General features: G+C 57.8%; 38 protein-coding genes, 1 tRNA gene and 1 pseudogene. 32 read left to right on the top strand and 8 right to left on the bottom strand.

Annotation, left to right across the window (positions count from 1 at the left end; all coding sequences use genetic code 11):
* Positions 1-497: 497 nt before the first annotated feature.
* Positions 498-582: transfer RNA gene (locus V0R60_RS26185), tRNA-Leu, on the bottom strand.
* Positions 583-690: 108 nt separating this feature from the next.
* Here V0R60_RS26185 and queA point away from each other — a divergent pair.
* The 6 genes from queA (at position 691) to V0R60_RS26155 (ending at position 6,771) form a co-directional block, all read left to right on the top strand.
* Positions 691-1,740 carry a tRNA preQ1(34) S-adenosylmethionine ribosyltransferase-isomerase QueA gene (gene queA, locus V0R60_RS26180; protein WP_330080927.1) on the top strand — a complete coding sequence of 350 codons (1,050 nt, stop codon included), beginning with the start codon at positions 691-693 and terminating at the stop codon, positions 1,738-1,740.
* Positions 1,741-1,754: 14 nt separating this feature from the next.
* Complete coding sequence (tgt, locus tag V0R60_RS26175) at positions 1,755-2,870, top strand: tRNA guanosine(34) transglycosylase Tgt (protein ID WP_168198526.1); 1,116 nt, start codon at positions 1,755-1,757, stop codon at positions 2,868-2,870.
* A 46-nt stretch (positions 2,871-2,916) separates the two neighbouring features.
* Positions 2,917-3,252 carry a preprotein translocase subunit YajC gene (yajC, locus tag V0R60_RS26170; RefSeq protein WP_010223473.1) on the top strand — a complete coding sequence of 112 codons (336 nt, stop codon included), beginning with the start codon at positions 2,917-2,919 and terminating at the stop codon, positions 3,250-3,252.
* Between the two features lie 63 nt (positions 3,253-3,315).
* Positions 3,316-5,181, top strand: a complete 1,866-nt coding sequence (gene secD, locus V0R60_RS26165) for a protein translocase subunit SecD (protein WP_330080928.1) — start codon at positions 3,316-3,318, stop codon at positions 5,179-5,181.
* Positions 5,182-5,190: 9 nt separating this feature from the next.
* A complete protein-coding gene (secF, locus tag V0R60_RS26160) occupies positions 5,191-6,102 on the top strand; it encodes a protein translocase subunit SecF (protein ID WP_330080929.1) in 912 nt (303 codons plus the stop codon).
* Positions 6,103-6,222: 120 nt separating this feature from the next.
* The gene (locus V0R60_RS26155) at positions 6,223-6,771 is read left to right on the top strand and encodes a glycine zipper 2TM domain-containing protein (protein ID WP_136478044.1); all 549 of its coding nucleotides are present in this window, start codon (positions 6,223-6,225) and stop codon (positions 6,769-6,771) included.
* Positions 6,772-6,856: 85 nt separating this feature from the next.
* Here V0R60_RS26155 and suhB read toward each other — a convergent pair whose 3' ends face one another.
* Positions 6,857-7,675: a type III secretion system regulator SuhB gene (suhB, locus tag V0R60_RS26150; RefSeq protein WP_136478043.1), complete on the bottom strand. Its 819-nt coding sequence runs from the start codon at positions 7,673-7,675 to the stop codon at positions 6,857-6,859.
* A 145-nt stretch (positions 7,676-7,820) separates the two neighbouring features.
* Here suhB and trmJ point away from each other — a divergent pair, with 145 nt between their 5' ends.
* The 21 genes from trmJ (at position 7,821) to V0R60_RS26045 (ending at position 26,494) form a co-directional block, all read left to right on the top strand.
* A complete protein-coding gene (gene trmJ, locus V0R60_RS26145; RefSeq protein WP_136478042.1) occupies positions 7,821-8,594 on the top strand; it encodes a tRNA (cytosine(32)/uridine(32)-2'-O)-methyltransferase TrmJ in 774 nt (257 codons plus the stop codon).
* Positions 8,595-9,377, top strand: coding sequence for a serine O-acetyltransferase (cysE, locus tag V0R60_RS26140; RefSeq protein WP_136478041.1), 783 nt, complete (start codon positions 8,595-8,597; stop codon positions 9,375-9,377). It begins immediately after the preceding gene.
* A gap of 153 nt (positions 9,378-9,530) precedes the next feature.
* Positions 9,531-10,022 carry a Fe-S cluster assembly transcriptional regulator IscR gene (gene iscR / locus V0R60_RS26135; RefSeq protein WP_136478040.1) on the top strand — a complete coding sequence of 164 codons (492 nt, stop codon included), beginning with the start codon at positions 9,531-9,533 and terminating at the stop codon, positions 10,020-10,022.
* Positions 10,023-10,064: 42 nt separating this feature from the next.
* The gene (locus V0R60_RS26130) at positions 10,065-11,279 is read left to right on the top strand and encodes an IscS subfamily cysteine desulfurase (RefSeq protein WP_136478039.1); all 1,215 of its coding nucleotides are present in this window, start codon (positions 10,065-10,067) and stop codon (positions 11,277-11,279) included.
* 46 nt (positions 11,280-11,325) lie between these two features.
* Positions 11,326-11,712, top strand: a complete 387-nt coding sequence (iscU, locus tag V0R60_RS26125) for a Fe-S cluster assembly scaffold IscU (protein ID WP_002552476.1) — start codon at positions 11,326-11,328, stop codon at positions 11,710-11,712.
* Positions 11,713-11,740: 28 nt separating this feature from the next.
* Positions 11,741-12,064 carry an iron-sulfur cluster assembly protein IscA gene (gene iscA / locus V0R60_RS26120; protein ID WP_136478038.1) on the top strand — a complete coding sequence of 108 codons (324 nt, stop codon included), beginning with the start codon at positions 11,741-11,743 and terminating at the stop codon, positions 12,062-12,064.
* An 8-nt stretch (positions 12,065-12,072) separates the two neighbouring features.
* A complete protein-coding gene (gene hscB, locus V0R60_RS26115; protein WP_136478037.1) occupies positions 12,073-12,594 on the top strand; it encodes a co-chaperone HscB in 522 nt (173 codons plus the stop codon).
* Between the two features lie 42 nt (positions 12,595-12,636).
* Entirely contained in the window at positions 12,637-14,499 is a 1,863-nt protein-coding gene (gene hscA / locus V0R60_RS26110) for a Fe-S protein assembly chaperone HscA (RefSeq protein WP_330080930.1), read from the top strand.
* 3 nt (positions 14,500-14,502) lie between these two features.
* Complete coding sequence (fdx, locus tag V0R60_RS26105; RefSeq protein WP_043864467.1) at positions 14,503-14,844, top strand: ISC system 2Fe-2S type ferredoxin; 342 nt, start codon at positions 14,503-14,505, stop codon at positions 14,842-14,844.
* A 12-nt stretch (positions 14,845-14,856) separates the two neighbouring features.
* The gene (gene iscX, locus V0R60_RS26100) at positions 14,857-15,057 is read left to right on the top strand and encodes a Fe-S cluster assembly protein IscX (RefSeq protein ID WP_136478035.1); all 201 of its coding nucleotides are present in this window, start codon (positions 14,857-14,859) and stop codon (positions 15,055-15,057) included.
* Positions 15,058-15,148: 91 nt separating this feature from the next.
* Positions 15,149-15,574 carry a nucleoside-diphosphate kinase gene (ndk, locus tag V0R60_RS26095; RefSeq protein WP_136478034.1) on the top strand — a complete coding sequence of 142 codons (426 nt, stop codon included), beginning with the start codon at positions 15,149-15,151 and terminating at the stop codon, positions 15,572-15,574.
* 28 nt (positions 15,575-15,602) lie between these two features.
* On the top strand, positions 15,603-16,748 hold the full coding sequence (rlmN, locus tag V0R60_RS26090) for a 23S rRNA (adenine(2503)-C(2))-methyltransferase RlmN (RefSeq protein WP_136478033.1): 1,146 nt from the start codon (positions 15,603-15,605) through the stop codon (positions 16,746-16,748).
* A gap of 13 nt (positions 16,749-16,761) precedes the next feature.
* Complete coding sequence (gene pilW, locus V0R60_RS26085; RefSeq protein ID WP_136478032.1) at positions 16,762-17,520, top strand: type IV pilus biogenesis/stability protein PilW; 759 nt, start codon at positions 16,762-16,764, stop codon at positions 17,518-17,520.
* Complete coding sequence (locus V0R60_RS26080; protein WP_330080931.1) at positions 17,520-18,557, top strand: RodZ family helix-turn-helix domain-containing protein; 1,038 nt, start codon at positions 17,520-17,522, stop codon at positions 18,555-18,557. The genes pilW and V0R60_RS26080 overlap by 1 nt, the downstream gene beginning before the upstream one ends.
* 3 nt (positions 18,558-18,560) lie before the next feature.
* On the top strand, positions 18,561-19,670 hold the full coding sequence (gene ispG, locus V0R60_RS26075) for a flavodoxin-dependent (E)-4-hydroxy-3-methylbut-2-enyl-diphosphate synthase (RefSeq protein WP_136478030.1): 1,110 nt from the start codon (positions 18,561-18,563) through the stop codon (positions 19,668-19,670).
* A gap of 24 nt (positions 19,671-19,694) precedes the next feature.
* The gene (gene hisS / locus V0R60_RS26070) at positions 19,695-20,984 is read left to right on the top strand and encodes a histidine--tRNA ligase (RefSeq protein ID WP_330080932.1); all 1,290 of its coding nucleotides are present in this window, start codon (positions 19,695-19,697) and stop codon (positions 20,982-20,984) included.
* Positions 20,985-21,023: 39 nt separating this feature from the next.
* Positions 21,024-21,665 carry a YfgM family protein gene (locus V0R60_RS26065; protein WP_136478028.1) on the top strand — a complete coding sequence of 214 codons (642 nt, stop codon included), beginning with the start codon at positions 21,024-21,026 and terminating at the stop codon, positions 21,663-21,665.
* A 1-nt stretch (position 21,666) separates the two neighbouring features.
* On the top strand, positions 21,667-22,809 hold the full coding sequence (gene bamB / locus V0R60_RS26060; protein ID WP_218571412.1) for an outer membrane protein assembly factor BamB: 1,143 nt from the start codon (positions 21,667-21,669) through the stop codon (positions 22,807-22,809).
* 116 nt (positions 22,810-22,925) lie between these two features.
* Entirely contained in the window at positions 22,926-24,389 is a 1,464-nt protein-coding gene (der, locus tag V0R60_RS26055) for a ribosome biogenesis GTPase Der (protein ID WP_136478026.1), read from the top strand.
* 177 nt (positions 24,390-24,566) lie between these two features.
* A complete protein-coding gene (locus V0R60_RS26050) occupies positions 24,567-25,715 on the top strand; it encodes a pyridoxal phosphate-dependent aminotransferase (RefSeq protein WP_330080933.1) in 1,149 nt (382 codons plus the stop codon).
* Positions 25,703-26,494: an amidohydrolase gene (locus tag V0R60_RS26045; RefSeq protein ID WP_136478024.1), complete on the top strand. Its 792-nt coding sequence runs from the start codon at positions 25,703-25,705 to the stop codon at positions 26,492-26,494. The genes V0R60_RS26050 and V0R60_RS26045 overlap by 13 nt, the downstream gene beginning before the upstream one ends.
* 67 nt (positions 26,495-26,561) lie before the next feature.
* On the opposite strand, the gene V0R60_RS26040 is transcribed toward V0R60_RS26045, so the two are convergent.
* Together V0R60_RS26040 and V0R60_RS26035 are read right to left on the bottom strand one after the other, a co-directional pair.
* Positions 26,562-29,111, bottom strand: coding sequence for a sulfite reductase flavoprotein subunit alpha (locus tag V0R60_RS26040; RefSeq protein ID WP_330080934.1), 2,550 nt, complete (start codon positions 29,109-29,111; stop codon positions 26,562-26,564).
* Between the two features lie 105 nt (positions 29,112-29,216).
* A complete protein-coding gene (locus V0R60_RS26035) occupies positions 29,217-31,496 on the bottom strand; it encodes a TonB-dependent receptor (RefSeq protein WP_330080935.1) in 2,280 nt (759 codons plus the stop codon).
* 218 nt (positions 31,497-31,714) lie between these two features.
* On the opposite strand from V0R60_RS26035, the gene V0R60_RS26030 reads away from it, so the two are divergent.
* On the top strand, positions 31,715-32,395 hold the full coding sequence (locus tag V0R60_RS26030) for a Fe2+-dependent dioxygenase (protein ID WP_330080936.1): 681 nt from the start codon (positions 31,715-31,717) through the stop codon (positions 32,393-32,395).
* 3 nt (positions 32,396-32,398) lie between these two features.
* The gene (locus tag V0R60_RS26025; protein ID WP_330080937.1) at positions 32,399-33,157 is read left to right on the top strand and encodes a tetratricopeptide repeat protein; all 759 of its coding nucleotides are present in this window, start codon (positions 32,399-32,401) and stop codon (positions 33,155-33,157) included.
* An 82-nt stretch (positions 33,158-33,239) separates the two neighbouring features.
* Here the strand turns inward: V0R60_RS26025 and V0R60_RS26020 are convergent, their stop codons facing one another.
* Complete coding sequence (locus V0R60_RS26020; RefSeq protein WP_136478019.1) at positions 33,240-34,403, bottom strand: type III PLP-dependent enzyme; 1,164 nt, start codon at positions 34,401-34,403, stop codon at positions 33,240-33,242.
* A gap of 657 nt (positions 34,404-35,060) precedes the next feature.
* On the opposite strand from V0R60_RS26020, the gene V0R60_RS26015 reads away from it, so the two are divergent.
* The 3 genes from V0R60_RS26015 to V0R60_RS26005 all read left to right on the top strand — a co-directional run bounded on the left by V0R60_RS26015 (position 35,061) and on the right by V0R60_RS26005 (position 39,098).
* Positions 35,061-35,549, top strand: a complete 489-nt coding sequence (locus tag V0R60_RS26015; RefSeq protein WP_136478018.1) for an RNA polymerase sigma factor — start codon at positions 35,061-35,063, stop codon at positions 35,547-35,549.
* Positions 35,550-35,566: 17 nt separating this feature from the next.
* Entirely contained in the window at positions 35,567-36,541 is a 975-nt protein-coding gene (locus V0R60_RS26010) for a FecR family protein (protein WP_330080938.1), read from the top strand.
* A gap of 109 nt (positions 36,542-36,650) precedes the next feature.
* Positions 36,651-39,098, top strand: coding sequence for a TonB-dependent siderophore receptor (locus V0R60_RS26005; RefSeq protein ID WP_375547303.1), 2,448 nt, complete (start codon positions 36,651-36,653; stop codon positions 39,096-39,098).
* Positions 39,099-39,193: 95 nt separating this feature from the next.
* Here V0R60_RS26005 and V0R60_RS26000 read toward each other — a convergent pair whose 3' ends face one another.
* The 3 genes and pseudogenes from V0R60_RS26000 to V0R60_RS25990 all read right to left on the bottom strand — a co-directional run.
* Complete coding sequence (locus tag V0R60_RS26000; protein WP_330080939.1) at positions 39,194-39,688, bottom strand: hypothetical protein; 495 nt, start codon at positions 39,686-39,688, stop codon at positions 39,194-39,196.
* A gap of 535 nt (positions 39,689-40,223) precedes the next feature.
* Positions 40,224-40,982, bottom strand: a complete 759-nt coding sequence (locus V0R60_RS25995) for a hypothetical protein (protein WP_330080940.1) — start codon at positions 40,980-40,982, stop codon at positions 40,224-40,226.
* Positions 40,983-40,998: 16 nt separating this feature from the next.
* A pseudogene (locus V0R60_RS25990) lies at positions 40,999-42,501 on the bottom strand (T6SS effector BTH_I2691 family protein); the annotation flags it as partial.

The following is a 42,501-nucleotide window of genomic DNA, read 5'->3' as shown; positions in this document are numbered from 1 at the left end:
AGGGGTTTTGTCTTTTCCGGCATCGCACACCTCGCCGCTGTGGTAGCGAGCGTGCCCGGCGATACCATCCCTTCCAGTAAATCGATGGCAAAAAAAACACCTCGTAGGGGCCCCGTAGGGTGGTCTTGGACATCTGTATGCTTGCGCAACAGCTTGTGGTGCTACGCCGCAAGACACCCCTCATGCGCCAGCCATAGCGCTGTAACGCTCCTGGAGCTTCTCCCGCGGGGTCTGGCTACCTTGCGTAGCTTTCTCTGACAGCGCTCTTCCAGCGTTCAGCTGGAGGGTTCTAGGCACTGCTTAAAATCGATTTCATCCATCGTGGCCCACGGCATTACGCCGGGTCGGCTTGTCACCATCTGCGATGGTTTGTTTACCACAAGGTTGGGGGTCATCGGCTTGCGAGGAGGGGGGCAAACCCCAGAGACTAAAAAGCCCGCAGTTAGCGGGCTTTAGAGATGTTACCTAGACGCTGGTAGTCGTCTATGTACTGCAGATGGTGCCCCGAGGGAGACTCGAACTCCCACTCCTTTCGAAAACGGATTTTGAATCCGCCGCGTCTACCAATTCCGCCATCAGGGCTTGTGGCGGCGAAGTATAGAGAGGTCATTACCGTTGGTCAATCAGCTTTCATGGTTAATTTTTGTCTTTTCGGCTAAACTTTGCGGCCCTGCCAAACCGAACACCATCATGCGCGTTGCTGATTTTTCTTTTGAGCTTCCTGATTCCCTGATTGCTCGCCATCCCTTGGCGCAGCGCCACAGTAGCCGACTGTTGACCCTGGATGGTCCGAGCGGGGCTCTGGCTCATCGCCAGTTCACCGATTTGCTCGAGCATCTGCGTCCGGGCGACCTGATGGTGTTCAACAATACCCGGGTAATTCCTGCGCGGCTATTTGGCCAGAAGGCCAGCGGCGGCAAGCTGGAGATTCTGATCGAGCGGGTGTTGGACAGTCATCGAGTGCTGGCCCACGTGCGTTCGAGCAAGTCGCCCAAGCCAGGCACACAGATTCTTGTCGATGGCGGTGGCGAGGCCGAGATGGTGGCTCGTCACGACACCTTGTTCGAGCTGCGATTTGCCGAAGAGGTGTTGCCGCTGCTCGATCGCGTCGGCCACATGCCGCTGCCTCCTTATATAGATCGTCCAGATGAGGGCGCTGACCGTGAGCGCTATCAGACGGTGTATGCCGAGCGCGCTGGTGCTGTTGCCGCGCCGACTGCAGGGCTGCACTTCGACGAAGAACTGATGGCCAAGATTGCTGCCAAGGGCGTGGAAACCGCCTTTGTCACTCTGCACGTCGGCGCGGGTACCTTCCAGCCTGTGCGTGTCGAGCGCATCGAAGACCACCACATGCATAAAGAGTGGCTGGAAGTGGGTCAGGACGTGGTCGACGCCGTGGCCGCTTGCCGTGCGCGTGGCGGTCGGGTAATTGCCGTGGGCACCACCAGCGTGCGTTCGCTGGAAAGTGCTGCCCGCGACGGCGTGCTCAAGCCGTTCAGTGGTGACACCGACATCTTCATTTTCCCAGGCCGCCCCTTTCACGTAGTCGACGCCCTGGTTACCAACTTTCATTTGCCTGAATCCACGCTGTTGATGCTGGTTTCGGCATTCGCCGGCTACCCCGAGACCATGGCTGCCTATGCCGCGGCGGTTGAACACGGGTACCGCTTCTTCAGTTACGGTGATGCCATGTTCATCACCCGCAATCCGGCGCCGCGCGGCCCCGAGGATCAAGCATGAGTCGCACCTGTCGTATGTCCTTCGAATTGCTGGCCACCGACGGCAAGGCCCGTCGTGGCCGCCTGACGTTCCCCCGTGGTGTGGTCGAAACCCCGGCGTTCATGCCGGTAGGCACCTACGGTACGGTCAAGGGCATGTTGCCGCGTGATATCGAGGCCATCGGTGCGCAGATGATCCTGGGTAATACCTTTCACCTGTGGCTGCGACCAGGCACCGAGGTAATCAAGGCGCACGGCGACCTGCACGACTTCATGAAGTGGCAAGGTCCGATTCTCACTGACTCCGGTGGCTTCCAGGTGTTCAGCCTGGGTGCGATGCGCAAGATCAAGGAGGAGGGCGTCACCTTCGCCTCGCCAGTCGACGGTTCCAAAGTGTTCATGGGGCCGGAAGAGTCGATGCAGGTTCAGCGTGACCTGGGCTCTGACGTGGTAATGATCTTCGACGAGTGCACCCCGTATCCGGCCGATGAAGATGTCGCGCGCATTTCCATGGAGTTGTCGCTGCGCTGGGCCCAGCGTTCGAAGAATGCGCATGGTGACAACACTGCAGCGCTATTCGGCATCGTCCAGGGTGGCATGCACCATGACCTGCGCATGCGCTCGCTCGAAGGCCTGGACAAGATCGGCTTCGATGGCCTTGCCATTGGCGGTCTGTCGGTAGGTGAGCCCAAGCACGAGATGATCAAGGTGCTGGATTACCTGCCAGGCCAGATGCCGGCTGACAAACCTCGTTACCTTATGGGGGTAGGCAAGCCGGAAGATCTCGTTGAGGGTGTGCGCCGCGGCGTCGACATGTTCGATTGCGTGATGCCTACGCGTAACGCGCGTAACGGTCATCTGTTTATCGATACCGGCGTACTAAAAATCCGTAACGCGTTCCATCGTCATGATGATTCGCCTCTGGATCCGACCTGTGACTGCTACACCTGCCAGAACTTCTCCCGTGCTTATCTGCATCACTTGGATAAGTGCGGCGAAATGTTGGGCAGCATGTTGAATACGATCCACAACTTGCGCCATTACCAGCGCTTGATGGCTGGTTTACGCGAGGCTATTCAACAAGGTACATTGGCCGCCTTTGTCGATGCCTTTTACGCTAAGCGCGGGCTTCCTGTGCCGCCCTTGGACTGATGTTTTGTCGATCCCTAACAAGTACTGATTGCAACTGGAGTGCTAAATGAGCTTTCTGATCCCCGCCGCTTACGCGGACGCCGCAGCCCCTGCCGCCGGTCCAGCCGGAACCGGTTTCGAGTGGATTTTCCTGGTCGGTTTCCTGGTTATCTTCTACCTGATGATCTGGCGCCCACAGGCCAAACGTGCCAAAGAGCAGAAAAACCTGCTGAGCAACCTGCAAAAAGGTGATGAGGTTGTCACCAACGGTGGTATCGCTGGCAAGATCGTCAAAGTTGCCGATGACTTCGTTGTACTGGAAGTTTCCGACAACGTTGAACTGAAGTTCCAGAAGGGCGCCGTTGCCGCGACCCTGCCAAAAGGTACGCTCAAAGCGATCTAAGTTTCAGTTTTTTTCCAATCGACGGGGCGCGCAAGGCGCCCCGCGTCTTGAACGGGCGGCGTGATGCTGAACAAATACCCTCTGTGGAAATACGTACTGATCCTGGTGGTACTGGCGATCGGTTTTATTTATTCCGCTCCCAACCTCTATCCTGATGATCCGGCCGTACAGGTCAGTGGTGCCAGCACGGCGTTGCAGGTCACTCAGGCGGATCTGGATCGCGCGAGCAAAGCGCTCGTCGATGCCGGTATCCAGGTCAAGGCCGCAAGCCTGGGCGAGAAAGGCAAGGGCGCACTGTTGCGTCTGACCAAGCAGGAAGATCAACTTCCAGCCAAGGATGTAGTGCGCAAGGCACTGGGCGACGACTATGTTGTAGCTCTGAACCTGGCTCCGACCACCCCGCAATGGCTGCGTAATCTGGGTGCGAGCCCGATGAAGCTGGGTCTGGACCTTTCTGGTGGTGTGCACTTCCTGCTTGAAGTGGACATGGACAAGGCCATGTCGGCCCGCCTGAAAGTCTACGAAGGTGAAGTCAAAAGTCTGCTGCGCAAAGAGCGCGTGCGCTATCGCAGCCTGCCGCAACTTGATGGCGGTATTCAGCTGGGCTTCTCCGATGATGCGTCCCGCGAGCAGGCCCGTAGCCTGATCCGCAAGAATTTCAATGATTTCGAGTTGACCACCACCGAGCGTAATGGCCTGTCGGTGCTGCGTCTGGCGATTACCCCGGCCAAGGTCGCGGAAATCCGTGAATACTCGATCAAGCAGAACTTGACCACGGTACGTAACCGCGTCAACGAGCTTGGCGTTGCCGAGCCGCTGGTGCAGCGCCAGGGTGCGAACCGCATCGTGGTTGAGCTGCCAGGCGTGCAGGATACTGCCGAAGCCAAGCGTATTCTGGGCAAGACCGCCAACCTCGAGTTCCGTCTGGGTGCCGAGCCAGGGGCTTCGAAAGCGACCACCGAAACCTTCGAGTTCCGTGAAGGTGGTCGTTCTGCAGCGGTCGAGCGTGGCCTGATCATCACGGGTGACCAGGTGACCGATGCTCAAGCCAGCTTCGATGAGCAGGGTCGTCCACAGGTGAACATCCGCCTGGATGGTCATGGTGGTGAGCTGATGAGCCGCGCAACCCGCAGCAACGTCGGTCGCAGCATGGCGGTGATCTTCATCGAGCAGCGTCCTACCACGCGCTACGTGAAGCAGATGGTTGATGGTGTTGAAAAAGACGTTCCTGTCCAGACCTTCACCGAAGAGAAGAAAATCATCAGCCTGGCAACCATTCAGTCGCCACTGGGTAGCCAATTCCGCATCACCGGCCTCAATGGCCAGGGTGAGTCGTCGGAACTGGCTTTGCTGCTGCGTGCGGGTGGCCTGGCTGCTCCGATGTACTTCGCTGAAGAGCGCACCATTGGCCCAAGCCTGGGTGCCGACAACATCACTAAAGGTATCGATGCATCCTTGTGGGGCATGTTGTTCGTGTCGCTGTTCATCATGGCTATCTACCGCTTCTTCGGTCTGATCGCCACCATCGCCCTGGCCGGTAACATGGTCATGCTGTTGGCACTGATGTCTCTGCTGGGCGCAACCCTGACCTTGCCAGGTATCGCCGGTATCGTTCTGACCATGGGTATGGCGGTCGACGCCAACGTACTGATCTTCTCGCGTATTCGAGAGGAACTTGCCAATGGCATGTCGGTGCAGCGCGCCATCCACGAAGGCTTCAACCGTGCCTATACAGCGATTGTCGACGCCAACCTGACCACTTTGCTGGTCGGCGGTATCCTCTTCGCCATGGGTACCGGTCCGGTCAAGGGCTTCGCGGTTACCATGTCCCTCGGGATTTTCACCTCGATGTTCACGGCCGTTATGGTTACCCGTGCAATGGTCAACCTGACCTGCGGTGGGCGTGATATCAAGAAGCTGTGGGTTTAAGGGGCTGCCATGTTACGTACCATTAACTTCATGGGTGTGCGCAACGTTGCGTTCGGCATCACCCTGCTTCTTACGGTTCTGGCGCTGTTCAGCTGGTTCTATAAAGGTCTCAACTTCGGTTTGGACTTCACCGGCGGTACGCTCATCGAGCTGACCTACGAGCGTCCAGCCAACCTCGGCGAGGTTCGCGAAGAACTCGGCAAGGTTGGCTTCCACGACGCTGTGGTGCAGAGCTTCGGTGCCACCACGGACCTGCTTGTGCGTATGCCAGGTGATGATCCGCTGTTGGGTAACCGTGTCGCCGAGGCACTGAAGAAGGTCAATACCGACAACCCCGCCGTGGTCAAGCGCGTCGAGTTCGTGGGCCCGCAAGTGGGTGAGGAGCTGCGCGACCAGGGTGGCCTGGGTATGCTTCTGGCCCTTGGTGGCATCATGATCTACCTGGCATTCCGCTTTCAGTGGAAATTTGCCTTGGGCGCGATTCTGTCGCTGATCCACGACGTGGTGGTGACGATGGGGATTCTGTCGTTCTTCCAGATCACCTTTGACCTGACAGTGTTGGCAGCGGTACTGGCGATCATCGGTTACTCGCTCAACGACACCATCGTTGTATTCGACCGGGTGCGCGAGAACTTCCGTGTACTGCGCAAGACTTCGCTGATCGACAACATCAACATTTCGACCACTCAGACCCTGTTGCGTACGGTCGCAACGTCGATCTCGACCTTGTTGGCTATCGCCGCGCTGCTGTTCTTCGGCGGCGACAATCTGTGGGGTTTCTCGCTGGCACTGTTCATTGGTGTAATGGCGGGTACCTACTCGTCGATCTATATCGCCAACGTCGTGCTGATCTGGCTGAACCTGAGCAGTGAAGACCTGATTCCTGCCGTCAAGGCTGAGGGTGTAGACGACCGTCCATAACGACGTCTCCTACACTGTTCGTCTTAGAAGAAGGCGCGAGTATTGAACTCGCGCCTTTTTTTATGCTCCAAGGCAAGGAGAAAGCGGGCAATGTCCCGTAGGTACGATCAGGAGGTTCACGTGAACAAGTCAATGTTGGTGGGTGCGGTTCTGGGTGCGGTCGGTGTGACTGCCGGAGGTGCTGTAGCCACCTACAGCCTGGTCAAGGGTGGGCCGGAATATGCCGAGGTGTTGGCAGTGCAGCCGGTCAAGCAGACCGTCAAGACTCCGCGAGAGGTGTGCAAGGACGTCACCGTTACACGTCAGGCGCCGGTGAAGGATCAGCATCAGATTGCTGGCACCGTGCTGGGTGCTGTAGCGGGTGGTCTGCTGGGTAACCAGGTTGGCGGTGGTACCGGTAAGAAGATTGCGACGGTAGCAGGTGCTGTTGGTGGCGGTTATGCCGGTAACAAGGTGCAGGAAGGTATGCAGGAGCGTGATACCTACACCACTACGCAAACTCGCTGCAATACGGTCAATGACTTGAGCGAGAAAGTGGTTGGTTATGACGTGAAGTATTCGATTGGAGACAAGGTTGGCAAGGTGCGTATGGACCGTGACCCTGGCTCGCAAATCCCGTTGGATAAAGAAGGCAAGCTGATGTTGAGTGAAGCCCAGCCGGGTCAATAATCACTCGCTGCCAAGGTAAGGGGTGTGGATAAGTCCTCGCCCAAAAAAAAGCCCCGAATAACGGGGCTTTTTTTTGGAGCTTGTCTTAGCGCTTGATCGAGGCCGGCAGATGCGGCTGGATAGCGGTCAGAACTGCCTTGAAGCACTTGATGTTGCCAGCAACGATGTGGCCTTTCTCGAGGAAGTCGTGACCACCGGTGAAGTCGCTCACCAGGCCGCCAGCTTCCTGGATCAGCAGCGCGCCTGCAGCCATGTCGTATTCCGACAGGCCCGACTCCCAGAAGGCATCGAAGCGACCTGCGGCCACGTAGGCGAGGTCGAGGCTTGCGGCGCCAGCGCGGCGGATGCCGGCGGTCTGGCCGACCAGGGCGCGGAACATGCCCAGGTAGTTATCCAGGTCAGCCATTTGGTTGTCGCGGAACGGGAAGCCGGTACCCAGCAGGGCGCCTTCCAGGCTGGTGCGAGAGCTTACACGCAGGCGACGGCCGTTGAGTTGCGCGCCGCGGCCACGGCTGGCGGTGAACTCTTCCTGGCGGACAGGATCCAGTACAACGGCGTGCTCGAGGCGGCCGCGGTATTTGCAGGCGATGCTGACAGCAAAGTGCGGAACGCCACGCAGGAAGTTGGTAGTACCGTCCAGTGGGTCGATGATCCACAGGTAGTCCTTGCCTTCTTCGCCGCTACCAGCGTGCAGGCCGGTTTCTTCACCGTAGATGGAGTGGTTCGGGTATGCCTTGCGCAGGGCATTGATGATGCTCTGCTCAGCCGCGCGATCGACTTCCGAGACGTAATCCTTGGCGTCTTTTTCATCAACCTTGATGGTATCCAGGCGCTCGATGGAGCGGAAAATCAATTCACTGGCGCTGCGGGCGGCGCGCAGCGCGATATTCAGCATGGGCTGCATGGACGTTTCACCTGGGTCGTTAAAGAAAGCCGAACATTCTAACAGAAAACTCTGCGCACAGAAGAGCGACATTTGCTTTCGTAGCGTAAAGTCGGTGCGTTCTGTAAGATTTGCTCCTTCTTTTCCGTGTCTGTGAGCGCTCGCCTTGCTGCAAAATATTCGTGTTGTTCTGGTCAATACCAGCCACCCCGGCAATATCGGCGGCGCTGCGCGTGCCATGAAAAACATGGGCTTGTCGCGTCTGGTGCTGGTCGATCCACAGGATTTCCCTTCCCATGAGGCCGATGCCCGTGCGTCGGGTGCCGATGATGTACTCGGCGGTGCCCAAGTGGTTGCCACCCTTGAGCAAGCGTTGGTCGGTTGCAACCTGGTGTTTGGCACCAGTGCGCGAGAGCGACGCATTCCCTGGCCGTTGGTCGATCCGCGCGAATGCGGGGCCAAGGTCATCGAACATGCTGGCGAGGGTGAGGAGATCGCCCTGGTGTTTGGTCGTGAATATGCCGGTCTGACCAATGAAGAGCTGCAGCGCTGCCATTTCCATGTGCACATTCCCTCCAATCCCGACTTCAGTTCGCTGAATCTGGCGGCGGCAGTGCAAGTGCTGGCCTATGAGGTGCGCATGGCCTGGCTCGCCGCTGAAGGCCAGCCATCGAAAGTCGAAAAATTCGAAGTGACTTCGGTGCGCAGCAGTGAATTGGCGACCATGGATGAAATGGAGCTGTTCTACGAGCACCTGGAAAAGACCCTGGTCGATATCGGTTTCCTGGATCCAGAGAAGCCCAAGCACCTGATGCCGCGGTTGCGTCGGCTGTATGGGCGTAGCTCAGTCAATCGTTCAGAAATGAGTATTTTGCGCGGCATTCTTACGGAGACCCAGAAAGTGGCCCGTGGCGAGCCGCATAAGCGCAAGGATCAGTAAATGTTCGAGCGTCTGCGTGAGGATATCCAGAGCGTCTTCCACCGCGATCCGGCGGCGCGCAATGCCTTTGAAGTGCTGACCTGCTACCCGGGTATGCATGCGATCTGGCTGCATCGGGCGGCGCATGCGCTATGGAAGCGTGACTGGAAGTGGCTGGCACGGCTGGTGTCGAATTTCGGCCGCTGGATGACCGGTATCGAGATTCACCCGGGTGCCAAAGTCGGTCGGCGCTTCTTCATAGATCACGGTATGGGCATCGTGATCGGTGAAACGGCCGAGATCGGTGACGACGTCACTCTGTACCAGGGCGTGACCCTTGGCGGCACCAGTTGGAACAAAGGTAAGCGCCACCCGACGTTGGAAGATGGTGTTGTAGTGGGGGCAGGCGCCAAGGTGCTGGGTCCGTTTACCGTGGGCGCTGGGGCCAAGATCGGTTCCAACGCCGTGGTTACCAAGGCGGTACCGGCAGGTGCTACAGCCGTCGGTATTCCGGGACGAATCATCGTCAAGACCGACGCTGAGGTCGAAGCCAAGCGCAAGGCAATGGCCGAAAAGATCGGTTTCGATGCCTACGGCGTCAGCGAAGACATGCCCGACCCGGTCGCGCGCGCCATTGGTCAGCTTCTCGATCATCTGCAGGCAGTGGACGGCAAGCTGGAAGACATGTGCGGCGCGTTGAAAAATCTTGGCAGTGACTACTGCGCCAAGGACTTGCCGGTATTGCGCGAAGAAGATTTTGCCCAGATCAAGGACGAAGCCCGCAGCGACGCGTCGGCTCATTGATAGAAGGGGCGTGCGCACGCGCCCCTTAGTTTGCTATCATTCGGCCGCCCTCTTGCGGCAAACCCGACTAAAGCACTAGGTCTTATAGTTGACTTAAATGCTCGGGAATTGCATACTCGCTCCCATCCCGTAACCCCGTGGTACCTACTAGCCATGCGACTGACTACAAAAGGCCGATACGCCGTGACCGCCATGCTCGACCTGGCGTTGCACGCGCAGCATGGGCCGGTGTCTCTGGCCGACATTTCCGAGCGCCAAGGCATCTCCTTATCTTATCTGGAGCAGCTGTTTGCAAAGCTGCGCCGCAGCAGTCTGGTTTCCAGTGTGCGCGGCCCTGGCGGCGGCTACCAACTGTCGCGAAGCATGGAGAGCATTCAGGTTGTCCAGGTCATCGACGCGGTCAATGAATCGGTCGATGCAACACGCTGTCAAGGCCTGGGCGATTGTCACGCCGGTGATACCTGCCTGACCCATCATCTGTGGTGTGACCTGAGCCAGCAGATTCACGAGTTTCTCAGCGGCATTAGCCTGGCTGACCTTGTTACTCGCCGTGAGGTACAAGAAGTCGCCCAGCGCCAGGACCTGCGTCGTATTGCAGGCCGGGCACCGCAGCTGGACAAGATTGAGACGTCAGCCGTCGAATGACCGTTTCGACGCGCGGCGCGACCGCCTGATAGGAGATATTCAATGAAGTTGCCGATCTACCTCGATTACTCCGCGACCACACCGGTCGACCCACGCGTTGCTCAGAAGATGAGCGATTGCCTGCTGGTCGATGGAAACTTCGGTAACCCGGCGTCGCGTTCGCACGTATTTGGCTGGAAAGCCGAAGAAGCGGTCGAGAATGCTCGTCGCCAGGTCGCTGACCTGGTTAATGCCGATCCGCGGGAAATTGTCTGGACCAGCGGTGCTACCGAGTCCGACAACCTGGCAATCAAGGGCGTTGCGCACTTCTACAACACCAAGGGCAAGCACATCATCACCTCCAAAATCGAGCACAAGGCTGTCCTGGACAGCACTCGTCAACTGGAGCGTGAAGGCTTTGACGTCACCTACATCGAGCCAGGCGCCGATGGCCTGATTACCCCGGCCATGGTCGAAGCTGCCCTGCGTGACGACACTATCCTGGTGTCGATCATGCATGTGAACAATGAAATCGGCACCATCAACGACATCGCTGCCATTGGCGAACTGACCCGCGCACGTGGCGTCATGTTCCACGTCGATGCTGCCCAGTCCACTGGCAAGGTCGAGATCGACCTGCAGAAGCTGAAAGTCGACCTGATGTCGTTCTCGGCACACAAGACCTACGGTCCAAAAGGTATCGGCGCGCTGTACGTCAGCCGCAAGCCTCGCGTACGCCTGGAAGCCACCATGCACGGCGGCGGTCACGAGCGCGGCATGCGTTCGGGCACCCTGGCTACCCACCAGATCGTTGGCATGGGCGAAGCGTTCGCCATCGCCAAAGAGCAGATGGCCAGCGAGAACGCGCGTATCAAGGCGTTGAGCGATCGTTTCTACAAGCAGGTTGAAGGTCTGGAAGAGCTGTACATCAACGGCAGCATGACTGCGCGTATTCCGCACAACCTGAACCTGAGCTTCAACTACGTCGAAGGCGAGTCGCTGATCATGGCCCTCAAGGACCTGGCAGTGTCTTCGGGTTCGGCCTGTACATCGGCATCGCTTGAGCCGTCCTACGTTCTGCGTGCCCTGGGCCGCAACGACGAGCTGGCTCACAGCTCCATCCGCTTCACCTTCGGTCGTTTTACCACCGAAGAAGAAATCGACTACGCCGCGCAGAAGGTGTGCGAGGCCGTAACCAAGCTGCGCGAACTGTCGCCGCTGTGGGATATGTACAAAGACGGCGTCGACATCTCCAAGATTGAGTGGGCTGCGCACTAAGTAGTCGCCGGCAAGAGCGGCTCTCTGATGAGGAAGGAATTGCACCATGGCATACAGTGAAAAGGTCATCGACCACTACGAAAACCCACGTAACGTCGGCAAGATGAATGCCGAAGATCCGGATGTCGGCACCGGCATGGTCGGCGCCCCGGCGTGTGGTGATGTGATGCGTCTGCAAATCAAGGTTAACGAGCAGGGCGTCATTGAAGATGCCAAGTTCAAGACCTATGGCTGTGGTTCGGCCATCGCCTCCAGCTCCCTGGCCACCGAGTGGATGAAGGGTAAGACGCTGGACGAAGCCGAAACCATCAAGAACACCCAGCTGGCCGAAGAACTGGCGTTGCCGCCAGTGAAAATCCACTGCTCGGTACTCGCTGAGGACGCCATCAAGGCAGCCGTACGCGATTACAAGCAGAAGAAAGGTTTGCTCTAAGTTCGCCTGTTGCAGGTAAGGAGTCTCGATGGCTATCAGCATGACAGAAGCCGCCGCCAACCACGTGCGGCGCTCTCTTGACGGACGCGGCAAAGGTGTTGGTATTCGCCTTGGCGTGCGTACCACCGGCTGCTCGGGTCTGGCCTATGTGCTGGAATTCGTCGATCAGCCAGACGACGAGGATCAAGTGTTCGAGAGTCACGGCGAAAAGGTCATTATCGACCCGAAAAGCCTGTCCTATCTCGACGGCACCGAACTGGATTTCGTCAAGGAAGGGTTGAACGAAGGCTTCAAGTTCAACAACCCCAACGTGCGCGGTGAGTGTGGCTGCGGCGAAAGCTTCAACGTTTGAGGCTGCGCGTGGGTACTCCTTGTCATTTCGCCCTGTTTGACCTGCAACCTGGCTTCCGCCTGGACCTCGACAAGTTGGCCGTTCGTTATCGCGAACTGGCCCGCGAGGTTCATCCGGATCGCTTCGCCGATGCCTCCGAACGTGAACAGCGTGTTGCGCTGGAGCGTTCGGCTGCGCTGAACGAGGCTTACCAGACGCTAAAGAGCGCGCCCCGGCGTGCCCGCTACCTGTTGGCTATCAGCGGCGCCGAAGTGCCGCAGGAAGTCACTGTCCACGATCCCGAGTTTCTGTTTCAGCAAATGCAATTGCGTGAAGAACTCGAAGATCTTCAGGATAGTGCCGACCTTGATGGCGTCGCTGCTTTCAAGCGCCGCTTGAAAGTCGCCCAGGAAGCGCTCAACGAGGACTTCGCTGCCTGCTGGAATGATCCTGCGCAGCGCGAACAGGCCGAGCGCCTGATGCGCCGCATGCAGTTTCTGGAAAAGCTCGCCTATGAAGTGCGCCAGTTGGAAGAGCGCCTCGACGATTAACCCGGCGCTGCCTTTGGCGGCGCCCCTGGTATTCAGATAAGCATGGCCCTACTGCAGATCGCCGAACCCGGTCAGAGCCCTCAACCGCACCAGCGTCGCCTGGCGGTGGGTATTGACCTTGGTACCACCAACTCCCTGGTTGCCGCCCTGCGCAGCGGCCGTAGCGAGCCCTTGCCCGACGCCCAAGGCCAGGTCATCCTGCCTTCGGCGGTGCGTTACCACGCCGACCACATCGATGTCGGCCAGGTGGCGCGCGACGCTGCTGCTCGCGACCCGCTTAACACTGTATTGTCGGTCAAACGCCTGATGGGCCGTGGCCTGGCGGACGTGAAGCAACTGGGTGAGCAGCTTCCGTATCGGTTTGTCGGTGGTGAGTCGCACATGCCGTTCATCGACACCATTCAGGGCCCGAAAAGCCCGGTGGAAGTCTCAGCGGATATCCTCAAGGCGCTGCGTCAGCGGGCCGAAGAGACCCTCGGTGGAGAGTTGGTGGGGGCGGTCATCACTGTACCTGCCTATTTCGACGACGCTCAGCGTCAAGCCACCAAGGATGCTGCGCGTCTGGCTGGGCTGAACGTGTTGCGCCTGCTCAATGAGCCTACCGCGGCAGCCGTGGCGTACGGTCTGGACCAGAACGCCGAAGGCGTGGTGGCCATCTACGACCTGGGTGGTGGCACCTTCGATATTTCGATCCTGCGCCTGACGGGCGGCGTGTTCGAGGTATTGGCTACGGGTGGTGATACTGCCCTGGGTGGTGACGACTTCGACTACGCAATTGCCAATTGGATTGTCGAGCAGGCCGGCCTGTCTTCGAATCTCGATCCAGGCGCCCAGCGCGAATTGTTGCAAACCGCTTGTGCATCCAAGGAAGCCCTGACCACTGCCTATTCAGTGTCTGTGGCCTATGGCAACTGGCAGGCCGAGTTGACCCGCAGTGCCTTCGATACCCTGATCGAGCCAATGATCGCCCGTAGCCTCAAGGCCTGCCGTCGCGCCGTGCGCGACAGCGGTGTCGAGCTCGAAGACGTGGGCGCCGTTGTCATGGTAGGGGGATCGACCCGCGTTCCACGTGTGCGCGAGGCTGTAGGTACGCTGTTTGGTCGTACTCCGCTGACCGAGATCGACCCGGATCAGGTTGTGGCCATCGGTGCTGCAATCCAGGCTGACACCTTGGCTGGCAACCGTCGCGATGGCGGCGAGCTGCTTTTGCTTGACGTAATTCCGCTGTCCCTGGGGCTGGAAACCATGGGCGGACTGATGGAGAAGGTGATTCCGCGCAACACCACCATTCCAGTTGCCCGTGCCCAGGAGTTCACCACCTACAAGGATGGCCAGTCGGCCATGATGATTCACGTGCTGCAAGGCGAGCGTGAACTGATCAGCGACTGCCGTTCCCTGGCGCGCTTCGAATTGCGTGGTATTCCGGCCATGGTGGCGGGTGCTGCAAAAATTCGCGTGACGTTCCAGGTCGACGCCGATGGCCTGCTCAGCGTTTCCGCGCGTGAACTGGGTTCGGGTGTGGAGTCGAGCATTCAGGTCAAGCCGTCCTATGGCCTGACCGACGGCGAAATCGCCCGGATGCTCAAGGATTCCTTCGAGCATGCCGGTTTCGACAAAGTTGCCCGCCAGCTGCGCGAGCACCAGGTTGATGCCGAGCGCCTGCTCGAAGCGGTCCAGGGAGCCCTGGATGCTGATGGCGACCGCCTGCTTGACGCCGAAGAGCGTCTGGCTATCGAACAACAGATGCAAGACTTGCGTGATTTGATCAACGGCACCGATGGCGCTGCCATCGAGCAACAGACCAAACGTCTGTCGCAGGTGACCGATGCCTTTGCCGCCCGTCGCCTTGATTCGACGGTAAAAGCCGCGTTGGCCGGGCGCAACCTGAATGAGATCGAGGAATAACAGATGCCGCAGGTGATTTTTCTGCCCCATGAGAAGTTCTGCCCGGATGGCATGGTCGTAGAGGCCGAGACGGGCAAGTCCATTCTTGAAGTGGCACATGACAACCACATCGAGATCGAAAGCGCCTGCGGCGGCGTCTGCGCCTGCACCACCTGTCACTGCGTCATTCGCGAAGGTTTCAATTCGCTCAATGAAGCCGACGAGTTGGAAGAGGACTATCTGGACCGCGCTTGGGGCCTGGAGCCGACGTCGCGCCTGACGTGTCAGGCCAAGGTCGGCACCGAAGACGTGACCGTCGAGATTCCCAAGTACTCCCTCAACCACGCTGCTGAAGCGCCGCATTGATCTGGAGCTGACATGAGCCTGAAATGGGTTGATGTACTTGAAATTGCAATCCAGCTTGCCGAAAGCAAGCCGGAAGTCGATCCTCGTTATGTGAACTTCGTCGATCTGCACCAGTGGGTGCTGGCATTGCCGGAATTCAGTGACGATCCTAGCCGGGGTGGCGAGAAGGTTCTCGAAGCCATCCAGGCGGCCTGGATCGACGAAGCCGACTGAGCGCACTCGGCAGGTTAGGCAATCCCCCAGAACCCGCGTATAATTCGCGGGTTTAATTTTTCGCATCACTCAACGTTTCTGGAGTTTCACCATGGCTGTTCAACGTACTTTCTCCATCATCAAGCCTGACGCCGTTGCCAAGAACGTGATCGGCAAGATCACCACTCGCTTCGAAGAAGCCGGCCTGAAAATCGTTGCCTCGAAACTGAAGCAACTGTCCAAAGCCGAAGCAGAAGGCTTCTACGCCGAGCACAAAGAGCGCGGTTTCTTCGGTGACCTGGTTGCTTTCATGATCTCCGGTCCAGTTGTTGTTCAGGTTCTGGAAGGCGAAAACGCTATCGCTCTGAACCGTGAGCTGATGGGCGCTACCAACCCTAAAGAAGCTGCTGCCGGCACCATCCGTGCTGACTTCGCCGAGTCCATCGACGCCAACGCCGTTCACGGTTCGGACTCCGAAGCCGCTGCTGCTCGCGAAATCGCTTACTTCTTCGCAGCTACCGAGGTAACCACTCGCTAAGCGAAAGCTTACGGGTGAGGGTGAATCCATGACGACATCGACTGGTAAAACTAACCTGTTGGGGCTTACCCAACCGGAAATGGAAAAATTCTTCGACTCTATCGGGGAGAAGCGTTTCCGTGCCGGTCAGGTAATGAAATGGATTCACCACTTTGGTGTCGATGATTTCGACGCCATGACGAATGTCGGCAAGGCCCTGCGCGAAAAGCTCAAGGCTGTTGCCGAGATTCGCGGTCCGGAAGTGGTCAGCGAGGACATCTCCAGCGACGGCACCCGTAAATGGGTGGTGCGTGTGGCGTCCGGTAGCTGTGTCGAGACCGTGTACATTCCCCAGGGTAAACGTGGCACGCTGTGTGTCTCGTCTCAGGCCGGTTGTGCCCTGGACTGCAGCTTCTGCTCCACCGGCAAGCAAGGATTCAATAGCAACCTCACCGCCGCCGAAGTCATCGGTCAGGTGTGGATTGCCAACAAGTCGTTCGGCAGTGTTCCAGCCACCATCGACCGCGCCATTACCAACGTAGTGATGATGGGCATGGGTGAGCCGCTGCTCAACTTCGATAACGTCGTCGCTGCCATGCACCTGATGATGGACGACCTCGGCTATGGCATTTCCAAGCGCCGGGTGACGCTGTCCACCTCCGGCGTGGTTCCGATGATCGAAGAGCTGGCCAAGCACATCGACGTCTCCCTGGCCCTGTCGCTGCACGCGCCGAACGACGCGCTGCGCAACGAACTGGTGCCGATCAACAAGAAGTACCCACTCAAGGTCCTGCTCGAGGCGTGCATGAACTACATGTCGCAGTTGGGCGAAAAGCGCGTGCTGACCATTGAGTACACGCTGCTCAAAGACGTCAACGACAAGCTCGAACACGCCGTGGAAATGGCCGAGCTGCTCAAGAACGTTCCCTGCAAGATCAACCTGATTCCGTTCAACCCGTTCCCGCATTCCGGTTACGAGCGGCCGAGCAACAATGCCATTCGTCGCTTCCAGGATCACCTGCATCACGCCGGCTACAACGTAACCGTGCGTACCACCCGTGGTGAAGATATCGATGCAGCATGTGGTCAATTGGTAGGTCAAGTGATGGACCGCACCCGCCGTAGCGAGCGCTATATCGCCGTGCGTCAGCTGAATGCTGATGGTGATATGCAAGACAGCGCTGCTCGGAACTGAAGAGAGGAACTCCATGACTTTGCGCGTCGCGCTGTCGATCCTGTCGCTCGCCCTGCTTGCAGGTTGCGTGTCCGGCGGGAGTTCGGACACGCTGGCGAGCCGCGAAGGGCGCACGCAGGCCGGCAAGGCCTACGTGCAATTAGGGTTGGGATATTTGCAACAAGGTTTGACCGAGCAGGCCATGGGGCCACTGAAAAAAGCGCTTGATCTCAATAGCCAGGATGCCGCAGCACATGCGGCCCTGGCTTTGGTCTATCAGGCGCAGGACGAACCGGGGTTGGCCGACAGGCATTATCTGAAGGCTCTGGCCAGCAATCCAGGTGACACGCGGATTCAAAACAACTACGGCAGTTTTCTGTATGCCCAGGGGCAATACGCCCAGGCGCAGAAGATGTTTGCCCAAGCGGCGGCCGATACCCTGTATCCTGAGCGTTCACGAGTATTCGAAAGCCTTGGCTTGACCGCTCTGCGGCTTGGCCAGCGCAACCAGGCGCAGGAATACCTGGTAAAAGCTTTGCGACTCAACCAGAAGCAGCCACGCGCGTTGCTGGAAATGGCTGAGTTGTCTTACGAAGACAGGCATTATGTGCCGGCCCGCGACTACTACGATCGTTTCAGCCAGCTGAGCGACCACGGTGCTCGGAGCTTGCTGCTGGGCAGTCGCCTGGCCAATGTCTTCGAAGAACGGAACAAGGCCGCCGATCTGGGCCTGCAATTACAACGACTTTATCCCGGTACGCCGGAATATCAGCAATACCTGTCGGAGCAATGATGAAAGCGGCGCATCCCGAAGCAGCAGCAGCGACTCGCGAGAACCCAGGTGAGACTTTGCGTCAGGCCCGTGAAAGCAGGGGTTGGTCGCAGGCCGAAGTGGCTCAGAAGCTGAACCTGACCGTGAGTTCATTGAACAACCTTGAATCCGGTGCCTTCGACAAGCTACCCGGGCACACCTTCGCCCGTGGTTACATCCGTGCCTATGCAAAGCTGTTGGGCATGGACCAGGCCGTTCTGGTACAAGCGTTCGACCAGTGCACCGGGACTCATGCCCAAGGCAGCGACGTCCACGCTCTTGGGCGTATCGAAGAACCGGTGCGCCTGTCGCACAATATTTTGCGCGTGGTCAGCCTGCTGTTGCTGGTGCTGGTGATCGGCGGTGGCTTCTTCTGGTGGCAAGATCAAAGCAGCCAGCGCAGCAAAGACCTGGTCAACATGGCGCTTGAACATGTTGAAGTCGAAAGCGCTGATGGCACCACACAGATCCATCCGCTGGACGAGCCTGAAGACCAGGCCGTCGACGCCGCTCAGCAACCGCAAAGCACACCACTGAATCTGGAACAGACGCCGGCGGCCACCACCGAGTTGGCTGATTCCGAACCGGCCGCGCCAGCGAGCGCAGGCACCCCGGTCGCGCCTGTCGTGCCGCCGGTCAATAGCGCCGTATCCCCAACTACGCCGGTCGCTGCAGTTCCTGCGCCCGCACCTGCTGCGGTTACGCCGGTCGTAGCGGCAACTGCGGTCGCTCCTGCAGTTACCCCCGCTCCTGAGAGCACCACCACCGCTGCGGCAGGTAGTGGCAAGTTGCACATGCAATTCAGCGCCGATTGCTGGACTTCGGTCACCGACGGCAATGGCAAGGTGCTGTTCAGCGCCATCAAGCGCAAGGGCGACAGCCTGGACCTGACCGGCAAGCCGCCGTTTGCGGTACGCCTGGGCTTTGCCCGGGGCGTTCAGGTCAGCTACAACGGTCAGCCTGTCGACGTTGCGCCGTTCACCAGTGGCGAGACTGCTCGCCTGAAGTTGGGACAATAAGTCATGCACGGCGAATCACCGATCAAACGTCGCGAATCCCGCAAAATCTGGGTGGGTAATGTACCTGTCGGCGGCGATGCCCCCATCGCCGTTCAGAGTATGACCAACACCGACACCAACGACGTTGCCGCAACTGTGGGACAAATCAACCGCCTGATCGATGCCGGCGTCGACATCGTTCGCGTCTCGGTGCCGGACATGGATGCCGCAGAGGCTTTTGGCCGGATCAAGCAGCAGGTCAGCGTGCCATTGGTAGCCGATATCCACTTCGACTATCGCATTGCCTTGCGTGTGGCTGAACTGGGCGTAGATTGCCTGCGCATCAACCCAGGCAATATCGGTCGTGAAGACCGAGTGCGTGCAGTAGTCGATGCTGCCCGTGATCGCGGTATTCCGATTCGCATCGGCGTCAACGCCGGTTCCCTGGAAAAAGACCTGCAGAAGAAATACGGCGAGCCGACTCCGGCAGCATTGGTCGAATCGGCCATGCGTCATGTCGAGCATCTCGACCGCCTGGACTTCCAGGACTTCAAGGTCAGCGTCAAGGCCTCTGACGTGTTCATGGCGGTTGAAGCCTACCGCCTTCTGGCCAAACAGATCGTGCAGCCGCTGCACCTGGGTATCACCGAAGCCGGTGGCCTGCGTTCAGGTACGGTGAAATCCGCTGTTGGCCTCGGTATGCTGCTTGCCGAAGGGATTGGCGATACTATTCGCATTTCGTTGGCGGCAGACCCGGTAGAGGAAGTGAAGGTCGGTTACGACATCCTCAAGTCCCTGCACCTGCGTTCGCGTGGCATCAACTTCATCGCCTGCCCGAGTTGCTCGCGGCAGAACTTCGATGTGGTGAAAACCATGAACGAGCTGGAAGGGCGTCTGGAAGACCTGTTGGTACCGATGGACGTGGCTGTGATCGGCTGCGTGGTCAACGGTCCGGGCGAAGCCAAGGAAGCCCACGTAGGGCTGACCGGTGGTACGCCGAACCTGATCTACATCGATGGCAAGCCAGCGCAGAAACTGACCAATGACAACCTGGTCGATGAGCTCGAACGACTCATCCGCCAGAAAGCGGCCGAAAAAGCCGAAGCTGACGCGACGTTGATCGCGCGTGGCTGACCACCAGATTCGTAAGGATTTTCCGTGAGTAAATCGCTGCAAGCCATTCGTGGCATGAACGACATCCTGCCCGAGCAGACACCGCTGTGGCGCTATTTCGAAAGCACCGTCGCCGGCCTGCTGGACACCTACGGTTATCGTCAGATCCGCACGCCGATCGTTGAGTTCACCGAGCTGTTCAAACGCTCGATTGGTGAAGTCACCGACATCGTCGAAAAAGAAATGTACACCTTCGCTGATCGTAACGGCGACTCCCTGACCCTGCGTCCGGAAGGCACCGCAGCTTGCGTACGCGCAGTGCTCGAACACGGTATCAGCGGTGGTGGCCAAGTGCAGAAGCTCTGGTACATCGGCCAGATGTTCCGCCACGAGCGCCCGCAAAAAGGCCGCTATCGCCAGTTCAACCAGATCGGGGTCGAAGTCTTCAACCTCGACGGCCCGGACATCGATGCCGAGTTGATCGTGCTCACCTGGCGCCTGTGGGGTTTGTTGGGTATTCGCGATGCAGTCAAGCTCGAGCTCAACAGCCTGGGCACCAGCGAAGCCCGTGCCCGCTACCGTGATGCGCTGGTCGAGTTTCTCTCGGCGCGTCTGGAGCAACTGGACGAAGACAGCCAGCGTCGCCTGAAGACCAACCCGTTGCGTATCCTCGACAGCAAGGATGCCAATACCCAGTCAGTGCTGGTTGGCGCGCCGAAGCTTGAAGACTACCTGGACGAAGAGTCGCGGGTGCATTTCGAAGGTTTGAAAGCACGTCTGGATGCCGCCGGCATTCCGTTCGTGATCAATACCAAGCTGGTACGTGGCCTGGACTATTACAGCAAGACCGTATTCGAGTGGGTCACCGACAAGCTCGGTTCCCAAGGTACTGTCTGCGCCGGCGGTCGTTATGATGGCCTGGTCGAGCAGATGGGCGGCAAGCCAACCCCTGGCGTCGGTTTCGCCATGGGTATCGAGCGCCTTATTCTGCTGCTGGAAACCCTGGAGCAGATTCCTGAGTCGATCAATCGTCAAGTCGACGTCTACCTGTGCGCCTTCGGTGAGCAGGCAGAGCTGGCAGGCCTGGCCTTGAGCGAGCGTCTGCGTGATCGCCTGCCGGGCCTGCGTCTGCAGGTAAACGCCGGTGCCGGCAGCTTCAAGAGTCAGTTCAAGAAGGCCGACAAGAGCAACGCGCTGTTTGCCTTGATCCTGGGGGACGACGAACTGGCGCAACAAGTGGTAGGTTTCAAACCCCTGCGTGGCCAGGGCGAACAACAAAACATTGCCTGGGATGCTCTGGCAAAGCACCTGGAAGCTTCCCTCGCGCAGGCGTGAAGCGGGTCAACAGCCGATTTGGTGAAAAGGAGTATTGGGGTGTCGAGTACCGATGATGAACAGCTGGCGGCATTCAAGGACTGGTGGCAGCGTAACGGCAAGCCACTGGTAACCGGCGGCCTGCTGGCACTGGTGATAGTGTTCGGCTGGCAAGCTTTCCAGAAGTACCAGGGTAACCAGTCACAAGGTGCCTCGAACCTCTATCAGGCCCTGCTGGAAACGACTTTGACGCCTAGCGGCGAACCAGATGCGGCCAAAGTCGCAGAGCTGTCCGGCAAGCTCAAGAACGAGTTTGGCGGTTCTGCCTATGCGCAATACGGCAGCCTGTTCGTGGCCAAGGTCGCCGTTGAGTCGGGCAAGCTGGATGACGCTGCTGCCGAGCTCAAGTCGATCGTGGACAAGCCAGCTGACGCTACCCTGGGCGAAATCGCCCGTCAGCGTCTGGCTCGCGTCCTGGCAGCCCAGGCCAAGGTCGATGAGGCTCTGAAGCTTCTGGACGGCGATGCCGACAAGGCATTCCTGGCCAGCCGTGAAGAACTCAAGGGCGATCTGCTGGTGCAGTTGGGTCGTGCTGCTGATGCTCATACTGCTTACGAAAAGGCCAAGGCCGCGCTGTCTGACGACGCTGCGATCGGTGGTTTGCAACTCAAGCTCGACGACCTGGCCAAAGGGGATGCGTGACGTGATCGGTTGGAAACATGCAGCAGTGCTGACCCTGGCCCTTCTGGCCGTGGGTTGCAGCAGCAACAGCAAAAAGGAATTGCCCCCGGCCGAGCTGACCAAGTTCACCGAAGAGGTTGTCCTCAAGAAGCAGTGGAGCCGCTCGATCGGTGACGGTCAGGGCGAGTCTTTCAATATGCTGGTTCCGGCGATCGAGAACGATCGCATCTACGCCGCCGATGTTACTGGTGTAGTGATGGCCATGGATCGCAACAACGGCGACGTGGCGTGGAAAAAGGATCTTGAACTACCTGTTTCCGGCGCCGTTGGCGTGGGTTACGGGATGGTCATGCTGGGCACGCTCAAGGGCGAAGTCATCGCTCTGGACGCGAGCACCGGTGAAGAGCGCTGGCGCTCGCGCGTGACCAGTGAGGTTCTGGCACCACCTGCCACCAATGGTGACGTAGTGGTGGTACAGACCCAGGATGACCGTGTGATTGGCCTGGATGCCAGCACCGGTGATCGTCGCTGGATCTATGAGAGCACTCCAGCAGTACTGACGCTGCGTGGCACAGGCGCCCCGATTGTTACCAATCATCTGGCGGTCGCCGGGCTGTCGACCGGTAAGGTCGTTGCCCTGGATACCCGCAATGGTGTACCGGTCTGGGAGCAGCGCGTGGCGATTCCGCAAGGTCGCTCGGAGCTTGATCGCGTTGTCGATATCGACGGCGGTCTGTTGCTGTCAGGCGGTACCTTGTACGTCGCGAGCTACCAGGGTCGGGTTGCCGGCCTGGACCTGGAAAGCGGACGTGTGATGTGGCAGCGTGATGCTTCCAGCTACACCGGTGTGGCCCAGGGTTTCGGTAACGTCTACGTAAGCCTGGCTTCGGGTACCGTAGAGGGCATCGACGAACGCTCATCGAGCGCACTGTGGAGCAACGACTCTCTGGCGCGTCGTCAACTGTCGGCACCGGAAGTGTTCTCAAGCTATGTAGCCGTAGGTGACCTGGAAGGTTACTTGCACCTGCTCAGCCAGGTTGACGGTCGCTTTGTCGGTCGTGAGCGTATCGACAGCGATGGCCTGCGTGCCCGTCCGCTGGTGGTGGGTGACACCATCTATGTGTACGGCAACAGCGGCAAGCTCGAGGCGCTGACTATCCGCTGAGGCTATGCTTGAGGCCATGCAGGCCTCGGGCTGCGGCACTTTGGGTGCCGCCTGAACTCCGGCCGCTGCAGTGCAGCGGCTTTTGTATTTTTTGAATTTATGAAGTGGAGAGCCGCATGGTTCCCGTAATTGCCCTGGTGGGCCGACCGAACGTCGGTAAATCCACCATGTTCAACCGCCTGACCCGGACTCGCGACGCTATCGTCGGCGACCTGTCCGGGCTTACCCGTGACCGTCAATACGGTGAAGCGCGCTGGCAAGGCCGCTCGTACATTCTGGTCGACACTGGCGGTATCTCCGGTGACGAGCATGGCATGGACGAGAAAATGGCTGAGCAATCGCTGCTGGCCATCGAAGAAGCTGATGTCGTGCTGTTTCTGGTTGACGCACGTGCAGGCCTGACTGCTGCCGACCAGATGATTTCCGAGCACTTGCGCAAGCGCAACAAGCGCTCGTTCCTGGTGGCGAACAAGATCGACAACATCGATCCGCAAATCGCCATTGCCGAATTCTCGCCATTGGGTATGGGTAATGCCATTGGCGTGGCCGGCGCTCAGGGGCGTGGTGTCAACAACCTGCTGGAAGTCGTGCTCAGTGACTTCCCACGGGACAAGGACGAGGAGGAGATCGACACCGATGTCGCCGAAGGCGAGGAAGCGGTGCGCATCCCAGGCCCGAGCGAAAAAGATGGTATCAAGATCGCCATCATCGGTCGTCCGAACGTCGGTAAATCGACCCTCGTCAACCGTATGCTCGGTGAAGACCGAGTCATCGTCTACGATCAGCCGGGCACCACTCGCGACAGTATCTACATTCCCTTCGAGCGTAACGAAGAGAAGTACACCCTGATCGACACTGCCGGGGTGCGCAAGCGCGGCAAGATCCACGAGGAGGTCGAGAAATTCTCGGTAGTCAAGACGCTGCAGGCGATCAAGGATGCCAACGTGGTCATCTTCGTCATGGATGCCCGCGAAGGCGTGGTCGACCATGATTTGAACCTGCTGGGCTTTGCCCTGGAAGCCGGTCGCGCCATCGTCATCGCCCTGAACAAGTGGGATGGCATGCAGCCAAGCGAGCGTGACTACGTGAAGACCGAGTTGGAGCGTCGGTTGTTCTTCGTCGACTTCGCCGACATCCACTTCATTTCGGCGCTGCATGGCACTGGCGTAGGCAACCTGTACCAGTCGGTGCAGAACTCCTTCAAGTCGGCGGTTACCCGCTGGCCGACCAGCCGCCTGACCCAGATCCTCGAAGATGCGATCAGCGATCACCAGCCGCCGATGGTAAACGGTCGTCGAATCAAGCTGCGTTACGCCCACCTGGGTGGTGCCAACCCGCCGATCATCGTGATCCACGGCAACCAGGTCGAGAAAGTGCCGAAGTCGTACTCGCGCTACCTGGAAAATACTTATCGCCGAGTGCTCAAGCTGGTCGGTACCCCGATCCGTATCGAGTACAAAGGCAGCGATAACCCGTACGAAGGCAACAAGAACACCCTGACCGATCGCCAGGTCAACAAGAAGCGCCGCTTGATGTCGCACCACAAGAAAGCTGAGAAGAAGCGTAAAGACAAGCGCTGACGCCAGCGCGGGGCAAGCCGAGTCGTCGCGCCGCCGCTCCCACTGGGTTCTGATGAGCCCATGGGGAGCGGGCTTGCCCCGCGATTGATGTGCGACTGTTACAACCTTTTTCCTGATCACTCAATCCGCTATGCTCGGTCTCTGACCGCAGGATTGTTCAGAAGGAAAGAGGGCTCCATGATCAGCAGCAAGTTGCCGAACGTCGGCACGACCATCTTTACCACCATGTCCCAGCTCGCCGTGCAAACCGGCGCTTTGAACCTGTCCCAGGGTTTTCCCGATTTCAGCGGCCCGCAGGCCCTGCTCGATGCAGCAGGTCGGCATATCAGTGCCGGCCACAACCAGTATTGCCCCATGACAGGTCTGCCGGCGCTGCGCCAGCAGGTCGCGACCAAGATCGCCCGCAGTTATGGCGTCAGTGTCGATGCTGACACCGAGATCACGATTACCCCCGGTGCTACCGAAGCGATCTTTTGTGCCATTCATGCGGTCATTCGTGCAGGTGACGAGGTCATCGTTTTCGATCCCAGTTATGACAGCTACGAGCCCTCTGTAGAGCTGGCCGGCGGTCGCTGTGTGCATGTGCAACTGACAGATGGCGAATTTGCCATCGACTGGCAGAAGCTCACCGATGCTCTGAGCCCCCGTACGCGGATGATCATTATCAACTCGCCGCACAATCCCAGTGGTGCGCTGATCAGCCGTGACGACCTGGAGAAATTGGCGCTGTTGATTGCCGAGCGGGACATCTACCTGATCAGCGACGAAGTCTACGAGCACCTGGTGTTCGACGGCGCCAAGCACGCCAGTGTGTTGGCGCACGAAGCACTGTACCAGCGTGCGTTCGTGGTCAGCTCATTCGGCAAGACCTACCATGTCACGGGCTGGAAAACCGGCTACGTGGTTGCACCACCTGCTCTGAGCGCCGAGCTGCGCAAGGTTCATCAATACGTCAACTTCTGCGGCGTTACGCCGCTGCAGTGGGCGCTGGCTGACTTTATGGCCGAGCATCCAGAGCATGTTGAAGCGCTTCCGGCGTTCTACCAGGCCAAGCGCGATCTGTTTTGTGATCTGCTGGAACCATCGCGCTTTGCGCTCAAGCGGTCTGCCGGTACTTACTTCCAGTTGGTCGATTATTCGCAGATCCGCCCGGACCTGAACGATGTCGACATGTCGCTGTGGCTGACCCGCGAGCATGGCGTGGCGACTATCCCGGTGTCGGTGTTCTATCAACAACCCATTCCCGAGCAGCGCCTGGTGCGCCTGTGCTTTGCCAAACGCGAGGAGACGCTGCGTCAGGCAGCGGAGAAGTTATGCGCGATCTGAGTGATTTGCCTAACCTGAAAGTGGCCCTGGTGCAGACAACCCTGGCCTGGCAGGACCGTTTGGCGAACTACGAGCATTTTGAAGGCTTGCTCGAGCAAGCCCGTGGCGCCGATCTGATTATCCTGCCGGAAATGTTCACCAGCGGTTTTTCCATGGACTCCGAGCGTCTGGCTGAGCCTGAAAACGGCCCCACCTACAAGTGGCTCAAAAGTCAGGCGAAAAAGCTTGATGCAGTGGTCACCGGCAGCGTGATTATCCAGGCTGCCGATGGCAGTCATCGCAACCGCTTGCTGTGGGCCCGTCCAGACGGCGAGATTCTGTTCTACGACAAACGTCACCTGTTCCGCATGGCGGGCGAGCACAAGCATTACACCCCAGGCGAGCGCCAGGTGCAGTTCGAGGTCAAGGGTTGGCGGGTGCGTACACTGATCTGCTATGACCTGCGCTTTCCGGTGTGGAGTCGCGATGCGCAAGACACCGATCTACTGCTTTACACCGCCAACTGGCCTGCAGCCCGTCGCCAGCACTGGAACCGTTTACTGCCGGCGCGGGGCATCGAAAACCTGTGCTATGTAGCGGCAGTGAATCGAGTGGGTACCGATGGGAAGGGTTTTGCTTACTCTGGCGATAGCCAGGTTCTGGATTTTCAGGGTGAGAGTCTGCTCAGCGCGGGTGAGGCAGATGGCGTGTTCACCGTGACCCTCAGTGCTGCGGATCTTGGGGCTTACCGCACGCGCTTCCCGGCCAATCTGGATGCCGATACCTTCGATTTGCATTGACACCGTAATTGCGGGGCAAGCCTCCCACAGCAGTTGATTGAGTGGGAGCGGGCTTGCCCCGCGATGTTCAGTATACGTCCCGACGGTAACGCCCCAGCTCGATCAAGCGCTCCACCTCGGCGCTTCCAAGCACATCAACGAGCACGCTATCGACGCCGTTGGCCATGCCTTGCAGGCTGCCACAAATGTACAGCGAAGCGCCGTCATCCAGCCAGCGACGTAGCGTGTGCGCCTGCTCACGCAAGCGATCCTGAACGTAGATCTTGTGGGACTGATCACGGGAAAAGGCCAGGTCCAGGCGTGCCAGTTCGCCGTTGCGCAACCAGCCTTGCAGCTCATCCGCGCAGAGAAAGTCGTGAACTTGGTTACGTTCGCCGAACAACAGCCAGTTACGCTGCTCACCGGCTGCGATGCGGGCCTTGAGCAGGCTGCGCAGGCCCGCGATGCCGGTGCCGTTGCCAATCAGGATCATTGGCGTTGCCGCGGCTGGCAGATGGAAACCGCTGTTGCTGCGCAAGCGCAGACTGACACTGTTATCCACAGGCAAGTACTCGGTCAGCCAACCTGAGCTCAGGCCGAGGCTACCATCGGCATGCCGCTCCTGGCGCACGATCAGTTCCAGGACGCCGTCGCTGACAATCGAGGCTATCGAGTATTCCCTTGCTGCCAACGGGATCAGCGCATCGACCAACGCCTGGCCGTGTAGGCCGACCAGATGCTCGCGGCTGGTGGGCAGTTGCCGACCAGCGAGGGCCTGGAGCAGGCTTTCGTTCAACCCGTCGAGCTGTACCTGAGACTCGCCATCAAGCCCCAGCCCGTGGAGGAAGTGTTCAACGCTGCGAGCGCTGTTGCGCGGCAGAATCTCGACAAGATCACCGGCTTGCCACTGCGCTGGTCGCTCGGGTTCGAGTGCCAGCAGATACACCGCTGAGCCCTGACTGTCCGGGTTCAGTAGTGTGCGTTTTACGAGTGTCCAGTTGCTGAAGGTTGGGGCCTTCCACGCTGCTGGCGGTTTACTGCCGGTCAGTTGCGCCAGTTGTTGTTGCCACAATTGCAAGGCGGCGGGGTCTGCGCTGTCGACTTCGACAGTAGCGAAGGCATTGGTTGCGCCGCGTTCGCCAAGCCAGGCTTGCAGGCGTTTGGCGAAGCCGCAGAAGTGCGGGTATTGCCGATCACCCAAGGCGAGCAAGGCGTAGTTCAGGTTCTCCAGTGCCCAAGGCTGACCGAGTATTTTGCGTTCGAAGCCGCGGGCGCTGTCGGGCGCTTCACCGTCGCCAAAGGTGCTGACTACAAACAATGCACGCTCGACCTGGTTGAGATCGTGTTCAGTCAGTTCGGCAAGCGGGCGTACTTGTACCGGTAAACCGGCTGCCTGCAGTTGACCGGCACTTTGCCAGGCAAGTTGCTCGGCAAAACCGCTTTGGCTGGCAAAGCCCACCAGCCAGCTCTGCCCTTGGACAGTGGAAGGCGAAAAGCTGCTTCGCGCTGCGCGCACCTGGCGCTTTTTGCGGCGTCGATCCAGATAGAGCAACCAGCCGGTAACGAAGAACAGCGGCATGGTCAGGCTGGCAATGGTCAGCAGAATACGGCCGGTAAGGCCAAAGTAGCTGCCTACGTGCAAGGCATAGACGCTAGCCAGCAGTTGCGCCTTGAATGACTTGTCGGCATAGCGATCGTGTTTTTTTACCTGGCCATTGGCCGGGTCGAGGCTCAGTGTGTTCAGGGCACGTTCGTGCTCGGCGCCTTCGAGCAGGTAAAAGATGTTCGCCGGTTGCCCCCCGGCAGGCGGCAGACGCAGGTTGTAACTGGTCATGGTTGGGCCGGCGGCGGCTTGCAGGTTGGCCCAGACCGCGTCGTAGTCGACCACCAGCGGTTTGGCATCTTTGCCAGGCGCGCCAGGGCGACCGCGGCCTTCGCCACGTTTGTGCTGCTCGCCTGCGGCGGGGGCATCAGCCAGTAACTTGTTCAACCCTTCGCGGTACCACTCATAGGACCAGAACAGACCGGTGAGGGCGAAGAGTAAATAGAACAGCAGGCACCAGGTCCCGGCCACGGCATGCAGGTCCCAGTTGAACGCGCGGCCTTTCCTGGCCCAGTCAAGGGTCAGCCAGGTCCGCCAGTTCAAGGCCTTGCGCGGCCAGCGCAAGTAAAGGCCGGAAAGACAGAAGAAAATCAGCATGAGCGTACAAGCGCCCGTGATCTGCCGTCCGGTATCTCCCATTGCCAGAAAGCGGTGGAGCTGCAACATCAGATCGAAGAAACCTTGCCCGGCGACCTCGCCCTGCAATTTGCCGGTATATGGGTCGGCATAGCGCATCAGGCCCCGGCGTTCGCCGGGGGGAGGGGTGAAGAAGACGCGTGCGGCGTTGTCACTTTGCGTTCGGACCCAAAGCATGGCGACCTTGTCACCCTGTTCCGCCTCGATCCGCTTCACCAGCTCAGGCATCGGCAGCACCCCTTCCGGGCGCATTTCTACCTGGAGTACGTCAGGGTTGAACGCTTGCAGCAGTTCATCTTGAAACGACCAGATTGCCCCGGTAATACCCATCAAGGCCAGCACCAGCCCGGCTGTGATACCGAAGAACCAATGCAGTTGGAACAGCGATTTCTTCAACACATCAACACACCTTGTCATGCTGCAAAAACGAATGCGTCTCGCATTATGCCTTGATAGACAAAAGCCCCGGTCACCGAAGTGAACGGGGCTTGCCAGTCAGTGCACTTAGAAGTGGACGCTGGTGGTCAGCAGAGCAGTGCGCCCGGCTGCCTGGTTGGCGAAGTGAGAGGCATAGGCCTTGTCGTAATAGACCTCATCAGTGAGGTTTTGCACGTTCAACTGCAGGTCGACGTTCTTGGTCAGCTTGTAGCTGGCCATAGCGTCGTAGCGCACATAGGAAGGCACGTAGACAGTATTGTTCAGGTCGCCCCATACATCGTCGACGTAAAACGCACCACCGCCCAGAGTAAATCTGTCGGTTACGTCATAAGTGGTCCAGAGGCTAAAGCTGTTCTTCGGAGTGTTTGGCAGTTGATTGCCTTTGGCTGGGTTCGCACCGCCGGTCAACTGGCCATTTCGATTGCCGGCTTCTCCCGGGTCAACCGCTTCGCTCTTCAAGTAGCTATAACCAGCGAATATTTGCCACTTGTCGGTCAGCTTACCGCTAGCGCCTAGCTCAATCCCATCAACGCGAGTGGTGCCAGAGTTTTCATAGGTGCTATTGGCGACCAACACACGGGTGTTTTCTTTCTCGGTGCGGAAAATGGCAGCGGTCAGGGCTACACGCTCGTGGAACAGGTCCCATTTGGTGCCAATTTCATAGTTTTTGGTAGTTTCCGGTTCCAGGTCGCTGATCAAAGTACTGTTACCCGGCGTATTCGGGTTGGTATCCACACCGTCGGTCACCCCTCCTGGCGGGGTCGCCGAGGTGGCAAAGGAAGCGTAGATACTGCCATTCTCAGCAGGTTTCCAGACGAGGCCAGCTTGCCAGTTCCAGAAGTGAGAGTTGTTGCGAGCTTTGCCGGTGGTACTGCTGTCAGCTTCGGTTTTGAACGAGTCGTAACGGGTGCCCAGGTTGAGCAACCATTGCGGATCGATTTCGATCGTATCGAAGATGTACGCTGCCCGAGTAGTGGATTCGGTGTTGGTAACACTGGCGTAGTTACGTGTAATCGAGCCTGTCCATGGGTCGTTCGGGTTTGGATTGGAAAGCGAGGTGCAGTTTGGAATACTGCCCGGGTTACACACCAACTTGCTGTTTGGACTGACCTGATAGCCACTGACCATGGTGTCTTCACGGGTGAACTCCACACCGGTGGAGTAACTGTGCTTAAAGCCCAGAGCCTGGAATTCGCCAAACAGGTCAGTTTGGTTGGTAGTCGTGGAGGTATTACTGATCCGCGAGTTGGCTCGGCGCCATACGGTGCCAAATTGGCTGACGTTGCGAGCACTGTCGTCTGGTTGGGTCAAAACATAGTCTTGACTGGTGCTGCCATGGCGCAAAGTATTCTTGATGGTCATCGAGTCATTGATATCGTGCTCGATGGATACAGTGCTGATATCTGCACGGGTTTTGCGGAAATCCCGCCCTTTGAGACCGTAGAAGTTGTCGCTATCACCGCCGTCTGTTGGCTTGTCGTGATCATGCGGCGCGGTCGCACCTGGCAGCTTGTAGCCATAAGGAATGCCTGAGTCCGGCAGATCATCGCTTTCCATATGGTAGTAGTTCAGATTGACGCGGGTAGGCGTACCCAAACCGAAGGTCAACGACGGAGCTACTCCCCAACGGTCGTAGTTGATCGAATCACGGCCAGCAACATTCTGCTCGTGGCTCATCAGGTTCAGGCGAAAAGCGGCGCTGTCCAGAAACTGGCGGTTTACATCCAAGGTGTAGCGACGAGTCTGATCCGAACCGTAAGTGAATCCACCGTTCAGGAAATCTTCCTGTTTCGGCGTTTTGCTGACCAAGTTGAGGCTACCCCCAGCCGAGCCTCGCCCGCCGACAGCAGAGTTTGGTCCTTTGCTGACCTCAATGGATTCAACGGCGAAGATTTCCCGCGTTTGAGCGCCTGTATCACGTACGCCATCGAGATAGGTGTCGCCTTGTGCATCAAAGCCGCGAATAAAGGGACGGTCGCCCTGCGGATTCCCGCCTTCGCCTGCACCAAAAGTGATGCCGGGAACGGTCCGCAACGCATCTTGCAGCGATACGGCACCGGTGTCCTTCAACACTTGTTGTGGAACGACTGTAATTGAGCGAGGGGTATCAACCAGCGGAGCGGTGTACTTCTGCGAGGAAGCGCGATCTACCTTGTAACCGGTATCTGCCGCATCGGCCTGCCCGGTCACGCTGGTTGCGTCCAAGGCAATCGCACCATTCTTGGCTGGCTCAGGATCTGCGGCATAGGCCATATGCCCCGCAGAAGTAGCGGTAATCGCTACACCAATGGCAGAAGCGAGCAAACGAGGTGAGCTGACAGCGGTTGGCACGTAGTGACGCGGCATGGTGGAACCCTTCCCCAGGTTTTTAGGCCGCGAAATATAATGTAAACAAATATGAGTAACAATTGAGAAAAATTGCTATTTGTTAGAAATTTACAATCTTTACAATTTGTTGCTGCGGGTTTTTCTTGCTGAAACGTCGCACCCCTCGGAAAGGACTTGTAGTAAGTCAATGGGAATCAATACCATTGACGTTCTTTCTGCCTATAGGTGCACGCGCCATGCTGCTACACATCTCCGGACTGTTCTCCGCCGAGGAAGTCACGCGTATTCGTGAAGCGCTGTCGCAGACCGATTGGGCTGACGGCAAGGTCACTGCCGGTTACCAATCGGCGAAGGCGAAGCACAATCTGCAGTTGCCTGAAGGCCATCCGTTGGCCAAAGAGGTCGGCACGGCACTGATCGAGCGTCTGTGGCAGCATCCAACGTTTATGTCGGCGGCATTGCCGCACAAGGTCTTCCCGCCGTTGATCAATTGCTATCAAGAGGGCGGCAATTTCGGCTTTCATATCGATAACGCCCTACGCCAGCCGCGTGGCAGCCACGAACGAGTGCGTACAGACTTGTCTTCGACACTGTTTCTGAGCAACCCCGAGGACTACGACGGCGGCGAACTGGTCATCCAGGACACCTATGGTGTGCAACAGGTGAAGCTGGCGGCAGGCGACCTGGTGTTGTATCCGGGAACCAGCCTGCACAAGGTCAACCCGGTCACCCGTGGCGCCCGCTATGCCGCGTTCTTCTGGACCCAGAGCCTGGTGCGCGAAGACAGCCAGCGCGCCCTGCTGTTTGAAATGGACAACGCCATCCAGGCATTGACAGCCGATATGCCTGATCACCCGGCGTTGATCCAGTTGACGGGCACCTATCACAACCTGCTGCGTCGTTGGGTCGAGGTCTGAGTCATGGCTTTTACATTGCGTAATCGCCAGGAAGTGGACAGCGACCAGTTCGCCCAGATGCTTGAACACAGCCCGGCCAAGGCGGCTCAGGCAATACTCGCGGCTGCAGGGCAAGAGGTCGTCGAGGCGCAATTGCTGCTAGGGCAGATTCTGCTCGATGGTCGGGGTATCGAGAAGGACCCTAATCTGGCACGTCGATGGTTCTTCATTGCTGTCGCCCAAGGCAGTGTCATGGCCGACAACATGCTTGGACGCTGCTGGGAGCATGGTTGGGGTGGCGAAGCGAACCAGACTCAGGCTGCCAAGCACTACCGGCAAGCGGCTCAAGGTGGGTTGGACTGGGGGATGTACAACTACGCAAATATGTTGGCAACCGGTCGCGGAGTGGGCCAGGACCCTGCTGCTGCGCTGGCGTGGTATCGCCAAGCAGCAGAACTAGGCCATGCCAAATCAATGAATCTGTTGGGGCGTTATCTGGAAGAGGGCGAATATTGTCCGCGTGATTTGGCTGCGGCGCGGCGCTGGTACCAGTGTTCGGCTGAAGCGGGTGATTTTCGCGGTCAGTTCAGTCATGCCGGGGTACTGGCCGCGCAAGGGCAGACGCAAGCGGCGCTTGAGTGGTTGCAGCAGGCCTTGGCAGGCGGCAATGAAAACTTCCTGCGTATTGCCGGGCCCGCGCTGGAGCAGGCCGAGCACGTCGAAGTGCGCAACATGGCAGTGGCCTACCGAACACGTCTGGCGCAATTGCAGGCTGAACGCTGAATGCACTGCGAGGCCATCCTGCGCCTTGTTATAAGGCGAATGATGGCCCCGCAATAGGCTGTCTGGCAGCCCGATACCGCGCTTACAGGTAGAAGGCTTTCAGCGGCGGGAAGCCATTGAACTCAACTGCGCTGTAGCTGGTGGTATAGGCGCCGGTCGACAGCCAGTACAGGCGGTCACCGATGGCCAGGTTCAGTGGCAGGCCATACTTGTAGTGCTCGTACATGATGTCGGCGCTGTCGCAAGTTGGACCGGCGATAACCACTTCTTCCATCTCGCCTTTCTTCTCGGTCCAGATCGGGAACTTGATGGATTCATCCATGGTTTCGATCAGGCCGGAGAATTTACCCACATCGGTGTACACCCAGCGCTCGACAGCAGTACGCGACTTGCGCGCGACCAGCACGACTTCACTGACCAGGATGCCAGCGTTGGCGATCAACGAGCGGCCGGGCTCAAGGATGATTTCCGGCAGATCGTCGCCGAAGTCTTCCTTGAGGAAGCGGATGATTTCTTCGGCATAGGTTTCCAGGCTATTGGTGCGGGTGATGTAGTTGGCCGGGAAGCCGCCACCCATGTTGATCAGTTTGAGTTCGATGCCGTCTTCTTCCTTGAGGCGCTCGAAGATCACTTTGACCTTGGCGATCGCCGCATCCCAGACGCTGATGTCGCGCTGCTGCGAGCCTACGTGGAAGGACACACCGTAAGGCACCAGGCCCAGGTCGCGGGCGAGGATCAGCAGGTCCATGGCCATGTCGGTCTGGCAGCCGAATTTGCGCGACAGCGGCCAGTCGGCAGTGGTCGAGCCTTCGGTGAGGATACGCACATACACTTTCGATCCCGGGGCGGCCTTGGCAATGTTGCGCAAGTCGGCTTCGGAGTCGGTGGCATACAGACGCACGCCCTTTTCATAGAAGTAGCGAATGTCTTTGGATTTCTTGATGGTGTTGCCATAGCTGATACGGTCAGCGCTGACGCCACGGTCCATCACTTTGTCCAGCTCGTAGATCGAGGCGATGTCGAAGCTCGAGCCTTTTTCCTTGAGCAGGTCGATGATCTCGACGGCCGGGTTGGCCTTGACCGCGTAGTAGACCTTGGCGAATTCGAAACCGGCACGCAGGTCGTCATAGGCCTGGCTGATCATCTGGGTGTCGATGAGCACGAACGGGGTTTCTTGCTTGTCGGCGAAAGCCTTCATTTTCTGGAAGGTATCGCGCGCGAAGTAGTCTTCGACCTGAATCGACATGCTTGGGACTCCATGGGCAAACTGAATAAAAAAGTGGCTGCAACTGAACGCCCTCCGTATCCCCACTTTGGTTCGCCTACTTCCCAAGGCATGTCGCCGAAAGCAAAAAGGTCAACCGTGCGTGATGAAGCGAGCTACGGGTGACCTTGCTGTCTCGTCGTCAGTACTTGAGCCGGATGGATCGTTTCCAGCATGGACGTTCGGCGCGAACTTTAGGACCTGAGGGGTTCAAGATCAACAAAAAATGTCGCGATTTTGCACACGTCTGTCGCCCGGTATTGCACAGCCACTTTTTAACCGACCCAGGTAAACAGTAGGTGTTCAATTTGATGACAAAAGCGTTAAAAATACCGAAATACCCAGCTAAATCCTGCCTATCGAGTCAACTCGCGTTGATGCAGTATTATTGGCGAAGTTAGCTGCGAAACTGGCGGAATTAGCTCGTTTGTTCGTTGCTCTTCAGGAAAATGGCGGCACGGAATATATCAGGCACCGTTCAATTTATTTTTCGTGTTCTGCAGCGCCGTTCAACCCTGGCAACCTGTACTTTTTTTCCCGGTTTGCGCTTCGTCGCTCGCCACGATCTTCGATTGCTGTGCTTAATAAGAAACATTACTATTCGCGACATTCCCCCAACGCTTGGCGAAGACCTGCATCGTGTCGCGACACAAAGGCTTTCTCGACCACTATCAAGAGCTGATCGGCACCTGGACGCGCAAGTTGCGCAATCGCCAGCAGGCCGAGGATCTGACACATGACGCTTTTGTCCGGGTTCTGGAGAACGATCAACTCGGGGTCGAGCAGCCACGGGCCTATTTGCATCAAACGGCGCGCAATATCGCGGTGGATGGCTACCGTCGGGAAGACCGTCGCCAATCCCTCGAACACGACATGTTCGAGGGATTGGCTGACAGTAACGGTGACCCGGAGGCCTTCATGCACGCGGTCGAGTTGGCTGACAGTGTCGAGCGCGCCTTGGCGCAACTGCCGCTCAATTGCCGACGTGTGTTTATCTGGCAGAAGCTCGAAGGGCTGACCCAGGCGGAAATCGCCGAACGCATGGGCTTGACCAAGAACATGGTCGAAAAGTATATGATCCGCACGCTCCGGCATCTGCGTGAGCACCTGGATGTGTCAACGAGATGAGTCAGGCAAATGTTTTCATGAATCAGGACGCGTGCCGCTGTGGCAACGAGGCTGTACGAGAGCAGGCCGCCCAGTGGTTTGCCCGCACCCGTGACGGCGCGCTGAGCACGGACCAGCAGGCCCAATTCGATGCCTGGCTGGCCGAGCATGTACCGCATCGGCAAGAGTACGATCTGCTCGCCCAACTGTGGAGCGCGGCGGATATGTTGCCGCGTGCGCGCCTTGAGGTGCTGTGCCAGGCAGATCCGGTACGCCAGTTGCCGCGTCGACGCTTCATTCAAAAGGCGCTGGCCGCTGGTATCGCGATCATGGCTATAGGATCAGGCTGGATGGGCTGGCAGCACCTTCAGCTCAACTATCAAGAGCAATTGCACACAGCGTTGGGTGAGCGACGCCAGGTTGATCTGCCGGATGGCACACGCCTGGAGCTCAATTCGCGTACACGACTGACCGTCGACTTCAGCAGCGGCCAACGGCGCATCGAATTGACTGCTGGTGAAGTCATGTTCAGCGTTGCTCACGACACCTCGCGGCCTTTTGTGGTGAGTACTTTCAACGGCACGGTAACCGTGACTGGCACCCGTTTCGACGTGCGCCTCGATCCGACCCGCACTCGCGTGGCAGTCGAGCAAGGCTCGGTCAAGGTACAAGGCAGTGGCAGCAATCAGACGCTGCTCAGCGCCGGGCTGGGCTCACAGATCGATGCCCAAGGCCAGGTCGCCGCACCGTATGCGGTGGATGCTGCGGCGTTGACGGCGTGGCGCAACGGCAAGCTGGTCTTCAATGACGCACCGTTGAGCGAAGTGGTCGAGGAGGTCTCGCGCTACCGTGCCCAACCCTTGCGCGTTGCACCTGGCAAGGTGGCGGCATTGCGCTTGAGCAGCAGCTTCAGCGCTGACGATACCGACGCCTTGCTGCGCGCACTGCCTAGCATCTTGCCGGTGACTATCCAGGCCAACGCCGACGGCTCCAGCGAAATAATTTCAAAATAAATTCAGGTTTTTTTTCAGTTGTTCGTCTTCCTGGCCAACTGCAACTGTCAAGCATTTACATTCGCATGCAGCTGGCACTTATCCCGGACTTTCAGGATTTCTCGACGACGTGAACAACAACAAGTTTTCCCTGCGTATTGCCGCACGCTCCCGTTTACTACCGCTCGCTCTGGCCTTGGCGGTCAGTGGTGGTATTGCCAGTAGCTATGCCGATCAGGCTGCGACCACCATACAGATCCAGGCCCAATCCTTGGCTTCGGCGCTGAGTCAACTGGGTCAACAGACCCCGTTGCAATTGTTCTTCAGCCCAGAGCTGGTCGCCGGCAAAATGGCCCCCGCAGTGTCCGGCACCTTGACCCCCGAACAGGCCCTGCAGACCTTGCTGCAAGGCAGCGGTCTTACCTATGAAATTTCCCAGGGCACGGTGGTGCTCAAGCCTGCGCAAGGCGCCGGTAGCTTGAGTACCGGTAGCCTCGAACTGGCTCCTACAGACATCAAGGTCGTAGGCGACTGGCTGGGCAATGCCGAAGAGACTGTGGTTCAGAACCACCCAGGGGCCCGCACCGTGGTGCGTCGCGAGGCCATGCTCGAGCAGGGTGCGATGAACGTTCGTGACGTGCTGCGTGGTGTTCCGGGCGTGCAGGTGCAGGATTCGAACGGTACAGGCGGCAGCGACATCGCGTTGAACGTAGGGGTACGCGGTTTGACGTCTCGTTTGTCGCCACGCTCCACGGTACTCATCGATGGCATCCCGGCGGCCTTCGCCCCTTACGGTCAGCCGCAGTTATCGATGGCGCCGATCTCCTCGGGCAACCTCGACAGTATCGACGTGGTCCGCGGCGCCGGGTCGGTGCGTTATGGGCCGCAGAACGTCGGTGGGGTGATCAACTTCGTTACCCGAGCGATTCCCGAAAAGGCTACCGGCGAACTTTCCACCACCATGGAGACTTCTCGCCATGGCGGCTGGAAGCACATCGAGTCGGCGTTTCTCGGTGGTACAGCGGACAACGGTTTGGGCGCGGCGCTGTTGTATTCCGGGGTTAACGGCAACGGCTACCGCAGCAGCAATAACGGCAACGATATTGATGATGTGCTGCTCAAGACCCACTGGGCTGTCACCGATAGCGATGAACTGTGGCTGAACTTCCACTATTACGATGCCAAGGCCGATATGCCTGGCGGCTTGACCCAAGCGCAGTTTGACGATGATCCCTACCAGTCCGACCGCGACTACGACTACTTCAGTGGCCGTCGCAAGGATGTTTCGCTCAAGTACCTGCGTCAGATCGACGACGTCACCCAGTTTGAAGTCCAAACCTACTACACCGATAGCTTTCGTGGCAGCAGCATCGCCGCGCGTGACCAGCAGACACTGTCCTCTTATCCGCGTAGCTACCACACCTTCGCCATCGAGCCACGCGTGTCGCGGATCTTCTTCGCAGGTCCCACCACGCAGGAGGTCAGCGTGGGTTATCGCTACCTCAAAGAAGCGATGCACGAGCAGGCAACTCGCCTGGCGTTGATCGATAACGTGCCAACCCCAGCTCCGGGCTCGGATGGCCATGTGTACCAGGACCGTACCGGTGGCACCGAGGCCAGCGCGTACTACATCGACGATAAAATCGATGTTGGCAACTGGACCGTCACGCCAGGAATTCGCTTTGAACACATCAACACCGATTGGCATGAACGGCCTGTAATCGGCACGGATGGAAAGCCGGTCAGCGAGAAAAATCGCAGCGTCACCAGCAACGAGCCGTTACCTGCACTGAGCGTGATGTATCACCTGTCCGATGAGTGGAAAGTGTTCGCCAACTTCGAAACTTCATTCGGCAGCCTGCAGTACTTCCAGTTGGGCCAGGGCGGCACCGGCGACCAGACTGCCAATGGCTTGCAAGCGGAAAAAGCCAAAACCTATGAAGTGGGGACGCGCTACAACAATGGCGAATGGGGTGGCGAACTGACGGCGTTCTACATCGATTTCGACGACGAGTTGCAATACATCAGCAACGACGTCGGCTGGACCAACCTGGGTGCCACCAAACACCAAGGTATCGAAGCGTCCATGCACTATGACCTGTCGGGGCTGGACCCACGCCTGCAGGGGTTGAGCGCCAATGCCGGCTTCACCTACACCCGCGCGACCTATGAAGGCGAGATACCAGGCTTCAAGGGTCGCGACCTGCCGTTCTATTCGCGGCAGATCGTCAACGCCGGGCTTCGCTACCAGATCAATCGCTGGACCTGGAACCTGGATGCCTATGCACAATCGAAGCAACGCGCACCTGGCACCGGTATGAACAAAGACGGCAGTTTCAATGGTGACTACATCACCGAGCCAAGTGCAGATGGCCAGTACGGAGATATTCCAGGCTACGTGACCTGGGCGGCGCGGGGAGGCTATGACTTCGGCAAGGATTTGTCGAACTTGAAGCTGGCAGCCGGAGTGAAGAACATCTTCGACAAGCAGTACTACACCCGCTCCAGCGACAACAACTCGGGCATTTACCTGGGAGAACCACGCACTTTCTACGTGCAGGCGAGCGTCGGGTTCTAAACCCTATTACGGGCGAACCCCAAAAAGGGGGTTTGCCCGTAATTCAGGAGCATAGGGTGGCGATTATTTAGCCGGGATGGTTCTCCAGATCGCTATCAATCGGTTCCTAGCGGTACGTCTACTTTTGCTCTTATGAAGGGTACGCCAGGCAAAAGGTAGGGTCTGATGAAATTCGCGACACGCTCTTTGTCTTTTTTTTGGCAATGGATATTAAAGTTCCAGCACGTCTTGACGGTATCGCCATCGCGGAAGAACTTGAATTTCACATCGACCACCTCTCTGTTGGTGGCAATGGCGAGCTGGACAATATCCTTCCACTTGTATTCGTGATGGTGGTACTGAGTGTGCAACTCGCGATAGCTTTTGGAGTGTGCCATTGAAAGATACGTCAAGCCTAGACCGCCTGGGCCTACCAAAGCGCCGATCAAGAAAGAAGGGTCAATGGTTGCCATGAAAATGAAGATGGCCGCTGTGATACCAGCCATCCATTTTAGGCAGGGCAGCGCCCATTTCGGAAAGTCTTTCCATTCACAATACTCCACGCCTGACTGGCTGATGCGATAGGCAAAATTCATCCGTTGGTGGGTCATGGAGGAAATCACTAGCATAAAAAAGCTAAAATAGAAAAAACTAATTGTCAGCTGAGTCCAGTGACCTGTTCCAAGAATTGGCCTAGAGTAAACTACGTAACTCCAACCCATCATTACAAACGACATGAAAATGAACATGCAGTTTGCTACAGTCGTGTTGTAGTTTCGTGCTCGGATTGTCCAGGTAAGTAGTTCTGGCTCATGCGAAAATTTCCACTTAAGTTGTGGTGGGAGGTCAGGAGCACTATAGAGATTGAATAGCATGGTCGTCACGACGTTTTCTGGTTAGATGCGGTTTAATTTTAAGGTTTGTATTGTTTGTCAATGGTGCAATGTCTTCCCTTCCTCTGAATTCGCTCCTAAAGTTGTAATTGCGCTACTCGCCTCTTGCTCTAGGCATTTTAAGTACCAGTCACTGGTGTCCGCGACCGTCCGCGCGCCTCAGTACATTGGTTAGACATAAGATGCCATGTTAGTGGTAGGATGATTTGTCGATATTTTGACCCGAGTGTTTCTAATGGTCGAATTTGATGAGTTAATCAGTTCCAAGCGGAACGTTCACTTTTGCCCTTATGAGAGGTACGCCAGGCAAAAGGTAGGGTCTAATGAAATTCGCAACGCGCTCTTTGTCTTTCTTTTGGCAATGAATGTTGAAGTTCCAGCACGTCTTGACGGTATCGCCTTTGCGGAAGAACTTGTATTTCACATCGACCACTTCTCTGTTGGTGGCAATGGCGAGTTGGACAATATCCTTCCACTCGAATTCGTGGTGATGGTATTGGGTGTGCAGCTCTCTATAGCTTTTTGAGTGTGCTATTGAGAGATAGGTCAAGCCTAGACCGCCTGGGCCTACCAGGGCGCCGATCAAGAAAGAAGGGTCAATGGTTGCCATGAAAATGAAGATGACAGCGGTGATACCAGCCATCCATTTTAGGCAGGGCAGTGCCCATTTCGGAAAATCTTTCCATTTACAATACTCCACGCCAGACTTGCTGATGCGATAGGCGAAATTCATTCGTTGGTGGGTCATGGAGGAAATAACCAGCATCAAAATACAAAAAAAACAAAAGCTGATTATTAGTTGAGTCCAATGCCCCGCACCTGGAGCAGGTGTTGAGTACACGGCATAACTCCAGCCAAATATTACAAGCGACATAAACGCCAGCATGGAGTTGGCGATGACTGTATTGTAATTTCGTGCTTGAATTGTCCAGGTTAGTATTTCGGGTTCATGCAAAAACTTCCACTTGAGTTGGCTTGGCAGATCGGGTGGTTTGTTGAGGCTGATTAGCATAATGATGCTCTTGAATTTAGTGGGGTATTGCTAGCTTTAATAGTTGGGTGCTTTTTTTCATCAGCACTACGCCATCTTCTTCCTTCAGTTCTCCGCTAAAGGCATTATTGGATCGATCCGCTTCTTGTGCTGACCCTGCAAGTGACAAGCGAAATAGGTAGCCGCGACCGTCAACGCGCCGCAGTACATCGGCTGGATATAAAACTTCCATTTCAAAAGTAGGGTCGGCAGTTGATGTTTCGATCCAGGCTTGCCAAAGCCTATGCTCATCGGTATCGGTATAGATGTAATCTTTGTTGTTTGTGGCTCCACGAGGGTCGTCAGGTAGCTGACCAAGTAATCTGGGGTTTACCCAATTGCCGTTAAGAAATTGGACGTAATAATTATCCGGTGTGAGTTGCAATCCGGCCTTGCAAAAGTAGGTTTTGTCGACCATTGCAGGTTGTAAGGTCAGCTCCTTTCCCGCCAATGTCGCAGGTACTAGAACTTGTATCCAAAAGCCCTTCCACCTTCTCATGGTGTGGCCACCTCCGTAATACAATCCCCTGCCCACGACAGTGGGGCGTTGCAGCGTCTCCAGCAGCGCGCGAATTTGTTGGGGGTGGCCGTCGTTGCCCATCCATTCAGGTTTTGCACCGCGTCCCCAACTGCATCGGTGCAGCCATAGTCGTAAGCCTTCGCGTTTGTAGCGATTGGCGGTCATGGTGATCAGTAGATAGGCGATGCCTAGTCCTGCTAAAAAAATCGTTACTGGCGTGGACATGATCCAGGCAAAGTTGATCCAATATCCTAAGCCCGCGCCAATTAATTGTGCCGCGGCAACGCCGGACATAGCTCCAGCGACATAGAATTTCCAGCTAAGGATGGCATGCTCTTCCTCACTGGTGGCACGCTCAGCTTCTAGAGAAATTTGCCAAGCCTCCAATCCCGCCGCAACAGCCCCCAGCGTAGCCCATGTCGCCGTGCGCAGAATTAGGCCTTTTGTAACCGCCGCAAACTCTCGTGCTACTGCTGCCTGGCTACTACCGCTGGCAAGGGTTTGCGCCTGTCGCAGCCATTCGGAATAGCCAGCTTTAGCGACCTTCAACGTTTCTTTACCAAGTTCGGTAACCATCCCTCCCGCCCGTTTCCACGCCGGCCCCACCCACAGCGCCGCCACCGCGTTCCCCGCATACGCCGCATTGGCACTCAGTACACGCCATTCCTCCGCCGTGAACTGTCCGTCATTGCTGGCTTGTTTGGCGGTGTTCCACAGGTTCCACGCGTTCAAGCCGACCAGCACTGCGGGGAGGGCGGTGCCCAGGTTTTGTCCCATCCAGGCTTTGGTGCGGGCCAGGTACTGGCCTCGATCGGCGGTTTGCATGTTTGCCATGACTTCGGCCTGGCCCAGGTCGGTGAGCCAGTGGTTGATTTGCGTCACGCCGATCCTCAGGCGGGTGGCGCCACTGGCGCTGGCGATGATTTGGTTGGGGCGCATCAGGACCTGCGTTTTCATTCGCCCATCCAGCGCCTGCAGGGC

Origin of the sequence: Pseudomonas auratipiscis, assembly GCF_036324085.1 — a bacterium.
GTDB lineage: Bacteria > Pseudomonadota > Gammaproteobacteria > Pseudomonadales > Pseudomonadaceae > Aquipseudomonas > Aquipseudomonas auratipiscis.
The sequence above is the reverse complement of the archived record's forward strand: the minus strand, read 5'-3'. Positions and strand labels throughout refer to the sequence as shown.

Excerpts from the sequence above, each read along its gene's own strand:
- V0R60_RS26045 (WP_136478024.1), top strand. The coding sequence starts at position 25,703 with ATGCGCGATCTGAGTGATTTGCCTAACCTGAAAGTGGCCCTGGTGCAG.
- fdx (WP_043864467.1), top strand. The coding sequence starts at position 14,503 with ATGCCGCAGGTGATTTTTCTGCCCCATGAGAAGTTCTGCCCGGATGGC.
- V0R60_RS26030 (WP_330080936.1), top strand. The coding sequence starts at position 31,715 with ATGCTGCTACACATCTCCGGACTGTTCTCCGCCGAGGAAGTCACGCGT.
- secF (WP_330080929.1), top strand. The coding sequence starts at position 5,191 with ATGTTACGTACCATTAACTTCATGGGTGTGCGCAACGTTGCGTTCGGC.
- iscR (WP_136478040.1), top strand. The coding sequence starts at position 9,531 with ATGCGACTGACTACAAAAGGCCGATACGCCGTGACCGCCATGCTCGAC.
- der (WP_136478026.1), top strand. The coding sequence starts at position 22,926 with ATGGTTCCCGTAATTGCCCTGGTGGGCCGACCGAACGTCGGTAAATCC.
- cysE (WP_136478041.1), top strand. The coding sequence starts at position 8,595 with ATGTTCGAGCGTCTGCGTGAGGATATCCAGAGCGTCTTCCACCGCGAT.
- iscA (WP_136478038.1), top strand. The coding sequence starts at position 11,741 with ATGGCTATCAGCATGACAGAAGCCGCCGCCAACCACGTGCGGCGCTCT.
- V0R60_RS26035 (WP_330080935.1), bottom strand. The coding sequence starts at position 31,496 with ATGCCGCGTCACTACGTGCCAACCGCTGTCAGCTCACCTCGTTTGCTC.
- V0R60_RS26025 (WP_330080937.1), top strand. The coding sequence starts at position 32,399 with ATGGCTTTTACATTGCGTAATCGCCAGGAAGTGGACAGCGACCAGTTC.
- secD (WP_330080928.1), top strand. The coding sequence starts at position 3,316 with ATGCTGAACAAATACCCTCTGTGGAAATACGTACTGATCCTGGTGGTA.
- V0R60_RS26010 (WP_330080938.1), top strand. The coding sequence starts at position 35,567 with ATGAATCAGGACGCGTGCCGCTGTGGCAACGAGGCTGTACGAGAGCAG.
- ndk (WP_136478034.1), top strand. The coding sequence starts at position 15,149 with ATGGCTGTTCAACGTACTTTCTCCATCATCAAGCCTGACGCCGTTGCC.
- V0R60_RS25995 (WP_330080940.1), bottom strand. The coding sequence starts at position 40,982 with ATGCTAATCAGCCTCAACAAACCACCCGATCTGCCAAGCCAACTCAAG.
- iscX (WP_136478035.1), top strand. The coding sequence starts at position 14,857 with ATGAGCCTGAAATGGGTTGATGTACTTGAAATTGCAATCCAGCTTGCC.
- iscU (WP_002552476.1), top strand. The coding sequence starts at position 11,326 with ATGGCATACAGTGAAAAGGTCATCGACCACTACGAAAACCCACGTAAC.
- V0R60_RS26050 (WP_330080933.1), top strand. The coding sequence starts at position 24,567 with ATGATCAGCAGCAAGTTGCCGAACGTCGGCACGACCATCTTTACCACC.
- pilW (WP_136478032.1), top strand. The coding sequence starts at position 16,762 with ATGACTTTGCGCGTCGCGCTGTCGATCCTGTCGCTCGCCCTGCTTGCA.
- rlmN (WP_136478033.1), top strand. The coding sequence starts at position 15,603 with ATGACGACATCGACTGGTAAAACTAACCTGTTGGGGCTTACCCAACCG.
- V0R60_RS26130 (WP_136478039.1), top strand. The coding sequence starts at position 10,065 with ATGAAGTTGCCGATCTACCTCGATTACTCCGCGACCACACCGGTCGAC.
- tgt (WP_168198526.1), top strand. The coding sequence starts at position 1,755 with ATGTCCTTCGAATTGCTGGCCACCGACGGCAAGGCCCGTCGTGGCCGC.
- ispG (WP_136478030.1), top strand. The coding sequence starts at position 18,561 with ATGCACGGCGAATCACCGATCAAACGTCGCGAATCCCGCAAAATCTGG.
- V0R60_RS26080 (WP_330080931.1), top strand. The coding sequence starts at position 17,520 with ATGAAAGCGGCGCATCCCGAAGCAGCAGCAGCGACTCGCGAGAACCCA.
- queA (WP_330080927.1), top strand. The coding sequence starts at position 691 with ATGCGCGTTGCTGATTTTTCTTTTGAGCTTCCTGATTCCCTGATTGCT.
- V0R60_RS26000 (WP_330080939.1), bottom strand. The coding sequence starts at position 39,688 with ATGACCCACCAACGGATGAATTTTGCCTATCGCATCAGCCAGTCAGGC.
- yajC (WP_010223473.1), top strand. The coding sequence starts at position 2,917 with ATGAGCTTTCTGATCCCCGCCGCTTACGCGGACGCCGCAGCCCCTGCC.
- suhB (WP_136478043.1), bottom strand. The coding sequence starts at position 7,675 with ATGCAGCCCATGCTGAATATCGCGCTGCGCGCCGCCCGCAGCGCCAGT.
- V0R60_RS26020 (WP_136478019.1), bottom strand. The coding sequence starts at position 34,403 with ATGTCGATTCAGGTCGAAGACTACTTCGCGCGCGATACCTTCCAGAAA.
- hscA (WP_330080930.1), top strand. The coding sequence starts at position 12,637 with ATGGCCCTACTGCAGATCGCCGAACCCGGTCAGAGCCCTCAACCGCAC.